Raw genomic sequence first — 48,202 nt, forward strand, 5'->3', positions numbered from 1 at the left:
ACTACCTTGACCTTTCTTATGTGCCATCTGAAATCTCCTTAGTTTATGCTATTAAGCAGCTATTTTCGTGATACGAACACGAGTGAAGTCTCTTCTGAAACCTCTTTTAACTTTACTGTCTTTACGACGACGTTTTTTGAAAATCACAACTTTTCTGTCACGACCTTCATTAATTACTTCAGCAGTAACCATAGCACCATCTACGAATGGAGCTCCCATTTTAAGCTCACCAGCGTTCACTGCTAAAACTTCTTTAATTTCGATGATATCTTTTGGCTCAAGAGACATTTTATCTAATAATAAAACATCACCCTCTTGAACTTTATATTGCTTACCACCATTTTTGATAATTGCGTACATATACAATTCCTTGAATCTTTATAAAAGTCCGGAATTATACCCAATCAAGCTTTAAGTTTTATTTAATCAAAATAATTTATTCAAGTTCCAATTGCATTAAGTACATATCTTCACCATCAATAATCTGTAAATCCGAACTTTTACAGCTTGGACATGTGTATTCCAGCTCTTTTAATGTTGACTCTTTTTGACATTCATTACACTTGACGACGACGCTCTGTATGTTTATAATGAACTCTGAGTCTTCACAAATGGTCTTCTCTTTAAAAGTATCAAATGCTGTTTTTAAAAGATCCGGTTCTACACCGCTCATGACGCCTATCTTTATAACTACTTTAATTACTTTAGTAGCATTGTTTGCTCTTGCATTTTCCTCACATGAGTCTAAAAGCGACTGTACTATACTATATTCATGCATTTTTTAATCTCTCCGGTGTTTTGATTGGGCATACTTTGTATACAAACTCATGTCTTAGAGTATGAAACTCGCTTGTCTCATCCCAAAACTCAGGATGCATAACTTTAAGCTCTTCTTCTTTACATTGGTTTATATATTCTCTCTTTACTTCTAAATAATCTTGTTTTTCATATATAAAGTCATCATACTTATCTTCATCATCTACCAGTGTCTGAGCATACTTTCTTAAATCATAAAAATAGTTTTCTTTTTCATATACCTCGTCAATCATATTTATCTCTTTAGCTTTTATTGCACTAATAGGTAAACAAGCTTCAAGAAGTTCTTTAGACTTATCCTCTCCTACTCTTTTTGGAAGACTGTAAGTATGGTATTCGCTTCCACTTAAGCCTAGAGTTTTATAGTGAGGGTTTAAGACTGTTGCGTCAGATGCTACTACGTAGTCACATGCAAGAGCCAAGAAGACACCACCTGCTCCCGCATTTTTATGTAGAGATGCAACCGTAATAACCTCATCTGAAAAGATGATAGATTTAACGACATCATTCATAGCGTTAATATTACTCCAGCCATCTTCACCCTGCTTCTTAGAATCTTCGAGTACATTTAGATGGATGCCGTTTGAGAAGAACTCCTCAGCGCCAATTAGTACAACAACTTTAGCACTCTCTTTTATATAATCAAATGCATACTTTAGTCTGATGCACTGCTCAGAAGTCATTGCTCCGTTATGGAAGTTAAAACATAGGTAAGCTACTTCACCCTCTATATATGAACCTATTTCATAAAATGTTTTATATGTCATATCAAAGATAAGAGGAAGACGCTGTTCTTTAACACCTTTTATCTTCTCTTTTAAAACATAAGTGCTTTGAAGCTTGAACTTTCCATCTTCTATGAGGTGGCTTATCCACACAGCACCATCAATAGTCCCCACGCAGATAGCTCCATCTCTTTTAGCTATTACTTCTTTTGGTTTACCTTTTAAGTGCTCTTCCTGCCATACACCAAAGAGATAACACTCGATGCCAAAGAACTCATCCTTCACACCAGGATAACTGTCACTAAATCTTACTTTTTTCATTATCTTTTTAGTTGTATCTTTTTGCCAGTCTATAGCTCTATCTTCTTGTGTTAAGTATTTGTGCATCGGTGTTTGAAGTTGAGGGATTGGTTTGAAGTTTTCATCTTCCAAGTTTATAAAAAGTTCTTTCATAGCTTTGAGAGTTGCATCTGATACTTCTGCTCTATATATAGAAGCCTTTGAAGCATCTCTCATTTTAAATCGTACTTCGCTGTATATCTCACCGCCGTCAAACTCTTCGTTTGCTTTTAGGATTACTACACCCCACTCTTTTTTTTCATCTCTGATGGCATGATCAAGTGCGTTGTGACCTCTATCACCACGGATGCCAGGATGCAAGATAAAAGTCGGTATATTTAAAAATATCTCTTTAGGGATAAACTTCTTGAGGTATGGAGAAAAAATGATATCAGGTTTGAAACTATCAACTGCATCTAGCATTTCTTTATCATTTATAGCAAACTCTATAGATACAGTGTGTCCCATATCTTGGAGTTCACAAAAGACTCTCTGAGTAAGAGAGTTAAATGCCGAGACGATTAGAAGAATTTTCATATTTAGCAGATGCGAGGGAGAAGTTCACCGCTAGGAGTATCTAAAAATCTTTTTGTACCCCAGCTGCTGTTTAGTATTACTTTTTGAAGATGAGCGTCTGTAACTTTACCTATAATAGTAGCCTGCGAACAGTTCTCAAATGTTTTTAGTATCTCCACAGCTCTGTCTGCGTCTTCTTTATTTATAGCTAGAACAAAAGTTCCTTCATTTGCCAAAGCAGCCGCTTCAAAGCCTAGCATCTCACAGATGCCATTAACTTCATCACTAACAGGCATTTTCTCTTCTTCTACTTCTATACAGATATCTGACTGTTTTGACCACTCATTTAGCACGGCACTAACTCCGCCTCTTGTTGCATCTCTGAGAGCTGTTATCTTTATATCTGCATCCAGTAGAGCTTTTACCTGAGGAAAGAGTGAAGCACAATCACTCTCTAACGAACTACTCATATCTATATCTTCACGAGCAGCAAAAATAGTAGCACCATGACAACCAATATCACGATTTACAAGTATTAGGTCATCCTCAGTGATATTATTAGAGCTGATTCCTTTTTTAAGAACTTCTCCAATACCGGTAGTATTGATAAAAATCTTATCAACACTACCTTTTGGTACAACTTTAGTGTCACCACTTACAACTACAGCACCGTTTACTTCAAGCTCACGCTTCATACTCCGTACTATTTTCTCTAAGTCTCTAACAGGAAAACCCTCTTCTATAATAACACTACAAGTCAAGTACTTGGGTTGTGCACCCATCATAGCCAAGTCGTTACAAGTTCCACAAACTGCAAGCTTACCTATGTCTGCTCCTGGAAAAAACAGAGGCGAAACTGTAAAACTATCAGTAGAGAACGCTAGTTCACCACCATGAATAATAGCCGCATCTTCGCTCTTCTCTAAAATCTCATTTGCAAATGCTTTATAAAATACTTTTGAAATCAGTTCGTTGTTCTCTTGCCCGCCGTTACCTTGAGCTAATGTAATTGTTTTTGTCATTATAATCTTCCTATTATCCCATCGGATACATAATATCTAGTTGTATTTCTTTAATCTCTTGCATTACTTCATCACTAAGCTCTAGGTCCATAGCTGCAAATGAGTCAGTTAGTTGTTCAGTTGTTCTGGCACCTATGATAGTAGATGCTACAAACTTAAACTGCTTTGAGTACGCTACCGCTAAAGTAACCGGAGATATTTCAAGTCTATTAGCAATCTCTACATACTTAGCAGTCGCAGCCAATGTCTTGTTATTTACAAATCTTGTACCTTGTGCTTTGATGCGAGGATTTTCACTTTTTAAGTACTCAGAAAATCTGGCATTATCAGGATAGAACTTTGCATTGTACTTACCGCTTAGAACTCCACCACCGATAGGTGAATAAGGAAGAAGTGAAATCTGCTCTTTCTCACATACATGTGCCAACTCATCCAAGAATCTTGGATTGTTCAGAGAGAAATTGTTCTGGATAGATTCAAATCTTGGGATGCCAAGTCTTTTAGAAGTCTCATTTGCTTTTGTCAGTCCGTAAGCAGTATCGTTTGAAGTTCCAAGATATCTAACTTTTCCCTCTTTTACAAGCTCCTCAAACGCTCTAAGTGACTCTTCTATAGGCACAACAGAATCCGGCCAGTGCATCTGATATAGGTCTATGTAGTCAGTTTGAAGTCTTTTTAGACTTCCCTCTATTGCACTTTTGATATGAAACTTATCCACAGCAGTAAAACCGTGACGAACAGGAGGAACAAACCAACCATTTGCAGCACCTGCTACTTTTGAAGCTAGAATAATGCTGTCTCTTTTTTTGTTCTTTAACCACTTGCCGATAATAATCTCTGTCTCACCAGCATATATTTCTTTTGGAGGAACAGGGTAAAGTTCAGCAGTATCGAAAAAGTTTATACCTCTCTCGTAAGCTTTATTTAAAATCTTAAAAGATTCATGCTCATTACTCCAGCTTCCAAAGCCCATAGTCCCTAAACAAATAGGGGTTACTCTAAGTCCTGTTTTACCTATGTATCTGTATTTCACTTCTGCTCCTTTTTTGGATAGTCAAACGAAATAAACTTTGCATTTTTTCTACTGATGTCTTTCCAACTATTACAGTCAAACTCAATCTCGACAACTCCACATGTAACAATGTTCTCGTCAAAATCAATATAGTCTTCGACAAACATGTTTAAATCCGGGTTATGTCCTAACAAAAACATAGTCTTATATTTATCGTTAGTTTTTTTAACTATATGATGAATAATTATTTCAGCTGATGCATATATATCTTCATTAAAGACAATCTTTGTATTGTAGCCCACTTTTCTAGCGATAATCTCTGCTGTCGTCTTTGCTCTTAGTGCGGGGCTTGATATGAAAATATCAGGCACGATATTTCTTCTTCTGAGCCTTTTGCCCATCAAAGGAGCATTTGCTTTTCCTCTTTTGTTAAGAGGTCTGTCAAAATCACTTAGTTTAGAATCTTTCCAGCTCGATTTTGCATGTCTGATGATAAATAATTTTTTCATTTATCACCTACCATTTCTAAGTAGAGTTCTTCAACTTTTGTTCTAGCCCAAGGAGTCTTTCTTAGAAACTTAAGACTTGAGTTGATAGTCGGATCAAATAAGAAACATCTGATATCTATGAGTTTTCCCAGTTTTTTCCAACCATAGTGTTTAACCAGAGCCTCCAAGATATCTTTTAACTTGATACCGTGTAGTGGATTGTTCTTATTTTTTTCACGCTCGCTCATAAACTTCCTTTAGAAACTAATTTAATTTTTGATAATTATATCAGATTCCCATACTTATAGTACGCGGCACAAGCGCCTTCGCTACTTACCATACAACTTCCTATCGGACTTGTCGGTTTACATGCAGTTCCAAATATTGTACATTCAGGAGGACTTGCCATTCCTCTTAGGATATCTCCGCAGATGCATAGCTTGTGGTCTTCTATCTCTTCTAGTGGCAGAACGTCTTTGTACTTGACTTCAGCGTCATAGTCACTAAATTCAGCTTTTAGTTTTAGTCCACTCTGGGGAATATTTCCTAAACCTCTCCACTTAAAAAGGTCGCTTTTTTCAAAGAACTTTTCAACCAGCTCTTGAGCTGTTTTGTTTCCATCATAAGTCACAAGTCTTTTGTACTCTATTTCAAGCTCGCATCTATCTTCGATGAACTGTTTAACTATCATGCTTATTCCCTGCATAACATCAACAGGTTCAAATCCAGTCACAACTACTGGACGCTTATAGTCTCTAGGAAACTCTTCATAAATTTTACTTCCACTTATTACACTTACATGTGATGGCCCGAGAAAAGCATCAATCTGGTTGTTATAACTGTCTACATGTACATCTCTAGAGTCGATAAGTTCTTTCATGACCTCAGGAACTGTCACATGGTTTATGTGAAAGAAAATGTTTTTTATATCTTGCTTTACAACTGCACTCAGTAAAGCTGCCGTCATAGGAGTTGTAGTCTCAAAACCTATGGCAAAAAAGATTACATTTGCATCTGGATTTTCTTTTGCAATCTTTATGCACTCCATAGGAGAATATACAAAACGAACATCTGCACCCTTACTTCTCGCATCTTGGAGACTTCCCTTGCTTCCTGGTACTTTTATCATATCGCCAAGAGTAACTAGAATGACATTTTCTTGCATACTAAGTACATACGCGTGGTCTATTCTCTCTTTTGGCATGATACATACAGGGCAACCCGGACCATGAACAAACTTAATGTTATCAGGCAGAAGTTGAGGAATACCAAACTTCATGATAGTATGAGTATGACCGCCACAGACTTCCATGATATTGATAGGTTTTTTTAGTTTTTTTGCATCTTCACCAATCATCTTAGCATAGGCTTTTATCGTATCGCCGTCTCTAAAATCATCATAAAGATTTTTAAGTTCTAACTCCATTATGCACCTCTATTTGGACACTCATCGTCCTCTAATATCGCCCTTTGCCTATCCTCTTCATTCATTAGTTCTATGATCTCTTTATATGTCTCAATACTTAAAAGAGCATCTTCTTCATCAATTTTGTTCATAATAAAGCCGATGTGAAGAAGTACATAATCACCAAGAGATATCTCTCCCTCAGCCATTAGATCTAAACTTGCATTTCTTTGAACACCCATAGTGTCAACTGTTGCCATGTTTAGTTCTTTATCTATTTTTACTACTTTAGACGGTATTGATAAACACATTATCTCATCTCCATTTTAAACTTGATCCACTGTGCAACTTTTTTCAAGCTCTCTTCATCTTTAGTACTAACTTCAAGTATGTCTACGTTTGGTTTTATCTTTCTAGCATCTGCTTTTTCTCTTTCTATGTCATATTCAAAATATGGAAGAAGATCTACTTTTGTGAAAAGAATCAAATCAGCCTGACGAAACATCACTGGATATTTAGCTATCTTGTCTTCACCCTCTGGTATAGAGACAAGCACAATGTTAAGATGACTTCCAACATCGTAAGATGCAGGACAAACAAGATTTCCAACATTTTCTACAAAACACACATCAAGGTTTTCCAAGTCCATGTGATGAAGAGCTTTATGAACCATAAATGCGTCCAAGTGACAAGCTGAACCAGTTTGAATCTGATGAGCAGGTATACCTTTGGCTTTTAGTCTGTCGGCATCTCTGCTAGTCTCCAAGTCACCCTCAACCACACCAAACTCAAAGTCAACCACATCTGCCAGATATTCGAGAAGTGTTGTTTTCCCACTTCCCGGACTACTCATAAGATTTATACTCAGTACATTATGAGAGTTAAAGTGCTCTCTGTTGTGATGAGCTTCTTGATCGTTTTTATCTAAAATCTTTGTGATGATAGAGATTGTTTTTGGATCATTGAGCTGTGGGTTATCATGTAGATGCTGATGCGCGCCTTGATGCTCGTGAGAACTTCCGTGAGAGTGTTCATGAGTATGATTTTCATCTCCGTGAGAATGACTATGCCCGTGAGAATGTCCCACGCTATCTGTTATACTACAACCGCAATCTTTACACATTATCTAATTCCTTATTTTATTTCTATGCCAGTAGCATATTAGAGCCTACAACTACTGATATTACACCAGCCGTCGCAAATACTCTTTTTAAATTTTGTTTTGAGTTTAGTAGATTTTTATTGATATACAATATCACACTACCAAAACCTACGAAGATAACCATAACACCAAGAGAAAATGCCAATACCATTGTCATATCAACACTGTTTGCCTCAACCATACCAAGAGTAACAAGCATTCCTCTTACTCCACCTATACCCATCAACGCTCCGATTGTAAATGCGGAAGCTGTATCACGGTTATTGTGTTCGTGTTCTTTTCCAAACCAGATATGAATATGTTCTTTACCATCGTGAATATGTTTTTTAAGTTGAATACGATCGTTAAAAACCATATATAGAAGATAAATGCCCATCGCCAATATCACAGATGCAGAGATAATATCTCCATACCCAAGTATCGACTCACTGATATTGTAAGTATCTAAAATCTTTGCAAATATAAAAAGGGTTAAGCCATGCCCAATAGCAAAAAGAGTTGTAATAGTCATCGTCTTCTTTTTGCTCTTACCAATAGAAAAATCTGCTATTGCCGTTAGGTGATCCGGTCCAAATGCATGTAAGATTCCGTACCAGAATATAAGAAGTAATCCTAAATTTTCCATGTGCAAAATTCCTTTTTATGAATACGTATTCATTATATTACATTTTTTAATTTTAATCTAATGTTAATTACATCGATTCTTATATACTTTTGGGACTAAACTATGCTAAAATCAATATATGAACTGTATTTATTGTAATAATAAAAAATTATACGAGCTTAAATCTGGACAACTCAAGTGTTCAGAGTGCAAAAAAAAGTTTTCTGCGAAAAAAGTTCAAAGATATTTCGAGCTCATTGAGTGTTTCAGTCAAAATCTTACAGCAAATCAAACTGCCAACGAACTAGGTCTTAATTACCTTACGGTTAAAACAAAGTTTGAGCTCTTTAGAGGAGTTATAATAAACTACCTTGAAGAAGAATATCAAGATAAGGATGTCTTAGAATATGATGAGTATATTTACCTCAGTCAGAGTAAAAAAAAGATAAAAGAGAACATCTTTGATGCTCAAAACTTTCTGACCTTTCACTATAAAGACAAGATTTACAACATGCTAATGCCAAACCTAAAAAGATATAAAAATGAGTTTTTAGACTCCGGTGCTGGGGAGGCACACTTCAAAGAGTTCTCAAAGTTTATGATGCTCAACAAGATATCAAAAACTCAAAAGAGAGAAAATCTCATAACAAAGTTTTGGATTTTTTTTGAAGAAGAGATTTTAAAATATAAAGGAGTTCGTGACGAGAACTTTTTTTACTACCTAAAAGAGGTAGAGTTCAAGTTCAACTATTCACACGAAGAACAGGTTCAAATATTAAAATCTGCTCTATATAAATACTTTTGAAGTATTTGACAAAGTCTAACTTTCAACTTCATGCATTTTTATGCTAAAGTAAAACTTACTTCCAACTCCAAGCTCACTCTCTACACCAATAGTTCCACCCATTAGCTCAACTAAATTCTTAGAAATAGAGAGACCAAGACCTGTACCTCCGTAATTTCTACTTACGCTACTGTCTGCTTGCTCAAATGAGTTGAATATGGAATCAATATTATTAGCTTCTATCCCGATTCCGTTATCTATAACTTCACAATAAAGCCTATTTTCATCACACATACAATTTACATTTACAACGATAGTACTACTATTATTTGCAAACTTGATTGCATTGCTCAATATATTTGAAAACACTTGTTTTATTCTTGTTGCATCTCCGAGTGTATCTTTTGGAAGATTTTCATCTATATCTAGAGTTATGTTTATATCTTTTTCTTTTGCTTTGTCAAAAAATAATTCTGAGACATGCCAAAATATTTCTCTGACATTTATAGGTTCTTTTTCAATAAGCATCTTTTTACTCTCCATCTTAGAAAAGTCAAGTATGTCATTTATGATAGTAAGCAAAGAGTGACTAGACTCTTTTACAATTTGTAGTTTTAAGCGTTTTTTATCATCTGTTTCGTTTTTATGAAGGATATCTACAAAGCCAACTATTCCATTTAATGGAGTACGTATCTCATGTGACATGTTTGCCAAGAAGTTAGACTTCACACTAAGGGCATTCTCCAACTCTTTTGTTCTCTCTTTGATCTTCTCTTCAAGACCTTCATTAAGTTGTTTTAGTTTAATAGTTTTGGCTTCTATTATTTCTCCAAGGTTTTTATTTTCTCTTTTTAAGATGTGCTGCTCATAAAGTGTAAGTAGATAATTAATAAGTATAATACCTAGTACTATCAAGAATACCTCTAAAGAAAATAACCTTTTTAACATCTCTGAAAACTTATGAGGTTCATATAGTAAACCGCTCAATGCTTCATCTGACTTGTTTGTCATTCCAAGAAGTCTGTATATGTAGGCTATCTCTTGTATTCTAGCTTCACTGATATTACCAAACTCTACACCATCTTTATATGCAAGTTTTTTCAGTATGCCTGCCTCATAAAAAAGTGCTTTTTTACTTTTGTTTTGGGAGTTGTACTTCTTCAAGATGATATCTACTGTCTCATCTATATTTTCAAAAGCATATTCCCAACCTTTGAGGGTTGCTTCATGGAACTTCTCTATATTTTCTTCATTAGCATCCAGATAGTTTTGCGAAGTAAAAACTAAGTCAGCATAAAAATCAAAGCCATAATCTTTTGGATCAAATACTCTATACCCTACACCTGATTCTATAAGATGAAAAGGCTCATTTGACAAGTATATTGTCATCAAATCAACTTGTCCATCTACTAAATCTTCTATGTTAAAACTATGAGGAACTTCTATGTAGTCTGAAGGTTTTATGTCTTTCATCTTCATCATTGATGAGATAGATGCTAAATGTCCCAAGTCGTCAGAGAGCATGATTTTCTTGTCTTTAAAATCTTCAACGTTAATGAGATCTGGACGTTGCTTAGAGACAAGTACATATGGGGAGCTTTGATAGATGGCACTTAGTAGGACTACATCTTTACCGTTTAATCTATCCAAAACTAAAGAAGAACGACCTATACCTATGTCGGTAGTACCAGAGAGAACATCATCTACTATGTCCACACCAAAGTCAAACTCTTTTATCTCGACTTCAACTCCGGCTTCTTCGTAGAAGCCTTTCTCTTTTGCCATATAAAAACCGGCAAACTCAAACTGATGCTTCCAAAGAAGTTGAAGAGATATTTTCTCATTTGCAAAGGCAGATACAGTTGTTATACACAAGATTGCTATAACTCTTAGTAATAACTTCACATCACATCCTCTTAAAGATATTTGCTAATTATTGATTATACCTTATAAAGTTAATATTACAATAAGTAATATGCCTGACCCAAAGCAATACCGCCATCGTTTATTGCAGTCTCTCTTTGGTGGTAATATTTTATGTTTTCTTTCTCTAAGCCTGATGATACAAGTTCAAGCAGTGTTTTATTTTGAAAGACTCCGCCGCTGAGGATTACATCCATCTTTTCTATTTTTGATACATCTATAACTATCTGGGCAAGTGTGTTTATAAATCTTGTTATTAACTCTTTGTCAAAAAAGTCGAACTCTATATCTATGATGCCATCAACTATTTTGTACTCGTAAGCATCTCTTACATCAGGGTTATAGTTTTGCTCGCAGATTAAACCTGCTTCTCCCTCATAACTTTGGAACTGTAACAAGTTTGAAAAACTAGCCATCGCATCGAAGAGTCTTCCTACTGAGGAGCTTAGAGGTGCATTTAAATTTTTGGTGTGACTTTGGTGCAGTATCTTAATTTCACTCTCTTTAAAAGAACGTATCAAATCCAAATCAAGACTTAGAACTTCATCAAGTGAGTAGTTATCAAAAAGCATACTAAGGGCTACTCTTCTTGGCTCTTTTATTGCCTTTTCACCACCTAAAAGTTTCAGCGGTTTAAAACTGTACTTTCTCTCATCACCGACAAATATCTCTCCACCCCAAAGTTTTCCGTCGCTTCCATATCCCGTTCCATCAAAACTAAACCCGAGGTAGTTATCTTTAAGACCAAACTCAGCCTTACAAGCATAGATATGCGCTAAGTGATGCTGAACTTCTACAAGCTCTTTACCCTGTGCTTTTGCCCACTTTGTAGTCTCATAGTTTGGATGCATATCGTGAACTATGACATCAGGTTCAAAGTCATAAAATCTTTTAAAAGTCTCTATAGTACGTTCAAAAAACTCAAAGGCTTTTAGTGAACCTAAGTCTCCTATGTGGGGAGAGATTATAATGCTGTCTTCTATAACAAAAGCTATTGCATTTTTAGCATTTGCACCGACTGCCAGTATCTTTTTCTCACTCTTATATGGAAGTTTGATTACCTTTGGTGCATATCCTCTAGAGAGTCTTAGCATCTGAATGTTTCCTGCGACCACTTGAACTAAAGAGTCATCCACACCGTTTACTATATCTCTATCAAAATCAAGTATAAAGTCTACAAAGGGGAGTTTCTCTTTTATATCTTGGGCTTTGATAATTATAGGCTCACCGCCAAGATTTGCACTAGTCGCTACTATTGGGTTCTGTAGTTGTTTGAAAAGAAGATGATGAAGTGCAGTGTATGGTAAAAAGCACCCTATTCTGTCTATATTTGGAGCGACTGATTCAGATATCTTTATCTTTGCATCTAAAGCTTTTTTCAAAATAACTATCGGTGCTTCTTTTGATTTTAGAAGTTCTTGTTCTTTTTCAGATGCAGATGCCAGAAGTTTGACCTGCTGTAAATCCTTACACATAATTGCAAGTGGTTTAGTAGGTCTGTTTTTATGTACTCTTAGTTTATCTATTGTCTCATCGTTTGTTGCATCGCAGATAATATGAAAACCGCCAAGACCTTTAATGGCAACTATTTTTCCATTTTTTATAAGCTCTGCTGTTTTTTCTATGGAGCCTGAGAGTGTCGGTCCGCAGTCATTACATGAGATAGGTTGTGCATGGTAGCGTCTGTTTAGTGGATCACGGTACTCATCTTCACATGAGTCACACATTTTAAATTTACGCATAGAGGTATTGTCTCTGTCATAAGGAACAGTTTGAATAATACTGTATCTTGGGCCACAGTTTGTGCAGGTTGTGGCAAAATAATCGTAATATTTTAGCTTGTAAGGGGAATCAATATCCAAAATACATTCTTTGCAGATCGCCGTGTCAGGTATTACCAATGCTACTTTTGAGCCATTGTTGACATTAGACGAAGAATGGATTATTTCAAACTGTTCCCTATAAAGAGCTTCAATCTCTATTTGTTCAATTGTATCTATATGAGCAAGTGGAGGTAATCTATGAGAGTTTAAAATATTCATAAACTCTTCTATCTGAAGGATCTCACCTTCAAGTTCTAGATCAACACCATTCTCACTATTTTTTACAAATCCATTAAGATTTAATTCATGTGCAATCTTGTAAACAAATGGACGAAATCCAACTCCTTGGACTTGTCCAAATATTTTAAATCTGAATCTTTTAACTGTGAAGTAGCTCGTTTCCGCCATATCTAATATTTATCCCATCTACCGGTAATTCTTTGTTGAAATATAGTTCATGATTTACTGAGACTTCTTTATCTAACTTACTAAACAGATGTTTATTCCCAAGCAGTGAACCAGTAGCAACAACTACGTCGTTATTCATGTTTTGTTTTATTTCATCAAGTTGTCCTGACAAGAACTCTACAAAACTCTCAACCACTCCATACGACAGACATAGACTATCAACTCCGGCAAGTTTAAAAGTCATAGCTGTTCTGATTACCATCAATGGATCTAGGTAAACTTTAGAGTTAATATTTTGCAATTTATAATCTATTCTAGGACCTTTAGTTCCTACAAAAGATTTTGCATTATTCTCTAACTTATTGGCTGAACTATAAATATCATTTGAGTTACTATACCCTAAAACTATGGAAATTATTCCCCATAGTTTATAAATATTTAGCTCTTTTTCATCAAATGTAATCAAAGAAACTTTTTCATAAAGCTCTGGATATTCATTTCTATAATTAGTTAGAAGTTTCTTCCCTGTCTCATTTGTATCAAGTATAGCTTTAAATATCTCCGCAACAGAACTATATTCAGACTTAAATGACAAGTACTCTATAAGTCCAAATTTTTTACCATAAACAAGTATGTTGTTATGATAGTCTTTACTTATGTTTAGACCAACTACAGTCTTCTCCGAGAAGTCATGCTCTTTAATAACAGAGTTAAAAGTTCCTATATATGGAATTACTGCTTCATTTGTAAGTTCAAACTTTGGAAGACCTTTGTCACCCTTAAGAATAACGATGTTTCTCTCACTTACAACACACTCTATCGGCTCCATTGTCTCTTTGAAGTCAGCTATAAGAAGTTCGCTGTCATGAACCATCTTATCTTTAGTAATATATACACAGTTTATACCTAGCTTATGCAGCTCTATCATAGTTAAGTGAAGTATAAAGTCATCCGCAAGTTTAAACCTTAGCAACTCTTCTTCTACACCTTCAAAGTCCATTTTGAACTTTAGGTTAGTTTTCAGACTTATAAGAGGTTTTTCTATCGCACCTAAAGCAATAGTTTCATTTTTTGTAACATTTGTGTACTTTGAAATTGTTGCTAGATCATAACTCAGTACATCAAAAGATATATCGTTACACTTTGCATCTAGCTTACCTAGATAATACTCTCCATAAAAAGTATTTACCATGACAACATCACCACTGTTAATAGTGTTTGCTATTTGCTCAAACAGGCTCTTATAGTTACCGCCTTTCCCATCTGCTTCGTATCCACAGACATCACACTCGCAAAACGGGTTATAGTAATTTTCACTAGACTCATCTAAAACTTTCGACAGACAACTTGGACAAAAAGATATTGCCGGTTTGTCTATCTGAGGCAAGATGAAGTCATTATCTGGCATAGCCTCTACAACATTAACTTCTGTATTACGCAAAAAGATTGAGTGAGGCAGTTCTACAGACAAGTCATTTGCAAACTGTTCTAACTCATCACTATCTTCAGACTCCACATATAACCTAATCTCAGTATCAGTTTTTACAAGTCTGCCTTCAAGGTCTGAAGCCTCAAGTACATTTGATAACACCTTGTCATATACTAATGATGAAGATGAATATTCAAATAGAAATTCTAATACCATTGCGTACCCCTCAAATATGATGTTCTTGCAACTTCTTGCAAGATTGCACCAGAGTTTTTCAAGCTTGTCTCTACATTCAAATCTTTTAAATAATTGATAATAGAGTGCTCCATAGTTTTACTAGCTTCTAAAACCTCGTTTGTAATTGTAAAAGTTGTATCTTCACCGATTACATAAGGTATAACACCAACGATTTTTACAGGAGGCAGATCACCTAGCATCTCTATCATCTGTAGAGTCTGTAACATCTCGACTTCGTGAGCGCTTCCCTGCCAAGTGATAAAATCAGGCACAGCATCAAAATCAAAACTGTATACATCTCCGATGTCACCATCAAGAACATTAACACAGTCTATTAACAAGACTCTGTCATAGTCTGTAATGATAGGTATCAATATTTGGGCAAGAGTTCCACCGTCAACTACATCTACTGTATGTTCATCAGATATGAAGTTATACTTCTCATCCAAATAATTAGCTAAATGAACACCGATGCCTTCATCGCCAAAAAGTACATTACCTATGCCTAGTATTAATATTTTCATGTTACACCTCTATATATAAATCTTAAATAAGACTTTGTAAACAATCATTCGTCTTATAGTGATTGTTTATAACATCTTATTTTTCTAACAAAAGCAAGGTAATCCTTGCTTTTAGCTAGTGTTTTTTATGCCACTTCATACCACTGAAGATAGCATCCATTCCGCCTTCTTTTCCAAAGACAGCGTTGTAAATAGCCATATAAACATGACCAAGTACAAATAACATTACACCCCATGTAAGGATGTGGTGAATAATGCGGACATTTGCAAGCCCACCAATCATAACTTCGATGCTTTTCATAACATCATAAAGATATGCTCCCAGTCCATTATGGTATACATGAACATATAGAATAAGTCCTGTAATAATCAGACCGATCATCATCAGATAAAAACCAAAGTACGCCATAAACTGAATAGGGTTATACACCCCCTTTAGTTTTGGATGCTTAGTAATCAGCATATAGTAACCTACCTGCTGAATCCAAATTTTTGGATTTAAAATATCTTTAAAAGCCGCTCTTTCCATCTTATGTTTTCTTCCAAAGACGAAAAGGTAACTCTTAAGTATAATTACCGAAATAAGTACAAATCCAAAGATTATATGCCAAGATCTAATTAGAGCCTGCATAAAGTTTGTAGGATCAGCATTTACTGCCGGTGTTAAAAAAGGAACTGCTACATAAAATCCAGTTATTGTTAAAACAACAATTGAAACAGCTCTAATCCAGTGTTGCCATCTGTAAACAGATGAAAATTCCAACTCTTGTTCTATTTCGTGGTCTAATTCGATATTGTTACTAGCTTCACTAATCATAGCTTCTCCTTTTATACGCTACATCCACCATAAATAGGATCTAGTTTGTACTCACTTAGTTGATTCCCTTTTGTATCCATTACGTGAACCGCACAGGCGATACATGGGTCATAAGAGTGAATAATTCTGATAATCTCTAGTGGTTGTGTTAAATTTTCAATTTTAAGGCCAATCAAGTCAGCTTCATAAGGACCTTTAACTCCGTTAGCATCCATAGGTCCTGCATTCCAAGTAGAAGGAACAACAGCCTGATAGTTTTCAACAACACCATTTTTGATTCTAACCCAGTGACTTAACATTCCACGAGGAACATCACCGATACCTCTACCTTTATACTCTTTGTCTTTATCGATAGTATAAGTAGCACAAGTCTCTTGGTCAACTTTTAGGTTTTCAATCAAGTTGTTAAATGCGATTAGTGCATTATCACCGATTAATTTTGCCTGTAGCATTCTTGCTGCTGTTCTACCTAGTGTAGTAAATAAAGCTCCGGCAGGAAGACCTGTAGTTTTTAAGAAGTCATTAACAACTTTTTGAACTTTCTTATTACCTTTTGCATAACTAACCACCATACACGCTAGAGGACCAACTTCCATTGGTTTTCCATCATATCTAGGTGATTTGATCCAAGAATATTTTTCTTTTTCATTAATCTGCTTAGAATGAATCATTTTGCCATCTGGCCCAACAGTCTCACCATCTACAAAACCTGTATACTTAGGATCTGTCTCACCATCGTATGGGTGAAGTGCTTTGTCATTTTGGTACCAAGAGTGAGTTGCCTCTTCTGTAATTAAGTCTTCATCGATTTCAAAAACTTTACTTAGATCTCCATCATAAACGATTCCACTTTCAAAAAGTCTGTCACCGCGTCCTACAATGAAATCCTCATGAGCCATGAAGTTTTTAACACCGGCAGGTTTAACAACTGAACCTTCAGTCTTATACATTTCAGCAGCCATAACGATATCTGGGTAGTAAGCATTGTTAATAAAATTAGCAAGTACTTTAAACTTAGTCATGTATTCACCCATTTTTGCAGGGTTAAGAATATCCATAACACAAGTTACACCACCAACCGCAAGACTTTGTGGATGTGGATTTTTACCACCAAAGATAGCTAATAGTTGAGCAGCTGTTCTTTGAACTTCTAACGCTTGTAAATAGTGAGAAAGCGCTATAAGGTTTTGTTCTGGAGTCAGTCTATATGTTCCATGTCCCCAATATGCGTTGGCAAATGGTCCAAGTCCTTGAGGATTCTTAGCAAACTTACCTATTTTCTCTTTAACTAGTTTAAGCTCATTTTCACCTGTACCAATTGGGTTTTCACAATATTTAAATGCTAACTTACTTGCTTTTGCAGGGTCCGCACTCAGTGCTGATACAATATCAACCCAGTCAACACCGTGTAGGTGATAAAAGTGAACAACATGATCATGAATAAATAGTGCTGCATTCATTAGTGATCTTACTAACTCAGCATTGTAAGGAATCTTAATCCCAAGTGCATCTTCTACCGCCATAGTACTTTTAAGGTAGTGAGAATATGTACAAACACCACAAATTCTTTGCATCATTAGAGGAACGTTTCTAGGATCTCTCCCTTTAGCGATTACTTCTAACCCTCTCCATAAAGTTGAAGATACGAAAGCATCTTGAACAACTCCATCATCACCAACAATAACCTCGGCTCTTAAGTGTCCTTCTATTCTTGTTATAGGATCTACTATTACTCTTTTTGACATATTAACTCCTTGATTATTCTTTTGGTTTCTTAACAGCTGATACTGCTGCGTGCGCTGCGATTCCCACTGCTGTAACAGTAAGTAATCCTAAACCAATTTTATCTGCCGTTGCGTCTGAACCTGCTCCACCAAATGTCGTGTGGAAAAGTCTATCTGCAAGTGGTTCATGTAAAACACCCATAGTATCCCAGAAATCAGGCTCACTACATCCTGCACAACCGTGACCGGCTTGAACAGGCCAAGATGTTCCTTCATTGAACTTCTGTCTAGAACAGTTGTTAAAAGTATAAGGACCTTTACAACCTACTTTATATAGACAGTAGCCATTTTTAGCACCATCATCACCAAATTGCTCTACAAACTCACCGGCATCAAAGTGACCGCGTCTTTCACACATATCATGAATTCTAAGTCCATAAGCCCACTTTGGTCTATTGTAAGCATCAAGGGCTGGTAGTGTTCCATATAAAAGGAAGTGTAATAGTGTTCCAACGATATTACTCTCACTTGGAGGACAGCCCGGAACATTAATAACAGGTTTTTTTGTAACGTTACTAAGTGAAGTAGCATTTGTAGGATTTGGAGCTGCTGCTTGAACACCACCAAATGAAGAACAAGTACCAATAGCAAAGATTGCTGCCGCATGTTCAGATGCGTCGATTGCAGTCTGCTCACCAGTCTTACCATGTCCACCAATTGTCAAGAAATGTGCACCTTCGGCGTGAGGGATACCACCTTCAACCATTAGAACATATCTACCTTTGTATTTCTCAATGGCATGTTCAAGATTTTGTTCTGCTTGCCAACCGGCTGCTGACATAATCGTCTCTTGGTACTCTAAAGATATATGATCAAAAATCAAACTGTCAATACTTGGGCTAGCTGATCTCAATAACGATTCAGTACATCCAGTACATTCGGCCATATGCAACCATACAACAGGAAGTCTGTCCGCAACCTCTGCCGCTTTTGCAATCAATGGTGTAAAATTCGAAGGAAGTGCCAACATAGCAGTCATTCCACCTGCCCATGTCATAAAATCTCTTCTTGTAAAACCATTCTCTTTTATCAATTGTGGAATTGATTTTTGATCATCTAGTTTAGGTAACTTTGATAACTCATTTACTCTAGCTGACAACTGTTTATATAGAGTGTCATTCACCATAATTTACTCCTTTTGCTTATTCTTATTCATAAATGAATAATCATTCAGTAAGAAGTTTATATAAAAATAACTTATGTGTAGCTTAATCTTAATATTTAATTGGAGACAAATAAAAGACTGGCTCTGTTATAATTTTAACGAATACATTGCGATTTTAGGGAGATATTTTATTGAGAGAATTAAACTTATATGTTTAATTTTATGATGAATGAAATTCCTTTTGAATTCTTTTCTAGAAGATCAATTGTTCCATTTAACTTCTTTGTTACCAAGTTATATACTATGTTCATTCCAAGTCCACTTCCCCCTTGACTTCTGTTTGTAGTATAAAAAGGATCAAATATTTTTTCTTTTGAAATCTCATCCAAACCTTTACCGTCATCATCATAAGTCAGTGTCAATATCTTGTTTTCAAGTTTAGCACTTATTTTAATATTTCCTACTTCATCTTTCTCATAAGCATGAATAAGTGAGTTTAAAATAAAGTTTGTATATATTTGAGATATTGCTCCAGGGTATGAATAAAGATTAATATCCTTATCTATATCTACTTCTATCTTATGTTTTGTTCTTTTAATTTTGTTTTGAAGAGATGATAGTATTTCATACATATATTCATATAGATTAAAATCTCTCAACTCATCACTACTTTGATCAACTGCTACTTGTTTAAAACTTTTCACAAGGTCAGCTGCTCTTTTTAAGTTTTTTATTACTGAACTATTTATTTCATGAGTATCTTCTATATATGATTGAAAGTCTTTTTCACTCATACTCTTCTCTTTATAGATCTTATCTAGATTGTTCAACTCATCTTGAATGTGAGTTATACCAGTCAAAGCTATTCCAACTGGAGTGTTGATTTCATGGGCTACTCCTGCAACCATTCCACCCAAGCTTGCCATTTTTTCTGACTGTATCAATTGTGATTGTGTCTCTTGCAGAGTTTTATAGTTCTCTTCTAACTTCAAAGTTCTTTCATGTACTAGATTTTCCAGATTTTCATTAAACTCTGTAATCTCTTTCTCAAACTCTAGTCTCTGCTTTACCATATTATTTGTTGATTTTGCTAATTTTTTAAATTCTGAATATTTAAATTCTTTCTCATCTAAAATATCAGATGTTTCAAATGAATGTTTTGTAAATGTGTAAAACTGATCAAAACTACCCTTTACTTCTTTGTAAAACCTTGTTACGAAGAGATATATCAGTATGATTAATGCTAGACTTATAAGTACAGATATTAAGATGAGCGTTATAATATCATCCCTTAATTTCTCTTTTTTGACTGCTATACTGTTTTCTACCTCATCAAGATATATTCCTGAACCTACAATCCAATTCAGTTCATCAATAGACTTAACAAATGATATCTTTTCTTTTACTACTCTACTCCCTGGAATCGGCCAGTGATAATTTACAAAACCTTCACCTTTTATCTTACACACTTCAACCATCTCATTAAACAAGAACTTACCGTTTGGATCTTTATAGTCTCCGACATATTTACCGTCTAAGCTAGTAATAATAGGATGCATTATTATTGTAGGAGTAAAATCATTTATCCAGAAATATCCATATTCACCGTATCTTAGTTTAGACACATATTTGACTATCTCATCCTTTTCAAATATTTTTTTCTCAGATATTAATTTCACCAGGAGTTTTACGGAATGCTCTACAATTTTCTTTTGTTCTGTTATATGACTTTGACGAAGGTATTTTATATCTTTGTTGTAATCATCTACTATATAATAAAACCATAACGCAGTCAGAAGCAGTACCCCCATTGCCACAAGTATGTTTGTGTTATAAAGGATTTTTTTTGAAAGAGTAGAGTTGTTCATTTAAACTTATTCCTTATAAACAGAAAGTTCTGACATTATCATCTTCACTTCATCTATATTATCCAACAACAAATCTACTAGTTTTGGATCAAAGTGTTTTCCTTTTTCACTAATTATGAGCTCTATAGTTCTTTCAAGACTCCAAGCCTCTTTATAAACTCTTTTTTGAGTAAGTGCGTCAAATACATCTACAACCGCTGTAATCCTTCCATACAAAGAGATATCTTCACCGCTTAATCCTTGAGGATATCCACTGCCATCCCACCTCTCATGATGCTCATACGCTACAGTTCTAGCAATACGTAACAACTCTTTTTTTGAACCTGCTAACATATCATGACCTATTTGTGCATGTGTTTTCATAATTTCAAATTCGTCATAAGTTAACTTACCGGGTTTTAAAAGTATACTGTCGGGAATGCCTATCTTGCCAATGTCATGCATCGGACTAGCCAACTTGAACTTGTACGCTTCATGTTCTTCGACGCCTGAGGCCTTGGCTAACATATAAGATATTTGTGCAACCCTCTTAACATGAAAAGCAGCTTCTTTTGATCTGTTTTCTACAACTTCACCTAATCTTTCGATTATCTCTTTTTGAGTATCAATAATCTCATTATTTAAACATATATTATCAAAGGCTACAGAAATATTATGCATAAATATCTCTAAAAAATTTCTATCTTCACTATCGAGATCACGACATCCTTCCATATATAAAAATATTATATTGTTGTCATTTGATTCAAAATAACCAACATATATGTCATCATCAAAATAGCTATCTTTGTTCAAATATGCTCTGTTTAAATATTCTAATGCTTCAGGTACTATATTAGTATCTTTTCTTTTTACACTAAACTTTCCAGTAGAAGCAATCATCCTAAACTTATTATTGTTTAAATTTGCAAAAAAAGAGTCACCTGTACTGTATTGATATAGAGATGGCTTTGAAATATTTAAAATTGATGTAAGTTGAGTTAAAACTCCACTTGTAAACTTTAGGAGTGATCTTACTTTGAAAACCGACCTAGAAGCTTCTATAATTTTTGAAAGACCTACTCTATTTCGCTCAATAGTATGTAGATGGTGGCTTGTTCTAAGAGATGCTATTACAGTAGTCAGTAGTTTGATAGATGTAAGTTCTGTTTTTTCTTTATAATCATCAATACCATAGTTGATGATTACATCTTTTTCAGGTGCACTTCCCGGTTGTCCCGTTCTAAGGACTATTCGAAGTGTTGTATTTTTAAGCTCTTCTCTTATTTTTTTTACTGTAAGCAGACCGTCGTCATCACTATCCATAACTACGTCTAAAAGAAGTAGGTTTATCTCTGGATTTTTTTTAAGTATCTCTACGGTCTCTTTGCCATTGTATGCATGAAAAAACTCCAAACCTCTATTTTCAAAACTAAACTTCTTAAGTGCAAGTTTTGTCATAGTGTGGACATCTTCCTCATCATCGGCGATAAGAATTTTCCAACTATCTAATTGGCTCTTTTGTGACTCTTCTTTTTCTTGTGCAAATTGAAAATCCATATTAACCTGCCTCTAATTCTCAAGCTCTATAATATTTGATTATACAAGGGTTTTTTTTAAGGTAAGTTAAAAATTAATGAGTAGTACAAACAGAACAGACATCAAAAGTTTTGAAGACAAGTTCGGCAGTTTTAATATCTTCTAAACCTATCATCGCTTTTTGTGAAACTCCAGGATTTTCTTTTGTTCCGTTACCTAGGTTCCACTGAGTTGGAGTTATAATCTCATAATTTTTTATAACCCCATTTTCAAGATCAACTTTATGAATTAGGGACCCTCTCGCAGCTTCAACAGCACTTTCTCCAGAACCATTAACATGAGTAATATCTACTGAAGGCTCTATATATGATGGTTCGCTAATATCAAGTTGTTCAAGTAACTCTTTAGAATGGTTTAGGAGTTGTGGAATCTCACATACCCTAGCGATAATTCTACTAAAGATATTGTCACCATATCTTCTGTGAGCATCTTTTACAAGCGGTATCTTATTTATCATTGCACGAGCCAGTGGACCTACTTCATAATACTTATCTTTGTACATTACATTTTTTGCTAAAGAGTTTGGATTGCTATACTCTTTCACATAGTCTATAGATATGTTATGTGTAGCTATAGTCTTATGAGACTTACCCTTGGTAAAATAACTATTTTCCCCAAAAGCTATAAATCTATCATATGTTTTCCCATATGATAGGTATTTTTTCTTTTTTATCTCTTTTAGAATATCCGGTAGATCACCACTTTTTTTTAAAACTTTATCTACGTTATCACATACTAAAAAGTCTTTTGTGTCAGCTTGTACTACATTTGTTTCAAAAAACTTTATAGTTTCTTCTATATAGTGTTTTACTTTAATGATATCCATCTCAGTCACATCACAAACAACACCACCGACTATAGCATAAGATGTATGCGGATATTGTCCGCCAAAAACAGCTATTGCTTTTGCCATCAATTGTGTAGGATATGTAGCTTTAAGCACTTCTTGCTTCTCGCCAAAAAGAGGTCTCATTGTAAGATAGAACCATTTAAAATGGTTCTGTATAAGCTCAAAGGTAAGAGTCAGTTCTCTTATTATCTTGGCTTTGTTAGATATCTCTATGTTTTCATAACAGTCTTCAAGAGCCTGAACGGTAGCTATAAGGTGAGCATGTCCACATATTCCACATACTCTTGGGTTTATGACAAGTGCATCTAGAGGTGACTTACCTCTTAAAATATTTTCTATATTTCTAGCAGTCATAAACTCGATATCTACAAAATCAATCTTCCCATCTTCAAAACTAAAATCCAGTTTCGCTTCACCCTCTATTTTTTCTATTAGCTCAATCATCAAATAACTTCTTTTCTAATCTATCTATCGTAAATGCTTTTGTTATACCAGCGAGTGTAAGATATGTTCTTTTCCCTACACCAAGAGGAAGTTCCTGAGGAATACCCATGTTCTTTTTTGTACCAAATAGATTGCTTTTTGGAAATCCCGGTTCAGTACATCCCATACATGGAAGACCTGCTCTAGTCTTTGAGTTTACTTCATTCCAGAGTATTTTGTTACAGCTTCCATGTGTAAACGGTGCTTGGCAACCATGATCGTAAAACATACAACCCTCTAACTCACCAAACTTATGGTTATCTACTTTATACTCAAAGTATTCATTTCTTGTACATCCATTATGAATAGTATAAGCAAAGTAATCTTTTGGTCTTAAAAAGTTGTCTAGTTGCAGATCAACACTTTTTTTAATTGCGTAGAGAGTATTTACCAAAACTTCCGGATGCACAGGACAACCAGAAAGAGAAATGGTTTTACCTAAGAGATCTTGAAACCTGTCTATTTTTTTTTCTTTTTCAAAGTGCAGTCCGGTAGTATCATTATAGTCACTCTCTCTAAAGATTCCGCCAAAGGTTGCACAAGTTCCTACTGTAACTATCTTTTTAACTATTGTTGCATACTTTTTGATTATATCTACAACTCTGACATCTGCTCTTTTGATCTCTTCTGAGATTGAGCCCTCTATAAGTAATATATCACAAGCTATTGTCTCTGAGACAATCTCTTTAAGGCTATAGTTTGAGTCAATAACTGGGTGGTATATGAATTCAAAATCGTTTAGAAATTGTTCCATATATGGATAGTTTAAAAAGGAGTGAGTGTTGCCATTACAAGCTATGGAACTAAGCCATAACACTCTTACCTTATTATTCATAATTTTTTAAACGCTTAGAGCTTTGTATACATTATATGAAATATCATCAACATAATCATCTAACTCTTTAGGTAAAATATTTTCACCTTTTAAGAAAACCATACCGCCAAGATAACCCATAAAAAGTCCAAAAGCACTAAAGAAGTCTTGATCTCTCAAGTCTCCACACTTTACACCTTCTTCAAAATAGATCATAATCTCTGTAACAAACTCGTTAACACAGATCATTCCTTCACATCCCTCTTTAAAAACTTCGCGAGTTGATAGATAGATTCTTAAAAAATAATCTATCATCTCAGGTTTTTGCATAGCTGTCTCGAAATAAACTTCGATTATTTTTCTAGTTTTCTCTTCTGTCGATATATCTTGTTCATTAATCTCTTTTAATTTATGACCTAGATATATTGATATGTACTTTATTATCTCTTTGGCAAGAATATCTTTTGATTTAAAGTAGTTGTACATATTACCAACACTCATCTTTAGCGCATTGGCTATATCTGGAATGGTAGTGTTATAAAAACCCTTTACAGAAAAAAGTTCTAATGCACTTTGCATTATCTGTTCTTTTTTCTGTTCTTTTTTACTTAACAATATGTCTTCTCCTTAACTTCTTACACAATTATACTATGTCTAATCATCTAATGCAAAACCTTTTGAGAAGTATGGGTTATTTAGTTGAAACTTACTTAGTATTCTGCTGTAAAGTACCGTGTTTTCAAACATATCGCCCATCATTACAAACTTATCAATTTTAAACTTCGTCTTTAATTGACCCAAAGTTGATATAGCCATATCTCCAAGAGCTTCAAAAATAGAGTATGCTAAATAATGTTCATCAGTATCTGCCAATTTAAAGCTCATGATAGAACCTATAAAAGAAACATAATCAAAACCGTCATCACCATAGTTAGTATCTATCTTTAAGCCTCCATTTCCGTGAAATTCTAGGGACTTATCACTAACTGATTCGAAGTTTTTTTCTTTTAACTCTAGTATGGAAGCAACTGTCTCAAACATTCTATATTCATCATTTTGGTGAAGTTCTTGCATAATACTCGGAAACTTTTTTTCAAAATTTGCAAGAAGTTTTGACTTGTTCTCATCATCTGACATTTGCTCTAATACATCTTTTAGTATAAAACTTTGAAAATTGATTACTTTTTTATGTCCTGTCTCGTTTGAGACTATAAAAGATATACCGTCTCTTGTACTTAAATTTGCTGCAATTGAACCTTTAAGAAAGTCTGCTTCTTGTGCAATGTTTAAAAACCTATTGATTTCTTTGTCAGCATCTAACTCTTTTAGCTCTTTTGTTACACCTCTTGCATCTCTTATAACTGTTATATTATCTTGAACAACAACAACTTTTAGATCATCACTACTCTCAAAAAACAGATATTCAACTTCACTTTCTCTTGCATTTAGTGCAACTAGATTACTCTTTACACTATATGGAGATTTTATGTTTATAAAATTTTTCCCTGTTAGATCTCTTAAAACTTCATCTTTAATAGTAACTTTGAGAGTTGGTTTTTCTATACTAAATAGTGCTTTTATCTCCTCTGCAGTCATTACAAATAGCCTATTAACACTATTTGGGTCTACTATGAGAAGATCACTTCCTTGGCTATAGTGTGGAGAGTAGTACTTAGAGTCCAAGAACTCTTGATTAGCCTCGTTTGAATAGTGAGTACATTTTAGAGAATCATTTAAATAATCTTCACTTGCCGGATCTGTTAATCTTTCCAAGCATCTAGGGCATGCTGATATATTATAAGTAGGTGATTTAAAGTCTGATTCTAAACTCTCTGAATCTACTTCTATAGTCTGTATGTCACCTAGAAACAAGGAGTGAGCCAGATATTTATTTGAAAGTTGACTAAAGTCAGCTATAGCTTTTTGATTAGAATCATCCAACCTCATTACTATAGAGTCATCAGCTTGGGAGATACTACCGACGATACCACTCTCTTTAATCATAGATTGTAAAAATCCTGCAAAATATTTACTGTCACTTTTATACTTAATTACTTGTTTGATAGCCATTTTTAAACTCACTTTGTGGATTTGCATATTTTTCTATAATATCATCTAGCATTATAATCTCAGAATTTTTTTTGTACTTTATACCTGATTTATCCAGTTCAACTACTGCTGCATCTATTAAATTATGAAACTTATCTTTCATCTCGTTCGTCAAACCTATATTTACACTCTCTATATCTTTTGGAATAATTCCTATAATATTTACTTCTGCCATTCTCTCTAAAAGTGAACAGATTTCAAGCATCTCTATTATCTCTACTTCGTGAGCAGTCTGTTTATAACTTCCAAGTCCTAGTAACTCTTCTGATGGCATGTTATAGATAGAACCTACCTCATCATCCATAGTAATTGTGTCTAGGATTATCACTTTATCATAGTCTTGGTAATATGTCATTAGCTGAAAGCCTAGTACCCCGCCATCAACTAATGTCACATCGTCAGTAAATGTAAAATTTTCTTCCATATATCTTGAAGCATACACACCTACACCCTCATCTTGGTAAATTACTGTACCTGCACCAATAATAGCTGTTTTCATTATTAATATACTCCATGATTTTTTGCCTAAACGGCTAGCGTAGCCAAAGGGATTTCATTCCTTTGGCGTAAAAATAGTGGTTATTCTTCTACGAATTTGCTTCCACCAACAACGATGTTGATATCACCCTCTTTCCAGAAGATTGTTCTCCATATTTGATAATAAACATGAAACATCACCCATGCAATAATTGCATACATAGTATAGTGATGTGAGATCCTGACATCCATATAAGTTCCACCTGTTGCCACTACAACCCAATCAGTTGTCAAATGTAGTATAGCCGGCCACCAAGCACCAATAGAACTTAGTCCAGATGCAAGTCCATGCACATACAGTTGTAGTCCGGTAAATAGCATCCAGACTAACAACATATGAAATACAAAGAAAAATATAGAGTTAAAACTATCTGTATGAGATGAGTCAAACTCTTTTACACGATTTAATGTAATAAGATTTATAAATACATCTACAAACTCTTTTACATTTTTAGCATTTGGAATTAACTTTTTATAAGGCTTTTCAAATCTTGAAAAAAAGTACAAATAAGCCACAATAACACTACTAACATCAAAGATGATAGCAACTATCAGATGCCCTAGTCTATTCCAAGCCATTACATATTTGTCAACCGCAGGATCTGCGATAAAACTCTGATAATATGGATGACCAATATATAAGCCAGTTACAATTGCAACTATCATAGAGATAGCAACCACCCAGTGGTTGATTCTCATAAACCCGGTCATCCTCTCAATTTTTTTATAACTCATGACGGGCTCCTTTAAACTGCGCAGCTAGTGTTTACTTTGAAACTACTAAGTTCTTTTCCTTTTGTATCAACGATATGTACAGCACATGCTATACAAGGGTCAAAACTATGTACAGTTCTTAGTATCTCCAATGGTTGTTCAGGATCTGCTACTTTAGTGCCAATTAGGGCTGACTCATAAGCACCTTTTCTATCTTTGTAGTCTCTTGGAGCTGCGTTCCATGTTGATGGTACAACTGCTTGGTAATTTTCAATCTTACCGTCTTTAATAACTACCCAGTGTCCTAAGCCTCCACGTGGAGCCTCAGCCATACCATAACCTTTAGCATCTTTAGAAACTTTGTCAAAATCAAATTCTGTCCAAGTACTAACATCTCCAGATGCAACATTTGCAGCCAACTCATCTACCCAACCCATCATAACATCAGCCATAAGTTCTGTCTCAATTGCACGAGCAGCTGTTCTACCTACAGTTGAGAAAATAACAGATGCCGGAGCAGCTGTTTTTAGTCCTAAAGTTTTTCCAAGTTTAGTTAAGAAACCAACTGCATACTTAGTAATCTCTTTATCACCAGAAGCAAGACCTACAGCTATACGAGCCAGTGGACCAACTTCCATTCTTGTATCATCATATAGTGGTGACTTAATCCAAGAATATTTTTCTTTAGTTTTTAGATAAGCATAACCATCTGCTTTTTTCTCTAAACCAGTGTATTTAGGATTAGTTATCCCGTCAAATGGGTGAAGACCTTTGTCATTTGCACCTTCATACCATGCATGTGAAACATCTTCAGTAATTTTTGTCTGATCAAGTGGGTGAAGCTTACTTAAATCACCATTTAGTACTACTCCGGAAGGAAACAGAGTTGAAGCCTTATAAAACTCTGTATCATCAAGTCTAAAATCACCATAACTCATATAGTTCTTAAGTCCCGAACCTGTTCCATCAAGTGCTTCATCAGCATAGACAGTACCTGCCATTAATACATCAACCAAATAAGCGTTCTTAATAAAGTTTCTAGCCTTGTTGAGTAAAGATTTGTACTCAGTAATTCTAGCCGGATTTTGAATATCTTGAACACATGTAACACCGCCAACTACTAATGACTGAGGGTGAGGCATCTTACCACCGAAGATAGCCATCATTTTTGACATATCTCTTTGCATATCCAGTGCTTGAAGGTAGTGAGCCACAGCAATAAGATTTTGTTCTGCTGATAGTTTGTAGTTCTTATTTCCCCAATACGCATTTGAGAAAATTCCAAGACGACCCTGCGCAACAAACTTAGCAACTCTCTCTTGAATAGCCCTAAGATCTCCTTCACCTGCACCATGAGGAGTATCCGTCCACTTTAAAGCTTCAGCTGCAGCTAGTTTAGGATCAGCTTTTAGTGCAGATGTAATATCTACCCAGTCAAGAGCATGAAGATGATAAAAGTGAACAACGTGATCATGGACATAAAGAGCACCTTGAATCAAATTTCTAACAATTCTTGCATTTTTAGGGATATTTACTTTAAATGCATTTTCAACAGCTTCTATACTTCTTTGATAGTGAGTACCTGTACAAACACCACATATTCTCATTGCAAGAAGTCCTGCATCTCTAGGGTCACGTCCTTTTAAGATAGTCTCAATTCCTCTAAACATCGTAGAACTTGCAAATGCATCTGTAATTACATTATTTTCATCAATTACCGCTTCTATTCTTAAATGTCCTTCAATCCTTGTTATCGGATCTACTATTATATGTTTGCTTGCCATCTACTCTTCCCCTTCTTTTTTCCCAGCTATAATACTTGCCACTGCATGAATACCGATACCAATACCAGCTGCAGTAACCAACCCTAAACCAAATTCATCTACAGTTTTTTCTACTCCTCCACCTGGAGCTTTAAAGTGTGTATCTGCCATTGGTCTTTCTTGGGCATACTTATCCCAGAACTGTGGTTCAGAACAACCAATACAACCGTGCCCTGCACCAATAGGCCAGTTAGTACCACTGTTATATCTGACAATAGAACAGTTGTTGAATGTCATAGGACCTTTACATCCCATCTTATATAGACAGAAATTATTTTGAGCACCTTTGTCACCCCACTCTTCTACAAACTCACCTGCATCAAAGTGTGCACGTCTCTCACAGTTATCATGTATTCTATATCCAAATGCAAACTTAGGACGGTTAAGATGATCAAGCTCTGGAATTTGCCCAGATAAAACATAGTGAAGAATAGTTCCTGTAATATTTGCAGGATTTGCAGGACAAGCGGGAATGTTAATAATAGGCTTACCACGAACAACATCCTGAACACCTACTGCACCTGTTGGATTTGGAGATGCTGCAGGAACACCACCAAATGTTGCACAAGTACCTACTGCTACAACAGCAGCACTATTTTTTGCAACATGGTTTAAATGATCTACAAAAGTTTCACCTTTTGCACCGATAGTTCCATATAAACCATTCATAGCTAAAGGAACCGACCCTTCGACAACACAAAGGTATTTACCTTTAAATGTATGCATAGCCTCTTCTAAATGTGCTTCAGCTGCATGACCGGCTGCTGACATAAGTGTCTCATTAAACTCTAATGAAATTGTTTCTAAGATCAACTCATCAATTGTTGGAGAATCACTTCTTAAAATTGCTTCTGAGTTACCGGCACAATCTTGAAGTTCTATCCAAATAATCGGAACTCTATTCATAAGCTCTGCTGCCCTAGCAATAAGAGGAGTAAAGTTTGATGGGAGCATTAACGCTGCACACGCTGCACTCGCCCACTTCATAAAATCTCTTCTATCAAGACCTTCTGCATCTAAAATGGCGTGAATTGACACTTTAGACGCGGCCGGTGTACTTTCTAGCTCTTCTAGCCGTTTGGTCATTGTCTGCATTAAAGAATCGTAATACTCAGCCCCACGGTTAGTGTTGATTTTCGATCCTTTAGCACTAAACATTTTTGCTAAGGCCTCTCTTTTTTCAATCATAATCTACCCCTTATTTTGGAAATCAAAGCTTATGAATGAGTATTCATTTATTAATATGAATAATTATTCATTTCAGTTAATTGTAATGGATATAAACTTAAGTTATACTTATTTTTGGTGATGAAAAAAAGAAGCATGTTATAAAAAAAAATTATATTAGGAAGTAAATGAAATATATTATTAAGTTGAGAGCCTTAGAATTGATAATTATTTAAAAAAAACTAAAGCTGTTTTTTATTGAATATATGTATTAAATAAACTAGATAAGACTACTGCAGAATGAATCTATTCATATTATCTTTGTAGTCATATGATAGCTTATACCCACTAGCATTTAAGATATTGTTTATAATGTAAAATCCTAATCCAAAACTTTGATTTGATTTTACGTTTTCACCACTAAAAAATGGTTCATAATACTCTTCTAATGAATGTTGCAACTCTTTACCTCTATTTTCAAAGATAATTCTTTTAGCATCTGTTTTTATAACTACTTTTTTATCAGAAGAATACTTTATGCCATTATCGATCAGATTTTTAATAGCTATTGAGAAGAGTTTAAAGTCAACACTTATTTTAATATCTTCAAATTCTGACACAACACTGTCTTCATCACACATTAAAATATCAACAGCATTATCAATAATATCTGCTAAGTGATACTCTTTTTTATCCAATACCTTTTTAGTAGATATCAATTCTTCTATAGAAGCAAACTCACTTATAAGTGATTCTAGTCTATAAAACACTTTTTGCATCTTGATATTGTTTTCTTCATTTTGAGGGAGTTCTGCTAAAAACTTACCTTTTGTTATTGGAGTCTTTAGTTCATGCATTATATTTCGTATAAAAACATTTCTAGACTCTTTTAATTTTTTAAGTTTTTTAGCTGATTTGTCAAACTCATTTGCAAGAAGTGATATCTCATCTTTTTCATCACTCGCACATGAAATGTCAAACTCTTCGTCTCCAAAGTTTTGAACTTTATCTTTTAGAGTGTTTAATGGTCTTAACTTTTTTAGTGTTGTTATATATAAAAATACAAAGGTTAGAAATATAACTGCAAATATAATTAAAATAATTTCTCTATGACTATCTGATGGGTTGTCATTTTTTAAAATAACATTCCCTCTTCTAGTCTGAATATATACATAGTATTTATCATCTATACTAAATTGCTGGATTTTTGCTTTGCCTCTGCCTCTTACATGAGACTCTCCATGTTTAATACTTGGATTATCCAATATTTTTCTTTGCTGAATATGGTCTATGATGATTGAGTAGTTGATTAGTTTTAAATTTTCTTCTAACTCTTGTGTAAAGCCATGATGTTTAAAATCTCTCATAAAGAGGTTAGTAGCGTCCATACCTCTTTTGAGCATGAAAAAATCTTCTCTTTTTTCACTTACCTTATAGAGGATGCTAAAGCTTACTAGTACAAGTACTAACGCAATGATAAAAGTAATAGTTATTGTAAATATTATTGAGTTTTTATTCATTCTACCAGTTTATACCCCACGCCTCTCATAGTTAAAAAGTACTCCGGTTTTTTAGGATCTTCTTCTATTTTATGTCTTATCCTGTTTATGATTACCGCTATGCTTCCACTATCTTCATCACTGTTTAAAAAATCACAACTATCGAGAATGTCATATCTTGAAACTACAAAACCTTTTCTTTTGCACATTAGAGACATTATCTGGAATTCTGCGGGAGTAAACTTTATAAACTTACCGTCTTTTTTTATCTCTTGTTTTGCTTCATCTAAGACAAATATCTCTTTCTTTTCTTCTGCAACTTTTGGCATCTGCTTATTAAAACGTCTTAGTATTGTTTTTATCCTGACTTCAAGTTCTCTTGGGTCATAAGGTTTTGGAAGGTAGTCATCAGCCCCGAGTTCCAGTGCTATAACTTTATCTGTTATATCACTTCTGGCACTAGATATTATGATAGGGATATCATACTTTGTAACTAACTCTTTACAGACTTCTAAACCATCCATCCCAGGTAGAGTCAAATCTAATATAATAAGATCAAACTCTTCTAAAGCTATAGCACTAAGTGCTATAAAAGGGTCTTCATAGTTTGTAACGGAGATATTAAACTTTGAGAGATACTGAGTCAGGACTTCTGCTAATTCAGTATCATCTTCTACCATTGCAATTTTTAACATTACAATTCATACCTTTACTCATATTTTTTTTCATGATATCTCTCATATCAAGCATAGTTTTGAGATCTTTCTTTTGTGAAGAATCAAGAACTCTGTATATTTTTTCAATCATATCTGCTTTTGCCTCAATTCTAGCATCTCTTCTCTCATTTGCCAATTTAATGAACTCTTTTTTATCAAAAGATGTGTCTGTAAATGCATCATGAGGGTTAGGAACACCAGCTACACTCTTTTTAACTATAGCTATTATCTCTGTTCTTTGCTTATCAGTAAGGTCAAGCTTCATAACTGTTTTCATGAACATTTGTCCACCTCTACCTTGCTGTTGACTTTTCATCATCTTACTTTGCATATATGCAGGCTTGTTTCCTTGTTGCATCTGACCTTGTCCGTTAAATGCTAATAGAGATGATGCCAATAATGCCGCTGCTGTTAAACTTAAAATAATTTTCGTGTTCATGATGAACTCCTTTTGTTTTAAGTAATGGAGCATAGATAACTTCGTATTCAACAACATTTAAAAGGTTTATATTCAAGGCGAACTTTGCTTGGCGATGCTGGCATCGTTAAGTGAAGTTCAACGCAGAAGATGAATTTTTTAAATGTTGCCCTTTGGGTGAGAAGAGAAGCTACAATCTGCTTCGTTAAAATCTTTTGAAGCACAATAAGTGCGACTTCAAGATTTTGCCTCACATCTTATAGCTTCTCTTCTCATTGAGTATGAAGTTATTTATGTTCCATTACTTGTAATTAAAAGTATAAGATTATGGGATTAACAATATTTTAATTTGAGTTTAACGAAGTATTAACGAGATGCGAGGTTATATTAGAATTGATAAGAGTACATAAGGGAGCCATAGGTATCAGCTCCGTCTTGTTGATGTGTATATGGTGATTGAGATTGGTAAAAGTATGATAGTTTATGAACATTGTAGTAAATCTCTGCACCAAGATATAGAGAAGCATGCAGAGTTCTTTCACTAATATCATATCCATCTTTTTGGGCTTGATCAATTATATAAGAGTATCCTTGCAAAGCCCCGTTTATACCACTGCTTAGTGACCAACCAAAACCATTGCAAACTTTATCTGTCTCCAAGAGTCCAGCTTCTTCTCTTAAGTATGGATAGTGAACATTAAAGTTTTGTACATAGTTATCTCCGATGCGAAACATAGTTCCAACAAAAGCATCTATCTCAAAAGTACCAAACTGCAGACCTGCATGATTGAACCAATCCATACTCAAAGAGTTAGAACTTTTAGATTTCCAACTAGTATAACCATGTCTATATAGAGCGTTAACCGTATATTTTGTGCCTATCTGAGTATTCCAACCTTTGGCATGTGGATTACCTATAAGAGAATGAAATGTATTTTGCATCTGTTTTGCACCGGAATTTGGACCAACAACACCGAGATCAACTCTATACTCAACAAAACTATCATCATCCCACTCAAAAAGATAGAGACCAAGTGCCAAGTAACCGGCATATGGAATATCATCATATTGAGGAGTAGATATTGTCGTATCTATAGGAGTTATGATTATCTGAGAAAGACTTGCTCCTGCACTGTACCGCTTAGAACTATTAAGCCCGCTTAGAGCTTTAAATGAGCCTATCATTAGCTCACTATATGCATTAACAGAACTATCTTTCTTATGCTCTGAGCTATCATCCAGCCAGCTAAAAGCTACACCATTTGTAAAGTGCTGGTCAGTCCCTGCAAAGAAGTCATTATAAAGCTGAAAAGAGAACTGATCCGCACTAAGAGTAGATGCGATTAGAATCGATAATAATTTTTTATAATGTTTCATACGGTTATTCTAACCCTTTTTCTATTTATTTAGCATTTTTATATGTTTTACTTCATAAAACTTTCTCAACCATCTATCAAAAGGGTTGATAAGTCTATACATTACAGGAACTATTAGAAGAGTCAATATCATAGAACTAAGAAGACCCCCTATGATAGATATCGCCATCGGTGCTTTTGTCTCACTACCTAGTCCATCACCGATTGCTAGTGGCAACATTGCAAAAACCATAGCGATAGTCGTCATTAAAATCGGTCTAAGTCTTTTCTCTCCGGCTTCTATAAGTGCAGAGTCTGCATCTTTACCGCTCTCTACCGCATTATTTGCAAAGTCGACTAGAAGTACGGCATTTTTACCGACCATACCCATAAGAAGCATGAAACCGATCATGACAAACAGACTGAACTGTAGTCCAGACGCATAAAGGGCTAACATCACACCGATGATACTCAGAGGCAGTGCCATCATAATAATTATTGGCTGAATAAGTGACTCATAAAGAACCGCTAAGATGATAAACATAAGTATTACGGAAAGACCAATCGCTACACCAAAAGCAGCAGCAGTCTTCTCCATTTCTTCAGCAAAACCAGTAAATCTATAAGTAACACCTTCTGGCATAAGGGAATCAATAGACTCTCTTGTATATGCAACAGCTCCACCAAGATCAAGACCAAACAGATCTGAAAAAATTGTTACCTGTCTCTGTCTATCGAAGTGGTTTATGGAAGTAAGAGATTTACTTTTAGTAAATGTAACTAACCCATCAAGATATATAAATTGACCATTCTCAGCACGAAGCTGAATCTTTTTGATATCATCTATACTTACTCTGTTATCATCATCAAACCTTAGAGTGATGTTGTACTGTTTACCATTCTCTTCAAAGTATGAAATCTCCAAGTCGCTTGAAAATGCAGTTGATACTGCCTCTGCAATCTGAGATGCAGAGATGCCAAGTCTATTTGCATTTTGTCTTAGTATATTGATATCTATCTGCGGTCTTGCTTCATCTAAGTTCGTATCTATATCAACAAAACCCTCTTTCTTGCCAAGGTGGTCTATGAGATTATCTTTTGCAACTTGCAAGTCTTCAAATGAGTCTGATTTTAAAACTATCTGGTAAGGTACAGATACACCTGCACCTTTGATGTTTGGAATCGCTGCTGCCGTTATAAACATATCTTTAGAAAATGGTTTCATCTTTGCTCTAAGATTTTGAGTTACTTCTTCTTGGTTTAACTCTCTCTCATGTTTTTCTATGAGTTTTACATACATAAGAGCTTTGTGTTTCTCTTGCGCTGTGTTGTAACCAATAGTCAAAGTAGTGTAGACAACATTCTCATCTGCTCGTATAAGATCCTCGACTTCTTTAGACTTTCTTATCATCTCCTCTAGTGAGATGCCAGAATCTGCTTTTATCTTTATCTCTAGTTCTGACTTATCCTCTTTAGGTATAAAGTCCATACCAATCTTAGGGAAGAGACTAAGAGATGCGAAAAATACCGCAAGAACTACAATCAAAGTTAGTACTTTAAATCTAAGTACAAGTTTTAGTATTTTCTCGTAGCCCTTCTCTAGCGCTTTAAAAACAAACTCTGTTTTATCATAAAATTTACTTTCACCCTTGTGTAAAACCCTAGCACTAATACTCGGGATAAAACTAAGAGCAATCGTATACGAGATAATAATCGCAAATCCGACTGTCATAGCAAATGATTCAAAGAACTTTCCAACAATTCCACTCATAAATGAAACAGGAATAAAAACAGCTAAAAGCATCGCAGAAATCGCAAGGATAGTAAACGCCATCTCTTTAGTACCTTCTACAGATGCTTCAAACTTACCCATACCCTCTTCCATTTTTTTGTAGATGTTCTCGATGACAACAATAGCATCATCGATGATAATACCAATAGCCAAAGTAAGACCGATAAGAGTCATCCTGTTTAAATCAAATCCCATATAATCCATAAGAGCAAATGTACCCATGATAGATGAGGGAATAGAAAGAGCAGAGACCAGAGTAATCGTCATATTTCTCAAAAATACAAATACAATAATAGCTGCTAAAATAGCACCATAAATAAGGTCAAACTCAACATCTTCAAGTGAGTTAATTATAAAAGGTGTAGTATCATTTAAAATAATAACATCATAGTTATCTTTCGCATAACCTTGAAGATCAGGTACCACCTTTTTTACACTATCAACTATATCAATAGTATTTGTCCCTGAGATCTTTTGAACTTCAAGCATAACGCCTTCTTCACCATTATATGAAGCGTAACTTTTTGCATCGCTTAAGGCATCTGTAACTGTCGCTATATCTTTTAGTTTAATGTCGTCTTTTATTTTTATGTTTTCAAGCTCTTGGACACTTAGTGCATCTGCTTTAGTTTTGAGTATAAACTCTTGTGTATTAGTTATAAGTTTACCACCTCCGATTTTCACATTCTCTTTTGCAACTATGTCATTCAACTCACGAACCGTAATACCAAACTTGTTTAGAAGTCTCGGGTTTGGATATATCTTTATCTCTCTATCTTTATATCCGATGATATTTACGGCACCTACACCATTTATCTTTTGAATTTTTGGCTTAACTTTCTCATCTGCAAAAAGCATAAGATTTTGGATAGTCTCATTTTTTGCAGTTAAAAATATGTTAACAATAGAAGCTCCACCGATATCGAGCTTACTTACAAGTGGTGTCTTGGCATCACGAGGCATGACAACTGCGGAGACTTTGTCTCTTACATCATTTGTTGCTTCATCTATATCGCGCTCTAAAAAGAACTTTACAGTTACAACACTTACACCCTCACTACTGGTAGATATAATGTTATCAATACCGCCAATTCTAGAGACTGCTTCTTCTATCTTGTCTGTAACCTGAGACTCTATTGTTCCAGCTTCTGCTCCAGGATAAACTGTCTTTATCGTAACCATTGGAAAGTCAATATTTGGAAAGAGTGCCGATGGCATAGACTTATAACTCATCCATCCAAATATTACCAATGCAACAACATACATCAGTGTTGTTATAGGCTTATTTATAGAAAACTTATACATCTAAGACTACTTAACATCAGGTACTACAATATACCCTTCACCAAAAAGACCAACCACAAAACCGTTTGCAATAACTTCTGCTTTTATCTTTCTGTTGTCACTATTTGCATGTGGATAAAGTTTAGAGATTTTACCACTATATGTTTTGTCATCACCGTTAACAGTGTACTTAACAACATTGCCAACTTTTACTGTTTTCCAGTATTTTTGATCAAATTCAAAAACCAGTTTTCTTTTTGAGAGACTCTGTATTTTAAAGATAGTTCTTAGCATCATCCCACTAACAACATCACCGACCTCAACACTCTTCTCAAAAATCACACCGTCAAATGGAGCGAGAACAATACTTCTGTCTAAAAGTGACTGCTGGTAAGCCAAGTTTGCTTTTGCAGATGCTACTGCTACTTTTGCTCTCTCATAAACTAGTTCATACTGGTCAAACTTTGCTTCATCTATGAGATCTTTGATAAGAAGCTGTCTATCATAATCTTTTTTTGCAAACTTCAAAGTAACTTGTGCTTCAGCAAGGGAAGCCTTAGCAATTTGAAGGGCAGCTTTTAAATCATCATTTTGAAGTTCTACTAATTTTTCACCTTTTTTTACACTGCTTGCTACATCAACATATACTTTATCTATTATACCGCTAGAATAAAATGCCAAATTAGCACTTTTGTCTGCTTCTATATTAAATGTTGCGTATATCTCTTGCGCACTCAAACTAGCTATTAAAGCTAAAGTTACTAAAATTATTTTCTTCATTGTAAAAACTCCTCTATATTTTTTCCTGCGTAGTAGTAATACGCTGCGTATGCGATTTCCAAGTCATTAACTGATGTCTCATAAAGTGCTTTAGCCTCTGTTTGAGAGCTAAGCGCATCTAAATAGACTACGTTGTCAACTATTCCTGCATCATACTTTTTACTTATTGTCTTAAAAGCACTTGTTGCAGCTACTAAAGCACTCTTTGCACTTTTAATTTTTATGTGACTTGTATCTATAGCAGAGAGTGCCAATTCATAGCGCATAGCCTGCTCTTTTTTAAAATACGATACTTGAGTATTTAAAGCTTGTGAATTAATCATTAACGCTTGTTTACTCTTAGCTACAGTCCCATAATCAAATAGTCTCATATTTAGAGATAGTAGTAGTTTGTTTTGATTATCCACACCTTCTGGATGCAGAGCATCTGAGCGCTCGTAACCGTAAACACTAAATGTATCTTCTATTTTCAGTTGTGGATAGTAAATACTGTCCACCGACTCAGCACCATCTACGAGTGCATCTTTTTTAGCCATAAGAGACTTAACGCTGTCTATCAGTTCTTTTGTCTGTTTTGAAAACTCTTTGAACTTTGAGTCATCAAGAGTTTCAATGTTCTTTCCGACTTTTAACTCTAGTGATTTTTTTGCAGATAATATTTGAAATTTCATAGACTCCATCTCATATATATTTGTGTCATACGCAGCTTGGAGTCTATCTACATCATCGTTTGTTGCAACTTTAGCTGCAAAAAATCTCTTCATTCGAGTTAATTGTTCTTGTAATGATTTTCTGGCCTCTTCTCTAGATGCAAGGGTAGCTTTAAGACTTTTGATATTAAAAAAGTCTTGAACTATTTGCAAGCTTAAGCTTTTTTTAGTTGACTCAGAATCAAAGTTACTAGCCTTGTACTCATTTTTACTCTGGTCTAAAAGAGCTGATTTTTTACCACCGTCATAAATATCAAAAGAAGCTTTTGCAAATCCGCTATATACATCACCGGCTTGCATAGGAGTTTTCTCATCAAGAGACTGGTAAAAAGCACCAACATCTATAGTTGGGAAGTAAGCACTTCGACGTGACTCAACCTCAGAACTCTTTGCTTTTTGTGTTAAAGTTTTTGAAACTACAAGATCACTATTTTGTGTAGCGTAATCAAGCAATGACTTAAGACTCTCTGCATACATAAAAGCAGGGATAATTAAAAGGATTAGTTTATTCATTTTTTCACCTCTATAAGATCAAATAGTGCATCAGCAAACTGATGGATCTCTTTTTTTACATCATAAATAGTATGCGTTACTTCACTTGAAATAAATAAGCCCTCAGCCGTTGCGAACAGACCTCTCGCAAACTTTTGGGAACCTTCTATAAGCTCACCGTTTTCTATACCTTTTTCAATGATCTCTTCAAACCATTGAAAATAACGATTGGTACAATTAGTTTGAAATTCCATCATCTCTCTATCTGGATTTGTCAAAGAGATAGAGATAAACTCTTTATACAATTGTCTTAGTTCTACATCTTCATCTCTATAAAATATACTTGCAAACTCTTTGATTTTTTCTCTTGTTGTAGTTAATGCTTCTAATCTAATATGTTTATTTTCTATATTTTCTTGCATTAATATATTTACAATTTCAAATACTATCTCTTCTTTATTTTTAAAATATCCATATATAGTACCCTTACCCACTCCTGCCGTTTTTGCGACTTGAGATACAGTTAGATCATTGATACCATTTTGAAAAAACAGCTCTTTACATGATAATGCTATGTCTTTTCTTTTTTGAATTTTATCTACAATAATTGCCATAATTTTCCTTTAAAATAGAATGACTGACCGTCGGTCATTTAAACAAATTATAGTTCATGCACCCTTAAATAATAATAAATGACCAATAGTCATTTAAAAACAACTTCTAAATTTAGGGCGAACCACACTTTACTTATCATATGCAAGTATTTAAAAGTGGTGTACCTACGCAAAAAGAGAGAGCTGACTTTATAAACACTAATGAGCCTTCTACAGCAAGACTAATCAGCCGTTTGGAAGAAAAAAGTTTTATAAAAAAACAGCTGATGAAAAAGATAAGAGAAAGAAAGTTATCTTCCTAACTACAGAAGGAAGAGAACTTTTAAATGAAATACTACCATTTGCACTCGAAGTTAGTAATAGTTTTACATCTAAAATTTCTGAGCAAGAGAGTAAAACTCTTTACGCGCTTCTACTAAAAGTTATAAATTAGTTCTGTCCACAGTAATTGTCGTTACATTCTGGAACTGTACTCTTTGGCATTGTTGATTAGAAACTCAACGTACCAGTGCCACCGCGTCTATCTCAACTAAAGCATTTTTAGGAAGAGTTTTTACAGCTACTGTGGCACGAGCAGGTTTATGCGAGCCAAAAGCTTGTTCATAAATTTCATTGATAATTCCAAAGTCATCCATAGATGCTATGAAAATAGTAGTCTTAACTACCATATTCATTGAGCTTCCAGCCTCTTCTAAAACAGCTTTTAGATTTGCCAATACTTGCTTTGTCTGTATAACTACGTCATCTTCGAGCATTACACCCTCTGGTGTTAGTGCTATTTGACCTGATGTGTAAACCATTCCGTTTGCTACTACTGCTTGAGAGTATGGTCCTATTGCCGATGGCGCTTTTTTTGTTTGTACAAATTTCATTTTATTATTCCTCTTTTTATTTTCTTTTTACGTTCTCTGTCTACATCACCCAAAAATGACCTAAAATCCAACTCATCCCAGTAACCCAGAAATGAATATATGACCTTACCTTCTGCCGTCACGAAATAGTGTCTTGGAACTCTTTTTATTTTAAACTTTTTAGGTAAATAATCCATATCTCTGTCTGCGTGGACTAGAACATACTTTTGCTCTAGCATCTCTAAGACTCTCTCATTTTGTAGTGTAGAGCCCTCAAACTTTCTGCACCAGCGACAACTCTGAGATGTTATAAGCACATAGACATCTTTTTTCTCTTTTTTTGCAATCTTAAGTGCTTCTTTATAGTCACTCGACCACTCATGTTCATCACCTAAGAGTGAAGAGATTAGAAGTATTGTTAAGATTATATACTTCATTAATCTCTCTATTCCCAGATGCTGATAAGATTTTTAAAGACTTGGTAAAGCTCTTGTACTTCCTTAACAGTTGTTCTCTCATTTACAGCGTGGATAGTATCGTTTATAACACCAAACTCTACAACATCTACACCCATAGAAGATATAAACCTTGCATCTGATGTCCCGCCTGCTGTTGAGTGTTTAGGCTGGATGCCTGTAACGCTCTCTATGGCTTCATCTATCTTCTTTACAAGCTTTGTATCTGTCTCCGTTTTAAACGGGTATGAGCCTTGTGTAAGTTTGAGCTCATACTCTAAACCGTCTAAGTTCTTCGCAACAAACTCTCTCACTTCTTTTTGAGTCGTAAGAGTCGTGTTTCTGACATTGAACATCATATCAAGATGGTTTGGAGTGACATTCGTAACCTGCATCCCAGAGCGTATGTCTGTTACAACAAACTTACTAGGACTAAAAAACTCATCTCCGTTGTCAAGGTTCACCCCAGCCATGTTTAAAAGTCTAGGTGCGATGTTGTGGATAGGATTGATAGCTTTTTCAGGATAAGCAGCGTGTCCCTGCTTTCCTTTTAAGGTAATATAACCGTTAATAGAACCTCTTCGCCCTACTTTTATAGCATCTCCAAATACATCTTCACAAGTCGGCTCTGCAACTACTACAGCATCTGGTAGCATTGAGTTCTCTTTTAAGTACTCTAAAACTTTTACAGTTCCGTTTATTGCATCACCCTCTTCGTCTGAAGTAAGTAAAAGCGAAAGTGTTCCGTTGAAGTTCTCAACTTCTTTAACTGCCTGAGTAAATGCCGCTACTCCACTTTTCATATCTTGAGTACCGCGACCAAAGATGTATCCGTCTTTTTCTACTGCCTCATATGGGTCAGTATCCCAACCCTTTCCAGCAGGTACAACATCAACATGCCCCGCAAAGCACAAATGCTCACCCTCTCCAAACTTCTTGTAGATAAAAAGGTTTTTGACATCTTCCACGTCAACACGAACAGCCGTAAAATCTGGTAAGTAGTTTTCAATAAAATCTAAAAGTCCGCCATCATCCGGTGTCTCACTTTTTTGCTCTACTAAGTATTTAAAAAGTTCTATTATATTCATCTATTTCTCAGCACCTGGATTATCGTAAAAGATGTATGAAGTAGAGTAATCACTTATCTCAAAGTAAAGCTTTTTCTCTCCTGCATCTACCTTTAGATTTTGGTTTGCATCTAGTACACCGTAACCATATCGGTATGTTCTAGGATTACTACCTTGTGTTGCTTCAGCAGTTGAAAGTTTGTCAATCTTAATAAATCTCTTCACAAGTTTATCGCCCATATAAATGTCAAGTACACCATCAGTACCCGTCCAGTTTTGGATGCTTCTTCCTATCTTGTTTTGTGTCTCTTGCGTACATCCGCTAAACATCAAAGTCATGGCTATAGTTGCTAATATTATTAATTTTTTCATATTTTATTCCTTGTCTTAAAAAAAGTAATTATACACTTTTTTGATTATAAAGCTGTAAACTAAACTCTACTATGAAGTAAGTTGTATATTTTGTTGTTTTCTCTTTGACCAACAGCCAAAACCAAGATAGTTATTTTGTCATCTATAACTTCATAAGCCAACCTATAACCGGCAGTTCTTAGTTTTATCTTATAAACTTCATCAAAACCGCTAAGCTTATCTTTTACAACTTTTGGGTTTTCGAGTCTTTTTTCAAGCTTCTTTTTAAACTGTTCTTTTATACTACTATCGAGTTTGCCCCACTCTTTAAATGCTTTTGGATGAAAGCTAAGTTTATAACTCATCTAAAGAGACTTCTATAGGTTTAAAATCTTCACTCTGTCTCTCTTTTACATCTTTTGAGAGTAGATAGTCATCAACTATAGCCATCATTTTCTCATAGGTCTCAGCAGGAACCAAATAAGCATTTGTAGTGTTATGATTTAAAATAGCGATAGTTTCACCACCTGCATCTTTAAGTAACTGAGTAGGTGATTTTTTTAACTCTGTAATACTAGCAGTATAGTTTGATAATATAGCTTGCATATTTCACACCTTTTTAAGTATTTAATTTCGTATCTTTATTATAACATTTTATTTAAGCATATAAGGCAATAATTATTTCTGTACTTAAAAATTGGAGATTCATTCATAGAGGTGTAAGTTCAGTTCCTCACTTTTTTGCTTGTTATAGAAAGTTGTAAATTTAAGTATAATACCTTTAATATGCATTACTGAAAAATATAAATAAAAGGTTAATTATATGAGTGAAATTGAAGAAACTGCAAAAGCAACACAGGAGATAGCTAAAGTTTCAGGTAAAGCAATTGATACACTTGATAAGTTTGGTAGTTTTATGTCTAAATATATTGGTGGTTCTGTAGAACAAGCATGTGGTATATTTGAAGATAAACTAAAATATATGAGATGGGAAAATCAAGTTAACCTAATGAATAAAGCAAATTTAAAATTAAAAGAACTGGGACAAATAAATCCTACAAAACATATTCCATTAAAACTTGCTATTCCTTTATTGGAATCAGCATCATTAGAAGATGATAGCTACCTTCAAGATTTATGGGTAAACTTATTAGTAAATTCATCTACTAATTATGATTTTTCATTAGAAAGATCTTATATTATTGTATTAGAACAATTAACTACATTAGAAGCTAAAATATTAATTACTATTTATTCTAATAAATACAAATCAAATATACAATATGATATTCAAACACATTTATTACCAGATAAAATTAATTATATTGAACAAAGTATGGATTTCAGTAAATATAAACATACTCCTAATCCTATTGACCCAGATGATACAATTAAATTAGCTTTGTCTAATTTATCAAGAGTACGATGTATAAATTTAATCCCTACTACTGGTGATGAGAATTATTCTATTATTCATCCAACACTATTTGGAGCTAAACTATATGAGGCAATTAATTAATATCACTTGAAAACTAGCTCGGAACCTAAACGCTAATCCCAATCATCCAAAACAAACTCATCAGATGCATCTTGAGCTTTTGGCTCATTTATCTCCGGCTCTTTTACCTCAACTACTTTAGGTTTAGTCATCTGCTCTTGGAACTGAAGCTCCAGTCCGTTTGAAGTCATAACAAAACCATCGACTCGTAGTTTTCCGTTGTGTATGTCGTTATGGTGCTCTTTACAAAGTGGTACAAGGTTGTGTTTGTTGTCTTGGTGGAAGTGACCTATGAAACCTGCTTTGTCCGCGAGTGAGCGTTGTGAGATGTGATGGACATCCTCTGCCATTGCTCCACAGATTACACATTTTGTTACGTAGAGGTCTTTGTTATACTTGCTTTTCTTTTTCTTGACCAGAAGTTCTAACTCATCAAAGTCATTTGCAAGTCTTTTTCTTATCTTGTTCGCGATGTCGAGAAACTCTGCATCCATGTGAAGAGACTTTGCAAACTCCAGACCGTAGATGCTGCTTCCACTTCCAGATTGTAAAACCCTGTTAAACACAAGTGCATCTTTTACCTCATCATACTCAACGCTTAGATGCAAGTCTACCACATTGTTTAGCGTAGTTATCTCTTTCATTGTCGAGAGCTGATGCAGGTGTGTGGCAAAAAGAAAAAGTGAGCGAAGTTTCGCCAGTTTTATAATGGCAGATGAAACTATGGCAACACCTGAAAGGGTTTCAGTTCCATGACTGATCTCATCACCGAGTATAAGCGAGCGAACTGTTGCACGGTTAAATATATTTTTGAGTTCCAGCATCTCCACTGCGAAAGTTGAAAGTCCTTTTGCAAGGTTGTCTTTTGAGACAATTCTTGTAAATATAGAGTCGAAAAGAGAAAACTTCATAACAGCAGCACTTACAAAAAAGCCAGACTGAGCCATAAGAACTGCTATACCGATACTCTTCATAAGAGACGATTTACCGCTAGAGTTGATTCCGTAAAGAAGTACACCGTTTATGTCATGCCCATCATGAACACGAACGTCTAACATAACAGTCTCAGGATGAGGCAAGTCCATGTAAGCACGATTTCCCATAACTATATCATTTGGTACGTAGATGCCACCACGCTCTTGAATCTCTATGAGTGGATGACGAAGCTGCATGACCTGCATAAAGTTCTCATCCTCTTTTACATCTACTATCATAGGTCTTGAGTGTTTGTACTCCTGAGACACTTTAGATGAACTCACTCCTACATCCAAGTCCGCAACATAACTGATAACTCTGTCAAAAAGCAGAGAGTAACGTCTCTCATACAGAGCTTGAAGCTGGATATATCTCTCTTTTACCAAAACCACTATTTTTCTGCGGTTTTTCATGATTTTATCTGAGAGTGTATCTGTAAATGCAGATGTTATCTTTACACTGTTTGTAAGTTTTTTGACATTGAACTCTTTAAACTCTTCATGGCTTTTAAACTCACTCTCTATCATAGAGTAACGATTTTTACTCAGAGATATATAGTAACCCTCTTTTTCTAAAACACCCAAAGATACAAGACGACTTGATGAACTTGCACTTGAAGCTTCTAAAAGAGCCTCTATCTTACTCATGATATCTTCAAAAGCTATTAGCATAGTATTGTTTTGCTCTACCAAGATATCCACTGCTTCATCGACTCCGCTCATAAGAAAGTTTTCATCTACAGTTGCATTTGTAAAACGGCGAGAAACATCAAGGTCTATGCTCTTGCTTATGTCTCTTAAGAACTCATCTAGCTCAGACTCATGAAAGGGAGTCTTTTGAATCTTATGTTTTTTCACATATCCCATCAGGTCTTTTACACTCACCATAGACTCAAAAACATGGTTCATCTCAAATGGATGCAGACGTCCCAAATCAAGTCTACGGGAGAGTCTCTCAAGATCGTAGACTCCACGCATAGTCTCATCTAAAAATCTTGTGTGAGATGACACTTTCTCTATTAGGTTATAACGACGTTCTAGCTCATCTTTTTCCATGATAGGATTTAGAAGTCTCTCTTTTAAAAGTCTTCTACCGATGGCTGTTGCACTCTTGTCCATCATCTTTAAAAGTGTAAACTCATTTCTATCTTTAGAGATGATTCCGACTTGTTCTAACGCATTGTTTCCAAGATACATAAAACGGCGGTTATCTATAAGATTTGGTCGATTTAGTTTTTGAACTATGTGAATGTCGTGTTCTATAACGAAGTGAACTAAGACAGCAAGAGATTCTGTTATCATCGGATTACGTTCTAAGTCCAGATGCTCTATGGGAGAAAGTAGTGACTGAATCTGGTAAACTTCAGCAAATAGTTTGTTCTGAAAGTCCACCTTTGGTCGCTGGTTATTTACAGAATAGTGATAATGTTCAGCAATCTCTAAGTACTGAACCACATGCTTTTGATCTTGAACTCCATCCAAAAAGCTAATAACTACTTCTGAAGTACGATAGATATTTAAAAGATTAAATATCTCATCAAGAGCATATGACGGATCTTCACTCGTTCCATGTGTCTCATACAACCATGTCTTACCGGTTGTAACATCTATAGCGGAGTAACCAACATTGTAGATGCCTCTATGGCAATCTATTAATATTGATGCTATGTAGTTATCATCATTATCAACGATATGATCAAAGTTAGTTCCCGGTGAGACGATTTGTGAGATATATCTGCTTATCTTTGGCGGGTTACCTTTTTGTTTTACTACAATGATAGTGTATTTTTGCTCTTGTATAAGACGACTTAAGTAGCGTTCAAAAGAGACTGCAGGTACACCTGCCAAAAGTGGATTTTTGTCAGAATTTTCTATGATATTTTTATTTTTTTTAGTCAGTTGTATATTTAAAAGTTCAGCTATCTCTTTTGCTTTTCCAACCTGTTCATCATCATTATTAACTTCATAGACTTCAAAGAAAGTTCCTATCTCCATAAAGACTACAGTATTTGTCCCGTACTTATCCTCAAAATATCTCTGTAGATCGAAATATGTTTGAGTTAATAATTTATCTTTGTTATTTAATATAGAACTTACATCTGATGAGAGCATTGATTACTTTTCCACTGTTTATATAGGTCGAGATTATATCATAAATGTTAAATCTGTTCAGTGCCATGTATTGTCTATAGACATTTTAGACAAAAACTCACTACTAACTCACTTTTGTCTGTTATTATGTTCACTATATATTTTTACAAGCAAAATACTCTAAGGAAAAGAAGAATGAAACATATGTTAACTTCGTTAATATTGTCGTTTTTAGCATTATCGCTAAGTGCTTCAGAATTTACTCACATTCAACCAATAGCAGTTGAAGAAGCACCTATTGCTAAAGCTGTTGAAGCTGCACCTCTAGACAGTGACTCAGATGGTGTTTTAGACAAAGACGATAAGTGTCCTAATACTGCAGCAGGTGA

46 protein-coding genes and 1 pseudogene are annotated in these 48,202 nt (G+C 34.8%); 4 read left to right on the forward strand and 43 right to left on the reverse strand.

The genetic code is table 11. From position 1 onward, the window contains the following. Positions 1 to 51 precede the first annotated feature (51 nt). From rplU to ABZC13_RS10970, 11 genes are all read right to left on the reverse strand, one after another. Positions 52 to 360, reverse strand: coding sequence for a 50S ribosomal protein L21 (gene rplU / locus ABZC13_RS10920; RefSeq protein ID WP_373003495.1), 309 nt, complete (start codon positions 358 to 360; stop codon positions 52 to 54). A gap of 76 nt (positions 361 to 436) precedes the next feature. Further along, the gene (gene hypA, locus ABZC13_RS10925; protein WP_373003498.1) at positions 437 to 778 is read right to left on the reverse strand and encodes a hydrogenase/urease nickel incorporation protein HypA; all 342 of its coding nucleotides are present in this window, start codon (positions 776 to 778) and stop codon (positions 437 to 439) included. Then, a complete protein-coding gene (locus tag ABZC13_RS10930; RefSeq protein ID WP_373003501.1) occupies positions 771 to 2,417 on the reverse strand; it encodes a hydrogenase maturation protein in 1,647 nt (548 codons plus the stop codon). The genes hypA and ABZC13_RS10930 overlap by 8 nt, the downstream gene beginning before the upstream one ends. A gap of 2 nt (positions 2,418 to 2,419) precedes the next feature. Next, positions 2,420 to 3,418 carry a hydrogenase expression/formation protein HypE gene (gene hypE, locus ABZC13_RS10935; RefSeq protein WP_373003503.1) on the reverse strand — a complete coding sequence of 333 codons (999 nt, stop codon included), beginning with the start codon at positions 3,416 to 3,418 and terminating at the stop codon, positions 2,420 to 2,422. A gap of 13 nt (positions 3,419 to 3,431) precedes the next feature. After that, positions 3,432 to 4,451 (reverse strand): aldo/keto reductase, encoded by a 1,020-nt coding sequence (locus tag ABZC13_RS10940; protein WP_373003506.1) that lies wholly within the window; start codon positions 4,449 to 4,451, stop codon positions 3,432 to 3,434. Next, positions 4,448 to 4,939: a histidine phosphatase family protein gene (locus ABZC13_RS10945; protein WP_373003509.1), complete on the reverse strand. Its 492-nt coding sequence runs from the start codon at positions 4,937 to 4,939 to the stop codon at positions 4,448 to 4,450. The genes ABZC13_RS10940 and ABZC13_RS10945 overlap by 4 nt, the downstream gene beginning before the upstream one ends. Further along, positions 4,936 to 5,166, reverse strand: coding sequence for a VF530 family DNA-binding protein (locus ABZC13_RS10950; RefSeq protein ID WP_373003512.1), 231 nt, complete (start codon positions 5,164 to 5,166; stop codon positions 4,936 to 4,938). Before ABZC13_RS10950 ends, ABZC13_RS10945 begins: the two co-directional genes overlap by 4 nt. A gap of 35 nt (positions 5,167 to 5,201) precedes the next feature. Beyond that, positions 5,202 to 6,344: a hydrogenase formation protein HypD gene (gene hypD, locus ABZC13_RS10955; protein ID WP_373003515.1), complete on the reverse strand. Its 1,143-nt coding sequence runs from the start codon at positions 6,342 to 6,344 to the stop codon at positions 5,202 to 5,204. Further along, positions 6,344 to 6,634, reverse strand: a complete 291-nt coding sequence (locus ABZC13_RS10960; RefSeq protein WP_373003518.1) for a HypC/HybG/HupF family hydrogenase formation chaperone — start codon at positions 6,632 to 6,634, stop codon at positions 6,344 to 6,346. Before ABZC13_RS10960 ends, hypD begins: the two co-directional genes overlap by 1 nt. Further along, the gene (gene hypB / locus ABZC13_RS10965; RefSeq protein ID WP_373003520.1) at positions 6,634 to 7,446 is read right to left on the reverse strand and encodes a hydrogenase nickel incorporation protein HypB; all 813 of its coding nucleotides are present in this window, start codon (positions 7,444 to 7,446) and stop codon (positions 6,634 to 6,636) included. The genes ABZC13_RS10960 and hypB overlap by 1 nt, the downstream gene beginning before the upstream one ends. A gap of 22 nt (positions 7,447 to 7,468) precedes the next feature. After that, positions 7,469 to 8,110, reverse strand: a complete 642-nt coding sequence (locus ABZC13_RS10970; RefSeq protein ID WP_373003523.1) for a hypothetical protein — start codon at positions 8,108 to 8,110, stop codon at positions 7,469 to 7,471. A 118-nt stretch (positions 8,111 to 8,228) separates the two neighbouring features. On the opposite strand from ABZC13_RS10970, the gene ABZC13_RS10975 reads away from it, so the two are divergent. After that, complete coding sequence (locus ABZC13_RS10975; RefSeq protein ID WP_373003526.1) at positions 8,229 to 8,894, forward strand: transposase; 666 nt, start codon at positions 8,229 to 8,231, stop codon at positions 8,892 to 8,894. A 15-nt stretch (positions 8,895 to 8,909) separates the two neighbouring features. Here ABZC13_RS10975 and ABZC13_RS10980 read toward each other — a convergent pair whose 3' ends face one another. The 25 genes from ABZC13_RS10980 to ABZC13_RS11100 all read right to left on the reverse strand — a co-directional run bounded on the left by ABZC13_RS10980 (position 8,910) and on the right by ABZC13_RS11100 (position 40,526). Then, positions 8,910 to 10,778 carry an ABC transporter substrate-binding protein gene (locus ABZC13_RS10980; RefSeq protein WP_373003529.1) on the reverse strand — a complete coding sequence of 623 codons (1,869 nt, stop codon included), beginning with the start codon at positions 10,776 to 10,778 and terminating at the stop codon, positions 8,910 to 8,912. Positions 10,779 to 10,834: 56 nt separating this feature from the next. Continuing rightward, positions 10,835 to 13,027 carry a carbamoyltransferase HypF gene (gene hypF, locus ABZC13_RS10985; RefSeq protein ID WP_373003532.1) on the reverse strand — a complete coding sequence of 731 codons (2,193 nt, stop codon included), beginning with the start codon at positions 13,025 to 13,027 and terminating at the stop codon, positions 10,835 to 10,837. Beyond that, a complete protein-coding gene (locus tag ABZC13_RS10990) occupies positions 12,999 to 14,672 on the reverse strand; it encodes a hydrogenase (protein ID WP_373003535.1) in 1,674 nt (557 codons plus the stop codon). Before ABZC13_RS10990 ends, hypF begins: the two co-directional genes overlap by 29 nt. Next, positions 14,663 to 15,217, reverse strand: a complete 555-nt coding sequence (locus tag ABZC13_RS10995) for a HyaD/HybD family hydrogenase maturation endopeptidase (protein ID WP_373003538.1) — start codon at positions 15,215 to 15,217, stop codon at positions 14,663 to 14,665. The genes ABZC13_RS10990 and ABZC13_RS10995 overlap by 10 nt, the downstream gene beginning before the upstream one ends. Before the next feature lie 115 nt (positions 15,218 to 15,332). Further along, on the reverse strand, positions 15,333 to 16,034 hold the full coding sequence (gene cybH, locus ABZC13_RS11000; RefSeq protein WP_373003541.1) for a Ni/Fe-hydrogenase, b-type cytochrome subunit: 702 nt from the start codon (positions 16,032 to 16,034) through the stop codon (positions 15,333 to 15,335). Between the two features lie 11 nt (positions 16,035 to 16,045). Further along, positions 16,046 to 17,779 (reverse strand): nickel-dependent hydrogenase large subunit, encoded by a 1,734-nt coding sequence (locus tag ABZC13_RS11005; protein WP_373003544.1) that lies wholly within the window; start codon positions 17,777 to 17,779, stop codon positions 16,046 to 16,048. A 13-nt stretch (positions 17,780 to 17,792) separates the two neighbouring features. Next, the gene (locus ABZC13_RS11010) at positions 17,793 to 18,944 is read right to left on the reverse strand and encodes a hydrogenase small subunit (RefSeq protein WP_373003547.1); all 1,152 of its coding nucleotides are present in this window, start codon (positions 18,942 to 18,944) and stop codon (positions 17,793 to 17,795) included. A 185-nt stretch (positions 18,945 to 19,129) separates the two neighbouring features. Beyond that, positions 19,130 to 20,791 carry a cache domain-containing protein gene (locus tag ABZC13_RS11015; RefSeq protein ID WP_373003550.1) on the reverse strand — a complete coding sequence of 554 codons (1,662 nt, stop codon included), beginning with the start codon at positions 20,789 to 20,791 and terminating at the stop codon, positions 19,130 to 19,132. A gap of 6 nt (positions 20,792 to 20,797) precedes the next feature. Then, positions 20,798 to 22,330: a DUF3369 domain-containing protein gene (locus ABZC13_RS11020; RefSeq protein ID WP_373003553.1), complete on the reverse strand. Its 1,533-nt coding sequence runs from the start codon at positions 22,328 to 22,330 to the stop codon at positions 20,798 to 20,800. A 73-nt stretch (positions 22,331 to 22,403) separates the two neighbouring features. After that, on the reverse strand, positions 22,404 to 23,663 hold the full coding sequence (locus ABZC13_RS11025) for a nickel-dependent hydrogenase large subunit (protein WP_373003556.1): 1,260 nt from the start codon (positions 23,661 to 23,663) through the stop codon (positions 22,404 to 22,406). After that, entirely contained in the window at positions 23,656 to 24,537 is an 882-nt protein-coding gene (locus ABZC13_RS11030) for a hydrogenase (RefSeq protein WP_373003559.1), read from the reverse strand. The genes ABZC13_RS11025 and ABZC13_RS11030 overlap by 8 nt, the downstream gene beginning before the upstream one ends. 6 nt (positions 24,538 to 24,543) lie before the next feature. Then, entirely contained in the window at positions 24,544 to 25,131 is a 588-nt protein-coding gene (locus ABZC13_RS11035) for a TetR/AcrR family transcriptional regulator (RefSeq protein ID WP_373003562.1), read from the reverse strand. Between the two features lie 39 nt (positions 25,132 to 25,170). Continuing rightward, positions 25,171 to 26,586 carry a hydrogenase gene (locus ABZC13_RS11040; RefSeq protein ID WP_373003565.1) on the reverse strand — a complete coding sequence of 472 codons (1,416 nt, stop codon included), beginning with the start codon at positions 26,584 to 26,586 and terminating at the stop codon, positions 25,171 to 25,173. Continuing rightward, positions 26,564 to 27,124 carry a HyaD/HybD family hydrogenase maturation endopeptidase gene (locus tag ABZC13_RS11045; RefSeq protein WP_373003568.1) on the reverse strand — a complete coding sequence of 187 codons (561 nt, stop codon included), beginning with the start codon at positions 27,122 to 27,124 and terminating at the stop codon, positions 26,564 to 26,566. Before ABZC13_RS11045 ends, ABZC13_RS11040 begins: the two co-directional genes overlap by 23 nt. A gap of 80 nt (positions 27,125 to 27,204) precedes the next feature. Next, positions 27,205 to 27,897 carry a cytochrome b/b6 domain-containing protein gene (locus ABZC13_RS11050; RefSeq protein ID WP_373003571.1) on the reverse strand — a complete coding sequence of 231 codons (693 nt, stop codon included), beginning with the start codon at positions 27,895 to 27,897 and terminating at the stop codon, positions 27,205 to 27,207. Positions 27,898 to 27,908: 11 nt separating this feature from the next. After that, on the reverse strand, positions 27,909 to 29,660 hold the full coding sequence (locus ABZC13_RS11055) for a nickel-dependent hydrogenase large subunit (RefSeq protein ID WP_373003573.1): 1,752 nt from the start codon (positions 29,658 to 29,660) through the stop codon (positions 27,909 to 27,911). Then, positions 29,661 to 30,887, reverse strand: coding sequence for a hydrogenase small subunit (locus tag ABZC13_RS11060; protein WP_373003576.1), 1,227 nt, complete (start codon positions 30,885 to 30,887; stop codon positions 29,661 to 29,663). Between the two features lie 269 nt (positions 30,888 to 31,156). Beyond that, positions 31,157 to 32,386 (reverse strand): ArsS family sensor histidine kinase, encoded by a 1,230-nt coding sequence (locus ABZC13_RS11065; RefSeq protein WP_373003579.1) that lies wholly within the window; start codon positions 32,384 to 32,386, stop codon positions 31,157 to 31,159. Beyond that, on the reverse strand, positions 32,383 to 33,060 hold the full coding sequence (locus ABZC13_RS11070; protein ID WP_373003582.1) for a response regulator transcription factor: 678 nt from the start codon (positions 33,058 to 33,060) through the stop codon (positions 32,383 to 32,385). The genes ABZC13_RS11065 and ABZC13_RS11070 overlap by 4 nt, the downstream gene beginning before the upstream one ends. After that, a complete protein-coding gene (locus ABZC13_RS11075; protein WP_373003585.1) occupies positions 33,032 to 33,520 on the reverse strand; it encodes a Spy/CpxP family protein refolding chaperone in 489 nt (162 codons plus the stop codon). The genes ABZC13_RS11070 and ABZC13_RS11075 overlap by 29 nt, the downstream gene beginning before the upstream one ends. Before the next feature lie 366 nt (positions 33,521 to 33,886). Continuing rightward, the gene (locus ABZC13_RS11080) at positions 33,887 to 34,876 is read right to left on the reverse strand and encodes a lipid A deacylase LpxR family protein (protein ID WP_373003588.1); all 990 of its coding nucleotides are present in this window, start codon (positions 34,874 to 34,876) and stop codon (positions 33,887 to 33,889) included. A 21-nt stretch (positions 34,877 to 34,897) separates the two neighbouring features. Beyond that, on the reverse strand, positions 34,898 to 37,951 hold the full coding sequence (locus ABZC13_RS11085) for an efflux RND transporter permease subunit (RefSeq protein WP_373003592.1): 3,054 nt from the start codon (positions 37,949 to 37,951) through the stop codon (positions 34,898 to 34,900). Between the two features lie 6 nt (positions 37,952 to 37,957). Next, positions 37,958 to 38,710, reverse strand: a complete 753-nt coding sequence (locus ABZC13_RS11090) for an efflux RND transporter periplasmic adaptor subunit (RefSeq protein WP_373003595.1) — start codon at positions 38,708 to 38,710, stop codon at positions 37,958 to 37,960. After that, positions 38,707 to 39,933 carry a TolC family protein gene (locus ABZC13_RS11095; RefSeq protein WP_373003599.1) on the reverse strand — a complete coding sequence of 409 codons (1,227 nt, stop codon included), beginning with the start codon at positions 39,931 to 39,933 and terminating at the stop codon, positions 38,707 to 38,709. The genes ABZC13_RS11090 and ABZC13_RS11095 overlap by 4 nt, the downstream gene beginning before the upstream one ends. Continuing rightward, positions 39,930 to 40,526 carry a TetR/AcrR family transcriptional regulator gene (locus ABZC13_RS11100; protein ID WP_373003602.1) on the reverse strand — a complete coding sequence of 199 codons (597 nt, stop codon included), beginning with the start codon at positions 40,524 to 40,526 and terminating at the stop codon, positions 39,930 to 39,932. The genes ABZC13_RS11095 and ABZC13_RS11100 overlap by 4 nt, the downstream gene beginning before the upstream one ends. A gap of 140 nt (positions 40,527 to 40,666) precedes the next feature. Between ABZC13_RS11100 and ABZC13_RS11105 the strand changes: the two genes are divergently transcribed. Then, positions 40,667 to 40,828: a hypothetical protein gene (locus tag ABZC13_RS11105; RefSeq protein ID WP_373003605.1), complete on the forward strand. Its 162-nt coding sequence runs from the start codon at positions 40,667 to 40,669 to the stop codon at positions 40,826 to 40,828. Positions 40,829 to 41,023: 195 nt separating this feature from the next. Here ABZC13_RS11105 and ABZC13_RS11110 read toward each other — a convergent pair whose 3' ends face one another. From ABZC13_RS11110 to ABZC13_RS11135, 6 genes are read right to left on the reverse strand one after another with little or no spacing between them, the layout of a single operon-like run. Beyond that, the gene (locus tag ABZC13_RS11110) at positions 41,024 to 41,398 is read right to left on the reverse strand and encodes a RidA family protein (protein WP_373003608.1); all 375 of its coding nucleotides are present in this window, start codon (positions 41,396 to 41,398) and stop codon (positions 41,024 to 41,026) included. Beyond that, positions 41,395 to 41,814 carry a thioredoxin family protein gene (locus ABZC13_RS11115; RefSeq protein WP_373003611.1) on the reverse strand — a complete coding sequence of 140 codons (420 nt, stop codon included), beginning with the start codon at positions 41,812 to 41,814 and terminating at the stop codon, positions 41,395 to 41,397. Before ABZC13_RS11115 ends, ABZC13_RS11110 begins: the two co-directional genes overlap by 4 nt. Before the next feature lie 8 nt (positions 41,815 to 41,822). Beyond that, a complete protein-coding gene (gene dapE / locus ABZC13_RS11120) occupies positions 41,823 to 42,920 on the reverse strand; it encodes a succinyl-diaminopimelate desuccinylase (protein WP_373003614.1) in 1,098 nt (365 codons plus the stop codon). After that, positions 42,921 to 43,271 (reverse strand): hypothetical protein, encoded by a 351-nt coding sequence (locus ABZC13_RS11125; protein ID WP_373003617.1) that lies wholly within the window; start codon positions 43,269 to 43,271, stop codon positions 42,921 to 42,923. Positions 43,272 to 43,330: 59 nt separating this feature from the next. Then, positions 43,331 to 43,615 (reverse strand): type II toxin-antitoxin system RelE/ParE family toxin, encoded by a 285-nt coding sequence (locus ABZC13_RS11130; RefSeq protein WP_373003621.1) that lies wholly within the window; start codon positions 43,613 to 43,615, stop codon positions 43,331 to 43,333. Then, on the reverse strand, positions 43,605 to 43,856 hold the full coding sequence (locus ABZC13_RS11135; protein ID WP_373003624.1) for a type II toxin-antitoxin system Phd/YefM family antitoxin: 252 nt from the start codon (positions 43,854 to 43,856) through the stop codon (positions 43,605 to 43,607). The genes ABZC13_RS11130 and ABZC13_RS11135 overlap by 11 nt, the downstream gene beginning before the upstream one ends. Positions 43,857 to 44,073: 217 nt before the next feature. On the opposite strand from ABZC13_RS11135, the gene ABZC13_RS11140 reads away from it, so the two are divergent. After that, positions 44,074 to 44,769, forward strand: a complete 696-nt coding sequence (locus ABZC13_RS11140; protein WP_373003627.1) for an Abi-alpha family protein — start codon at positions 44,074 to 44,076, stop codon at positions 44,767 to 44,769. Between the two features lie 32 nt (positions 44,770 to 44,801). Here the strand turns inward: ABZC13_RS11140 and ABZC13_RS11145 are convergent, their stop codons facing one another. Next, the gene (locus tag ABZC13_RS11145) at positions 44,802 to 47,834 is read right to left on the reverse strand and encodes a DNA mismatch repair protein (RefSeq protein WP_373003630.1); all 3,033 of its coding nucleotides are present in this window, start codon (positions 47,832 to 47,834) and stop codon (positions 44,802 to 44,804) included. A gap of 174 nt (positions 47,835 to 48,008) precedes the next feature. Between ABZC13_RS11145 and ABZC13_RS11150 the strand changes: the two are divergent. Next, positions 48,009 to 48,202: pseudogene (locus tag ABZC13_RS11150) on the forward strand (OmpA family protein); the annotation flags it as partial.

Origin of the sequence: Sulfurimonas sp. (genome assembly GCF_041563035.1) — a bacterium.
GTDB lineage: Bacteria > Campylobacterota > Campylobacteria > Campylobacterales > Sulfurimonadaceae > Sulfurimonas.

What these genes read in the sequence shown, in the direction of transcription:
- rplU (WP_373003495.1), bottom strand. Translation starts at nt 360, where the DNA reads ATGTACGCAATTATCAAAAATGGTGGTAAGCAATATAAAGTTCAAGAG.
- hypA (WP_373003498.1), bottom strand. Translation starts at nt 778, where the DNA reads ATGCATGAATATAGTATAGTACAGTCGCTTTTAGACTCATGTGAGGAA.
- ABZC13_RS10930 (WP_373003501.1), bottom strand. Translation starts at nt 2,417, where the DNA reads ATGAAAATTCTTCTAATCGTCTCGGCATTTAACTCTCTTACTCAGAGA.
- hypE (WP_373003503.1), bottom strand. Translation starts at nt 3,418, where the DNA reads ATGACAAAAACAATTACATTAGCTCAAGGTAACGGCGGGCAAGAGAAC.
- ABZC13_RS10945 (WP_373003509.1), bottom strand. Translation starts at nt 4,939, where the DNA reads ATGAAAAAATTATTTATCATCAGACATGCAAAATCGAGCTGGAAAGAT.
- ABZC13_RS10950 (WP_373003512.1), bottom strand. Translation starts at nt 5,166, where the DNA reads ATGAGCGAGCGTGAAAAAAATAAGAACAATCCACTACACGGTATCAAG.
- hypD (WP_373003515.1), bottom strand. Translation starts at nt 6,344, where the DNA reads ATGGAGTTAGAACTTAAAAATCTTTATGATGATTTTAGAGACGGCGAT.
- ABZC13_RS10960 (WP_373003518.1), bottom strand. Translation starts at nt 6,634, where the DNA reads ATGTGTTTATCAATACCGTCTAAAGTAGTAAAAATAGATAAAGAACTA.
- hypB (WP_373003520.1), bottom strand. Translation starts at nt 7,446, where the DNA reads ATGTGTAAAGATTGCGGTTGTAGTATAACAGATAGCGTGGGACATTCT.
- ABZC13_RS10970 (WP_373003523.1), bottom strand. Translation starts at nt 8,110, where the DNA reads ATGGAAAATTTAGGATTACTTCTTATATTCTGGTACGGAATCTTACAT.
- ABZC13_RS10975 (WP_373003526.1), top strand. Translation starts at nt 8,229, where the DNA reads ATGAACTGTATTTATTGTAATAATAAAAAATTATACGAGCTTAAATCT.
- hypF (WP_373003532.1), bottom strand. Translation starts at nt 13,027, where the DNA reads ATGGCGGAAACGAGCTACTTCACAGTTAAAAGATTCAGATTTAAAATA.
- ABZC13_RS10990 (WP_373003535.1), bottom strand. Translation starts at nt 14,672, where the DNA reads ATGGTATTAGAATTTCTATTTGAATATTCATCTTCATCATTAGTATAT.
- ABZC13_RS10995 (WP_373003538.1), bottom strand. Translation starts at nt 15,217, where the DNA reads ATGAAAATATTAATACTAGGCATAGGTAATGTACTTTTTGGCGATGAA.
- cybH (WP_373003541.1), bottom strand. Translation starts at nt 16,034, where the DNA reads ATGATTAGTGAAGCTAGTAACAATATCGAATTAGACCACGAAATAGAA.
- ABZC13_RS11005 (WP_373003544.1), bottom strand. Translation starts at nt 17,779, where the DNA reads ATGTCAAAAAGAGTAATAGTAGATCCTATAACAAGAATAGAAGGACAC.
- ABZC13_RS11010 (WP_373003547.1), bottom strand. Translation starts at nt 18,944, where the DNA reads ATGGTGAATGACACTCTATATAAACAGTTGTCAGCTAGAGTAAATGAG.
- ABZC13_RS11015 (WP_373003550.1), bottom strand. Translation starts at nt 20,791, where the DNA reads ATGAACAACTCTACTCTTTCAAAAAAAATCCTTTATAACACAAACATA.
- ABZC13_RS11020 (WP_373003553.1), bottom strand. Translation starts at nt 22,330, where the DNA reads ATGGATTTTCAATTTGCACAAGAAAAAGAAGAGTCACAAAAGAGCCAA.
- ABZC13_RS11025 (WP_373003556.1), bottom strand. Translation starts at nt 23,663, where the DNA reads ATGATTGAGCTAATAGAAAAAATAGAGGGTGAAGCGAAACTGGATTTT.
- ABZC13_RS11030 (WP_373003559.1), bottom strand. Translation starts at nt 24,537, where the DNA reads ATGAATAATAAGGTAAGAGTGTTATGGCTTAGTTCCATAGCTTGTAAT.
- ABZC13_RS11040 (WP_373003565.1), bottom strand. Translation starts at nt 26,586, where the DNA reads ATGGCTATCAAACAAGTAATTAAGTATAAAAGTGACAGTAAATATTTT.
- ABZC13_RS11045 (WP_373003568.1), bottom strand. Translation starts at nt 27,124, where the DNA reads ATGAAAACAGCTATTATTGGTGCAGGTACAGTAATTTACCAAGATGAG.
- ABZC13_RS11050 (WP_373003571.1), bottom strand. Translation starts at nt 27,897, where the DNA reads ATGAGTTATAAAAAAATTGAGAGGATGACCGGGTTTATGAGAATCAAC.
- ABZC13_RS11055 (WP_373003573.1), bottom strand. Translation starts at nt 29,660, where the DNA reads ATGGCAAGCAAACATATAATAGTAGATCCGATAACAAGGATTGAAGGA.
- ABZC13_RS11060 (WP_373003576.1), bottom strand. Translation starts at nt 30,887, where the DNA reads ATGATTGAAAAAAGAGAGGCCTTAGCAAAAATGTTTAGTGCTAAAGGA.
- ABZC13_RS11065 (WP_373003579.1), bottom strand. Translation starts at nt 32,386, where the DNA reads ATGAATAAAAACTCAATAATATTTACAATAACTATTACTTTTATCATT.
- ABZC13_RS11070 (WP_373003582.1), bottom strand. Translation starts at nt 33,060, where the DNA reads ATGTTAAAAATTGCAATGGTAGAAGATGATACTGAATTAGCAGAAGTC.
- ABZC13_RS11075 (WP_373003585.1), bottom strand. Translation starts at nt 33,520, where the DNA reads ATGAACACGAAAATTATTTTAAGTTTAACAGCAGCGGCATTATTGGCA.
- ABZC13_RS11080 (WP_373003588.1), bottom strand. Translation starts at nt 34,876, where the DNA reads ATGAAACATTATAAAAAATTATTATCGATTCTAATCGCATCTACTCTT.
- ABZC13_RS11085 (WP_373003592.1), bottom strand. Translation starts at nt 37,951, where the DNA reads ATGTATAAGTTTTCTATAAATAAGCCTATAACAACACTGATGTATGTT.
- ABZC13_RS11090 (WP_373003595.1), bottom strand. Translation starts at nt 38,710, where the DNA reads ATGAAGAAAATAATTTTAGTAACTTTAGCTTTAATAGCTAGTTTGAGT.
- ABZC13_RS11095 (WP_373003599.1), bottom strand. Translation starts at nt 39,933, where the DNA reads ATGAATAAACTAATCCTTTTAATTATCCCTGCTTTTATGTATGCAGAG.
- ABZC13_RS11100 (WP_373003602.1), bottom strand. Translation starts at nt 40,526, where the DNA reads ATGGCAATTATTGTAGATAAAATTCAAAAAAGAAAAGACATAGCATTA.
- ABZC13_RS11105 (WP_373003605.1), top strand. Translation starts at nt 40,667, where the DNA reads ATGCAAGTATTTAAAAGTGGTGTACCTACGCAAAAAGAGAGAGCTGAC.
- ABZC13_RS11110 (WP_373003608.1), bottom strand. Translation starts at nt 41,398, where the DNA reads ATGAAATTTGTACAAACAAAAAAAGCGCCATCGGCAATAGGACCATAC.
- ABZC13_RS11115 (WP_373003611.1), bottom strand. Translation starts at nt 41,814, where the DNA reads ATGAAGTATATAATCTTAACAATACTTCTAATCTCTTCACTCTTAGGT.
- dapE (WP_373003614.1), bottom strand. Translation starts at nt 42,920, where the DNA reads ATGAATATAATAGAACTTTTTAAATACTTAGTAGAGCAAAAAAGTGAG.
- ABZC13_RS11125 (WP_373003617.1), bottom strand. Translation starts at nt 43,271, where the DNA reads ATGAAAAAATTAATAATATTAGCAACTATAGCCATGACTTTGATGTTT.
- ABZC13_RS11130 (WP_373003621.1), bottom strand. Translation starts at nt 43,615, where the DNA reads ATGAGTTATAAACTTAGCTTTCATCCAAAAGCATTTAAAGAGTGGGGC.
- ABZC13_RS11135 (WP_373003624.1), bottom strand. Translation starts at nt 43,856, where the DNA reads ATGCAAGCTATATTATCAAACTATACTGCTAGTATTACAGAGTTAAAA.
- ABZC13_RS11140 (WP_373003627.1), top strand. Translation starts at nt 44,074, where the DNA reads ATGAGTGAAATTGAAGAAACTGCAAAAGCAACACAGGAGATAGCTAAA.
- ABZC13_RS11145 (WP_373003630.1), bottom strand. Translation starts at nt 47,834, where the DNA reads ATGCTCTCATCAGATGTAAGTTCTATATTAAATAACAAAGATAAATTA.